The 57671-nt window shown below is 40.0% G+C and carries 50 protein-coding genes (1 of these 50 running past the window's edge); 31 read left to right on the top strand and 19 right to left on the bottom strand.

Translation table 11 applies throughout. From position 1 onward, the window contains the following. Positions 1–35 precede the first annotated feature (35 nt). Positions 36–1586 (bottom strand): DUF6119 family protein, encoded by a 1551-nt coding sequence (locus GM920_RS22225; RefSeq protein WP_182961593.1) that lies wholly within the window; start codon positions 1584–1586, stop codon positions 36–38. Positions 1587–2304: 718 nt separating this feature from the next. Between GM920_RS22225 and GM920_RS22220 the strand changes: the two genes are divergently transcribed. Further along, positions 2305–3621 (top strand): serine hydrolase domain-containing protein, encoded by a 1317-nt coding sequence (locus GM920_RS22220; protein WP_182961592.1) that lies wholly within the window; start codon positions 2305–2307, stop codon positions 3619–3621. Between the two features lie 88 nt (positions 3622–3709). On the opposite strand, the gene GM920_RS22215 is transcribed toward GM920_RS22220, so the two are convergent. Together GM920_RS22215 and GM920_RS22210 are read right to left on the bottom strand one after the other, a co-directional pair. Further along, positions 3710–5653: a DUF2207 domain-containing protein gene (locus GM920_RS22215; RefSeq protein ID WP_182961591.1), complete on the bottom strand. Its 1944-nt coding sequence runs from the start codon at positions 5651–5653 to the stop codon at positions 3710–3712. A 9-nt stretch (positions 5654–5662) separates the two neighbouring features. Then, positions 5663–6142 carry a LemA family protein gene (locus GM920_RS22210; RefSeq protein ID WP_317171585.1) on the bottom strand — a complete coding sequence of 160 codons (480 nt, stop codon included), beginning with the start codon at positions 6140–6142 and terminating at the stop codon, positions 5663–5665. Between the two features lie 242 nt (positions 6143–6384). Between GM920_RS22210 and GM920_RS22205 the strand changes: the two genes are divergently transcribed. Beyond that, a complete protein-coding gene (locus tag GM920_RS22205) occupies positions 6385–8583 on the top strand; it encodes a B12-binding domain-containing radical SAM protein (protein ID WP_182961589.1) in 2199 nt (732 codons plus the stop codon). A 151-nt stretch (positions 8584–8734) separates the two neighbouring features. Then, positions 8735–10816 (top strand): M48 family metallopeptidase, encoded by a 2082-nt coding sequence (locus tag GM920_RS22200; RefSeq protein WP_182961588.1) that lies wholly within the window; start codon positions 8735–8737, stop codon positions 10814–10816. A gap of 35 nt (positions 10817–10851) precedes the next feature. On the opposite strand, the gene GM920_RS22195 is transcribed toward GM920_RS22200, so the two are convergent. The 3 genes from GM920_RS22195 to GM920_RS22185 form a co-directional block, all read right to left on the bottom strand. Next, positions 10852–13251 carry a TonB-dependent receptor domain-containing protein gene (locus GM920_RS22195; RefSeq protein WP_182961587.1) on the bottom strand — a complete coding sequence of 800 codons (2400 nt, stop codon included), beginning with the start codon at positions 13249–13251 and terminating at the stop codon, positions 10852–10854. Positions 13252–13323: 72 nt separating this feature from the next. Then, entirely contained in the window at positions 13324–13788 is a 465-nt protein-coding gene (locus tag GM920_RS22190) for a DUF2147 domain-containing protein (RefSeq protein WP_182961586.1), read from the bottom strand. Between the two features lie 64 nt (positions 13789–13852). Beyond that, positions 13853–14710 carry a helix-turn-helix domain-containing protein gene (locus tag GM920_RS22185; protein ID WP_182961585.1) on the bottom strand — a complete coding sequence of 286 codons (858 nt, stop codon included), beginning with the start codon at positions 14708–14710 and terminating at the stop codon, positions 13853–13855. Positions 14711–14798: 88 nt separating this feature from the next. On the opposite strand from GM920_RS22185, the gene GM920_RS22180 reads away from it, so the two are divergent. From GM920_RS22180 to obgE, 3 genes are all read left to right on the top strand, one after another. Beyond that, on the top strand, positions 14799–16001 hold the full coding sequence (locus GM920_RS22180) for an MFS transporter (RefSeq protein WP_182961584.1): 1203 nt from the start codon (positions 14799–14801) through the stop codon (positions 15999–16001). A 437-nt stretch (positions 16002–16438) separates the two neighbouring features. Continuing rightward, complete coding sequence (locus GM920_RS22175; RefSeq protein WP_182961583.1) at positions 16439–17008, top strand: adenylate kinase; 570 nt, start codon at positions 16439–16441, stop codon at positions 17006–17008. Positions 17009–17124: 116 nt separating this feature from the next. Further along, positions 17125–18129, top strand: a complete 1005-nt coding sequence (gene obgE, locus GM920_RS22170) for a GTPase ObgE (RefSeq protein ID WP_182961582.1) — start codon at positions 17125–17127, stop codon at positions 18127–18129. A gap of 101 nt (positions 18130–18230) precedes the next feature. Here obgE and GM920_RS22165 read toward each other — a convergent pair whose 3' ends face one another. From GM920_RS22165 to GM920_RS22140, 6 genes are all read right to left on the bottom strand, one after another. Next, positions 18231–18761, bottom strand: a complete 531-nt coding sequence (locus GM920_RS22165; protein WP_182961581.1) for a hypothetical protein — start codon at positions 18759–18761, stop codon at positions 18231–18233. Positions 18762–18800: 39 nt separating this feature from the next. Further along, a complete protein-coding gene (locus tag GM920_RS22160) occupies positions 18801–19367 on the bottom strand; it encodes a hypothetical protein (RefSeq protein WP_182961580.1) in 567 nt (188 codons plus the stop codon). A gap of 26 nt (positions 19368–19393) precedes the next feature. Next, positions 19394–19960 (bottom strand): hypothetical protein, encoded by a 567-nt coding sequence (locus GM920_RS22155; protein WP_182961579.1) that lies wholly within the window; start codon positions 19958–19960, stop codon positions 19394–19396. An 84-nt stretch (positions 19961–20044) separates the two neighbouring features. Beyond that, the gene (locus GM920_RS22150) at positions 20045–20308 is read right to left on the bottom strand and encodes a hypothetical protein (RefSeq protein WP_182961578.1); all 264 of its coding nucleotides are present in this window, start codon (positions 20306–20308) and stop codon (positions 20045–20047) included. Positions 20309–20619: 311 nt separating this feature from the next. Continuing rightward, positions 20620–21093, bottom strand: a complete 474-nt coding sequence (locus tag GM920_RS22145; RefSeq protein WP_182961577.1) for a GNAT family N-acetyltransferase — start codon at positions 21091–21093, stop codon at positions 20620–20622. A 53-nt stretch (positions 21094–21146) separates the two neighbouring features. After that, positions 21147–22052, bottom strand: a complete 906-nt coding sequence (locus tag GM920_RS22140) for a class I SAM-dependent methyltransferase (RefSeq protein ID WP_182961576.1) — start codon at positions 22050–22052, stop codon at positions 21147–21149. Between the two features lie 272 nt (positions 22053–22324). On the opposite strand from GM920_RS22140, the gene GM920_RS22135 reads away from it, so the two are divergent. The 3 genes from GM920_RS22135 to GM920_RS22125 all read left to right on the top strand — a co-directional run bounded on the left by GM920_RS22135 (position 22325) and on the right by GM920_RS22125 (position 25978). Further along, the gene (locus tag GM920_RS22135; protein WP_182961575.1) at positions 22325–23905 is read left to right on the top strand and encodes a M1 family metallopeptidase; all 1581 of its coding nucleotides are present in this window, start codon (positions 22325–22327) and stop codon (positions 23903–23905) included. Between the two features lie 27 nt (positions 23906–23932). Further along, entirely contained in the window at positions 23933–25357 is a 1425-nt protein-coding gene (locus GM920_RS22130; RefSeq protein WP_182961573.1) for an aminotransferase-like domain-containing protein, read from the top strand. Between the two features lie 93 nt (positions 25358–25450). After that, positions 25451–25978 (top strand): GNAT family N-acetyltransferase, encoded by a 528-nt coding sequence (locus GM920_RS22125; RefSeq protein WP_182961572.1) that lies wholly within the window; start codon positions 25451–25453, stop codon positions 25976–25978. Positions 25979–25988: 10 nt separating this feature from the next. Here GM920_RS22125 and GM920_RS22120 read toward each other — a convergent pair whose 3' ends face one another. The 4 genes from GM920_RS22120 to GM920_RS22105 form a co-directional block, all read right to left on the bottom strand. Continuing rightward, positions 25989–27215 (bottom strand): TCR/Tet family MFS transporter, encoded by a 1227-nt coding sequence (locus GM920_RS22120; RefSeq protein WP_182961570.1) that lies wholly within the window; start codon positions 27213–27215, stop codon positions 25989–25991. A 48-nt stretch (positions 27216–27263) separates the two neighbouring features. After that, entirely contained in the window at positions 27264–27713 is a 450-nt protein-coding gene (locus GM920_RS22115) for an SRPBCC family protein (RefSeq protein ID WP_182961568.1), read from the bottom strand. A 124-nt stretch (positions 27714–27837) separates the two neighbouring features. Further along, complete coding sequence (locus GM920_RS22110) at positions 27838–28674, bottom strand: DUF6266 family protein (RefSeq protein ID WP_182961567.1); 837 nt, start codon at positions 28672–28674, stop codon at positions 27838–27840. Between the two features lie 315 nt (positions 28675–28989). Further along, positions 28990–29583, bottom strand: coding sequence for an HD domain-containing protein (locus GM920_RS22105; RefSeq protein WP_182961566.1), 594 nt, complete (start codon positions 29581–29583; stop codon positions 28990–28992). 323 nt (positions 29584–29906) lie between these two features. On the opposite strand from GM920_RS22105, the gene GM920_RS22100 reads away from it, so the two are divergent. The 4 genes from GM920_RS22100 (at position 29907) to GM920_RS22085 (ending at position 34209) form a co-directional block, all read left to right on the top strand. Then, positions 29907–31196, top strand: a complete 1290-nt coding sequence (locus tag GM920_RS22100) for a porin (RefSeq protein WP_182961565.1) — start codon at positions 29907–29909, stop codon at positions 31194–31196. Between the two features lie 16 nt (positions 31197–31212). Next, positions 31213–32451, top strand: a complete 1239-nt coding sequence (locus GM920_RS22095; protein ID WP_182961564.1) for a quaternary amine ABC transporter ATP-binding protein — start codon at positions 31213–31215, stop codon at positions 32449–32451. Then, positions 32451–33278, top strand: coding sequence for an ABC transporter permease (locus GM920_RS22090; protein ID WP_182961562.1), 828 nt, complete (start codon positions 32451–32453; stop codon positions 33276–33278). The genes GM920_RS22095 and GM920_RS22090 overlap by 1 nt, the downstream gene beginning before the upstream one ends. Before the next feature lie 67 nt (positions 33279–33345). Then, positions 33346–34209 carry a glycine betaine ABC transporter substrate-binding protein gene (locus tag GM920_RS22085; protein ID WP_182961560.1) on the top strand — a complete coding sequence of 288 codons (864 nt, stop codon included), beginning with the start codon at positions 33346–33348 and terminating at the stop codon, positions 34207–34209. 117 nt (positions 34210–34326) lie between these two features. Here GM920_RS22085 and GM920_RS22080 read toward each other — a convergent pair whose 3' ends face one another. Continuing rightward, the gene (locus GM920_RS22080) at positions 34327–35256 is read right to left on the bottom strand and encodes a sugar phosphate isomerase/epimerase family protein (RefSeq protein WP_235964610.1); all 930 of its coding nucleotides are present in this window, start codon (positions 35254–35256) and stop codon (positions 34327–34329) included. 451 nt (positions 35257–35707) lie between these two features. On the opposite strand from GM920_RS22080, the gene gap reads away from it, so the two are divergent. The 18 genes from gap to GM920_RS21990 all read left to right on the top strand — a co-directional run bounded on the left by gap (position 35708) and on the right by GM920_RS21990 (position 56312). Further along, positions 35708–36703, top strand: a complete 996-nt coding sequence (gene gap / locus GM920_RS22075) for a type I glyceraldehyde-3-phosphate dehydrogenase (RefSeq protein ID WP_182961558.1) — start codon at positions 35708–35710, stop codon at positions 36701–36703. After that, positions 36696–37124 (top strand): GNAT family N-acetyltransferase, encoded by a 429-nt coding sequence (locus GM920_RS22070; protein ID WP_182961556.1) that lies wholly within the window; start codon positions 36696–36698, stop codon positions 37122–37124. The genes gap and GM920_RS22070 overlap by 8 nt, the downstream gene beginning before the upstream one ends. Positions 37125–37166: 42 nt before the next feature. Next, positions 37167–38360 carry a phosphoglycerate kinase gene (locus tag GM920_RS22065; protein WP_182961555.1) on the top strand — a complete coding sequence of 398 codons (1194 nt, stop codon included), beginning with the start codon at positions 37167–37169 and terminating at the stop codon, positions 38358–38360. Between the two features lie 204 nt (positions 38361–38564). Then, complete coding sequence (gene mraZ / locus GM920_RS22060) at positions 38565–39038, top strand: division/cell wall cluster transcriptional repressor MraZ (protein WP_182961553.1); 474 nt, start codon at positions 38565–38567, stop codon at positions 39036–39038. Next, positions 39028–39933 carry a 16S rRNA (cytosine(1402)-N(4))-methyltransferase RsmH gene (gene rsmH / locus GM920_RS22055; RefSeq protein ID WP_182961552.1) on the top strand — a complete coding sequence of 302 codons (906 nt, stop codon included), beginning with the start codon at positions 39028–39030 and terminating at the stop codon, positions 39931–39933. Before mraZ ends, rsmH begins: the two co-directional genes overlap by 11 nt. Continuing rightward, entirely contained in the window at positions 39930–40349 is a 420-nt protein-coding gene (locus tag GM920_RS22050) for an FtsL-like putative cell division protein (RefSeq protein ID WP_182961551.1), read from the top strand. Before rsmH ends, GM920_RS22050 begins: the two co-directional genes overlap by 4 nt. Beyond that, positions 40339–42441, top strand: coding sequence for a penicillin-binding protein (locus GM920_RS22045; protein ID WP_182961550.1), 2103 nt, complete (start codon positions 40339–40341; stop codon positions 42439–42441). Before GM920_RS22050 ends, GM920_RS22045 begins: the two co-directional genes overlap by 11 nt. Position 42442: 1 nt before the next feature. Next, positions 42443–43900 (top strand): UDP-N-acetylmuramoyl-L-alanyl-D-glutamate--2,6-diaminopimelate ligase, encoded by a 1458-nt coding sequence (locus GM920_RS22040; RefSeq protein WP_182961548.1) that lies wholly within the window; start codon positions 42443–42445, stop codon positions 43898–43900. Then, the gene (gene mraY, locus GM920_RS22035; RefSeq protein ID WP_182961547.1) at positions 43900–45147 is read left to right on the top strand and encodes a phospho-N-acetylmuramoyl-pentapeptide-transferase; all 1248 of its coding nucleotides are present in this window, start codon (positions 43900–43902) and stop codon (positions 45145–45147) included. Before GM920_RS22040 ends, mraY begins: the two co-directional genes overlap by 1 nt. After that, positions 45147–46490 (top strand): UDP-N-acetylmuramoyl-L-alanine--D-glutamate ligase, encoded by a 1344-nt coding sequence (gene murD / locus GM920_RS22030; RefSeq protein WP_182961546.1) that lies wholly within the window; start codon positions 45147–45149, stop codon positions 46488–46490. The genes mraY and murD overlap by 1 nt, the downstream gene beginning before the upstream one ends. Positions 46491–46493: 3 nt before the next feature. Then, a complete protein-coding gene (locus GM920_RS22025; protein WP_182961545.1) occupies positions 46494–47660 on the top strand; it encodes an FtsW/RodA/SpoVE family cell cycle protein in 1167 nt (388 codons plus the stop codon). A 5-nt stretch (positions 47661–47665) separates the two neighbouring features. After that, positions 47666–48793, top strand: a complete 1128-nt coding sequence (gene murG / locus GM920_RS22020) for an undecaprenyldiphospho-muramoylpentapeptide beta-N-acetylglucosaminyltransferase (protein ID WP_182961544.1) — start codon at positions 47666–47668, stop codon at positions 48791–48793. Next, on the top strand, positions 48780–50135 hold the full coding sequence (murC, locus tag GM920_RS22015) for a UDP-N-acetylmuramate--L-alanine ligase (protein ID WP_182961543.1): 1356 nt from the start codon (positions 48780–48782) through the stop codon (positions 50133–50135). Before murG ends, murC begins: the two co-directional genes overlap by 14 nt. Next, positions 50128–51345: a cell division protein FtsQ/DivIB gene (locus GM920_RS22010; protein ID WP_235964609.1), complete on the top strand. Its 1218-nt coding sequence runs from the start codon at positions 50128–50130 to the stop codon at positions 51343–51345. Before murC ends, GM920_RS22010 begins: the two co-directional genes overlap by 8 nt. 53 nt (positions 51346–51398) lie before the next feature. Then, positions 51399–52760: a cell division protein FtsA gene (ftsA, locus tag GM920_RS22005; RefSeq protein ID WP_182961542.1), complete on the top strand. Its 1362-nt coding sequence runs from the start codon at positions 51399–51401 to the stop codon at positions 52758–52760. Positions 52761–52889: 129 nt separating this feature from the next. Then, on the top strand, positions 52890–54524 hold the full coding sequence (gene ftsZ, locus GM920_RS22000) for a cell division protein FtsZ (RefSeq protein ID WP_182961612.1): 1635 nt from the start codon (positions 52890–52892) through the stop codon (positions 54522–54524). 181 nt (positions 54525–54705) lie between these two features. Further along, complete coding sequence (locus GM920_RS21995; protein ID WP_182961541.1) at positions 54706–55947, top strand: aminotransferase class I/II-fold pyridoxal phosphate-dependent enzyme; 1242 nt, start codon at positions 54706–54708, stop codon at positions 55945–55947. A 182-nt stretch (positions 55948–56129) separates the two neighbouring features. After that, the gene (locus GM920_RS21990; RefSeq protein ID WP_062547107.1) at positions 56130–56312 is read left to right on the top strand and encodes a hypothetical protein; all 183 of its coding nucleotides are present in this window, start codon (positions 56130–56132) and stop codon (positions 56310–56312) included. A 69-nt stretch (positions 56313–56381) separates the two neighbouring features. On the opposite strand, the gene dapA is transcribed toward GM920_RS21990, so the two are convergent. Both dapA and ligA read right to left on the bottom strand, forming a co-directional pair. Beyond that, complete coding sequence (gene dapA, locus GM920_RS21985) at positions 56382–57263, bottom strand: 4-hydroxy-tetrahydrodipicolinate synthase (RefSeq protein WP_182961540.1); 882 nt, start codon at positions 57261–57263, stop codon at positions 56382–56384. 9 nt (positions 57264–57272) lie between these two features. Next, positions 57273–57671, bottom strand: the 3' portion of a protein-coding gene (gene ligA, locus GM920_RS21980) for an NAD-dependent DNA ligase LigA (RefSeq protein WP_182961539.1). It continues 1614 nt past the right edge of the window; 399 of the gene's 2013 nt are visible here — the last part of the coding sequence; its start codon lies beyond the right edge, outside the window; the stop codon is at positions 57273–57275.

The following is a 57671-nucleotide window of genomic DNA, read 5'->3' as shown; positions in this document are numbered from 1 at the left end:
GATGACACTTAAAATAAGATTAACGATGAAATTCATCAATTGAGCCAATCGAGCCGAAAATTATAACCCATCCCCCTTATTTTTTTATAGGCATCATATAAGGCAATCTTTGCGAAAAATGAAAGGCTTGGCTTCTTTCCAGACTTGATAATCCTGTAGACGACAGTAACTTCACTTGGAAGAAAATCCTTTGTCTTGAATTTAGAGCTAATGGACGACATTTTTATCGCTCTTTTAAATTCTTTGCGATAATTGATGTCGTTCAACATCAGACTTGCCGAGACAAAGCCTTGGTTGAACATATGCCCAAGTTGGTTTCCTGATCCCCCGCCCTTCACATGGATCATCTCACATGAGCCACTAACGATATCTGCAAACTCGATTTTCTTCTGTCCAGACATGAAGAATACCTGATCCATAATCTCATGATCAGGCTGAGAGAAGCTTTCGAGATATGCCGTTTCACCATATACGTAAACCTTCGTGGGACCGGTAAAGTCTGTAGAATTATTTATTAATGCTTCGAAAAACTTCGTCACTTCATCATAATATGTCTTTTCCAAACGGAACCAGTTTCCGTTTGTCAAAACATAATAGTTAAGCTTATATTCAAGTTCCGTAGAAAGACATCGATAAAATCCATATGATTTCTTGTATGTATCCTCTCCATCGTATTGATCAATAGAAAGCTGGTCAAATGTGTGACTTAAACCAGTGTGGCCAGCGGCAAGATATTCAACCAAAAATTTTTCAAAGTCCGGATAATCACTCTCTATTTCTGGCCCAAAGCCACCATAGCAAATATGATCTATGTTCATCGCCTCGATGATCTCGGGATAGGATAGCAAAAAGTTAGATGAATCATTGGCCTTGATAGCATTGTCTAGAGCAACTTGGAGTTCAGCATTTAATTCATCAATAAGGGTTTTATCCTTAACCGGAGACACAAAGTCGATCCAGTTAAATGTAGTCTTATACTTTACCTCATTGTAAACATTATAAATTTGCTTTGTTTTTTTTACGATTGAAGTCGCTTCCATATCTACAGTCAGCATCAGACTTTCGCTGCCGACTAGACCTTTTGCGAAAGTCGTATCAACCGATACTCCAGCGATTTGGCTGACAAGATCTTTCACAATATCTAGCTCAAATTCGCCAATGGTGCCCTGAGTCGCAAGTTGGATGCGCTTATTCTTGGCGCGCCGATCTATGGTCTTAGAATCAAGGCTTCTTATGCCGTTGGCATTGATGGAATTGAGCACAACCTTAATACCGTAATCCCATTCGGTTTTACCTTCTACAAGACTTCCTAGTCCGTAGCCAAAAATGTAAATCATCATCCGACCATCGATAGGCAAGAAAAGTAATGCCGCTGCACCCTGGTTTTTAAGATCTTCCAATGGTTGCTCCGAACCGGTTTGAAGGAAATCCCGCCAGGACGGCGTGCCGTCATATGATTGCCCATAATAAAGTTCAGAACCTGGAATACCGTTCCAAGGAGATATCGGACCCTTAAAACTGTGGTTAGTTTTTAGCAGCTGTTTTATGGTAAGCCCCTTCTTACCAAGTCGAGTAGTTAATTTCATAAAGGAAAGACTGTTAATTCAAATCGAATATACCTATTGTATTAAGAAATTTCAAATATCAACAGCATTTCTTTTATGTATATTTTGGGAAAACTGACCTGCTTATTTCGGACGGTTCAGTCCTAAAATTACTTATTGTTTTGTAAAACGAACACATATTAGACCATGTATAGCTATAATCCGTATAAGCCCCTTCAAAGTACTCTAGTAGTGATAAACTCATTTTTTGGCATTCTCTAGTAGAGATCAATGTGGTTTTTTATACACATAAAATCACCCTACTAGAGACTGCTTTGCACCATTTGAATTGAATTGTTTAATGCTTGGATTAAACCATCATCTGCCAAATTTCACCATAGAACCTATTTTTTATCCTTTTTCTTTTTCCAGGTTCGCTTATATTTTAAGGTAAAATCTCTACTAAGGGGTTCTTGAGTAACCAACTCACTAATCCTTGCGATTTTCCTTAAATCATCAATAAATTTTTTTGAGTTCAGTTCGAAAGGGAGCACTGAAGACCTTAGAGAAATCTAAGGCTTTTTGCATTTAAGCATTTTTCTATCTATCCATAGCACTAGGACTTCAAAAATGATTTTTGGTTGAAATAGGTTGTTTCATATTGTAAACTGAAACATGATCTGGCTAAATGGGACAAACGAAAACTCTTTCCAGCTGTTAAGCTATAAATGTTCCTCTTATTTTTAAAATCTGAAATTTTATGAAACAAAGTGCGATTCCTTTTGTGCTAGGTGGTTTGTTAACGTTATGTAGCTCAAGCCTGAAAGCCCAGGAAAAACCAAAATATTTGGATGCCAAAGAAAGTGATCCTATAAAAATGGGTTGGATGCAGGGTTCTCCACCGCCGGCCGACAGAATAGTTTACTTTGAAGATGGGAGCTTTTTTCAGTTTCCTGCCATCAGATGGAGTACTGCGCATATGCGCCAGTTTATGCCTACTACCAATGTCTCGCGCGGACTGGCTAATGCCGTTCCCTTATCCAAAAGTCTCCGAAAGGAAATTGACCAGGTTAAGTTTACCCCTCTGGGTGAAAGTAAGGCCATTACCTGGGAAGAATCACTTCAAAAGGTTTATGCAGATGGGGTGGTTATCATGCAGCATGGAAAAATTATTTATGAAAAGTATTATGGGGCTTTAAAGCCGGAGTTGCAGCATGCGGCCATGTCGATCACTAAATCCGTTACTGGTACATTGGGCATCATGCTGGCAAAAGAAGGCCTGATAGATACCACCAAACTGGTTTCCCATTACATTCCTGAACTTGCAAATTCCGCATTCGGCGATGCCACAGTACGACAGGTGATGGACATGACCACCGCCCTGAAATTCAGTGAGGATTACGCCGATCCGAATGCAGATATCTGGAAGTTTTCGGCCGCAGGCAATCCGCTTCCTAAACCCAAAGGTTATGATGGCCCTAAAAGCTATTACGAATACCTGCCAACAGTGCAGAAAAATGGTACGCATGGTGAGGCTTTTGGCTATAAAACCGTAAATGCCGATGTTTTGGGCTGGATCATCGCACGCGTTACCGGCAAACCCATTGCAGAAGTGTTGTCGGAAAAGATCTGGAGCAAAATTGGGATGGAACTGGATGCTTATTATGCTGTTGATGGCATAGGAACTGCCTTTGCCGGTGGGGGATTTAATATGGGCTTAAGGGATATGGCGCGTTTAGGGCAGTTGATTCTGAACAATGGAGTCGCAAACGGCAAGCAGATCATCCCAAAATCAGCTATTGACGATATCCGTAAAGGAGGCAGTAAAAAGGCTTTTGAAAAAGGAGGTTATCCTTTGCTGAAAGGCTGGAGTTACAGGGATATGTGGTGGATCACCAATAACGAACACGGTGCTTTCTGCGCTCGTGGGGTTCATGGACAAGTCATTTACATCGATCCAAAAGTCGATATGGTTATTGTGCGATTTGCATCAAACCCGGTTGCCAGCAACGCCGCTAACGATCCTTATTCCTTACCAGCATACCATGCGGTGGCCAAATTTCTCCAGGGTAAATAATTCCTGCGATCAAAATAGAAAAGCCTTAGAGAAATCTAAGGCTTTTTGCGTTTAAGTAATTTCGCTGTAATAAGTGTATTTACCTCACTTACCAACCACCGCCGCCACCGCCGCCGCCGCCGCCCCCAGAAGAACCCCCGCCGCTACTGCCAGAGCTCCAGCTTGAACTTCCGGACGATCCGGAAGAAGAGCCTGTATCTGGTTTACTATCACTGACTGCGCTACTAAATGGTACGATAAAGCCTTTGGCAATCTGAGGATAATAAAACCTGTCGCCTTCATACCAATCTGGGCTGTAATCTGCCTCATTGAGCAGCGCTTCAAACTTGGCTCCCCAGGCATTTTCTACATCAAGCGCGAGCGCATAAGGCAAAAATTTCTCAAACAATTCTGGGCTATGCTCCGGCGGGTTCAATAGGTTTAAGCGATGTTCCTCTGCCGTTTCCAGGTACATTTTAAATCCTTTAATCTTACTGATAACATCAGTTCCTGCCACTGTAGGTGCCCTAATCAGGTAAACATAGGAGGCATACATGATGGTGCTGGTTACGATGAATACCAGTGAAACAATGGGTAGTTTGCTCAGGTTAGATAATAGCATATATAATGGAACACCACCAAATCCAGCTCCCCAAATGATAAGGAAAATTCCTACAAATACAGACTCGCCTATCATTTTGAACCCTGCAAAGAAACAAATCCCTCCGATAATGATAAAAGGACTGAAAAAAAGCATCATCAAAGGGGTGCCTGTCTCTACAAAAACCATGAATACAACAAATACAGCCAGCGTAATTAGTGTGGATTTGATGAGTTGTGTCTTGTGATTGATGAAGAAGCTTTTTAAGTCAAGTTGCGGTTTCAATTGATCATCATGAGCATTCTTGGCTGCATTTATGGTTGATCCATTCGATTTATTGATGTAGATTCTATTTTTTTTGTTGAAGAACCGGACATAAATGGCATCTTCTTCTTTCGACAGTAAGCTTGTTAAGCCCGTTGATTTTTCAACAGCATAATCTTCTTTTTTCTGTCCTGCTCCTTTAGTGATTTTTATGACTTTTTTAACAGCCATATTGATGATCGAGATGGCAAAAGACTTATCATCTACTTTTTTTATGTAAAAATAACGGAGTAGGGCTGGTGACCAGTTATTTGGGATGTTAAAGCTAGGGATGATGATAGGTTCTTGCGGATCACGTCCATAACGCGACCAGCTGAGGTAGTAGTAAGTTCCAAGACCAATGAGCAGCAGCAGTGTAAAGGTTATTTTCAAATAGTCCTGATAAAAAAGTTCGAAATTGGATGGTCTGTGTATCATCCCTTTGGTAAAAGCTGAGGCCACAGTGAAGCCAGTTCCTGATGGCAGACTTTCAGTAGTTTGGAAGCTGATGGACTTGTCGGGATTGATGCTGATGCTGCAGTTTTTACTGGTTGAACCACTAGAGCCAGTATAACAAGCGGTATTCCCTGGGAGGGCTCCGTTAGGAAGTACAATGGTAGCAGAGGCTTTTTCTATTTCGAAATCCCATTCACTACCGGTCACATTCCAATAAATTTCATCATAGGTTTTAAAGAAACCGACCTGCCCTTTAGTTTGGTAATTAATTTCATAGGTGTAAACACCTGGATTAAGAATAAGATCTTCATTTCCTATGTATATACTGCGGTCGCTACCATCATTTCGAGTCTTGTAGTTTTCCTTCTTTCCATCCTTTAAAATACTCGTTATTTTAAAATCCGCAGATTTTCTGTCGCCAAATATATCTTTTCTATAAACTGGGATGTTCCTGACAATACCGCGTTTGATTTGATTTCCAGACGTATAAACCTTAATTTTTTCAGAAAGATACATCATACCTGAGGTGTCAATCCTGATGTCAGTGTGAAAAGAAATGATTCTTTCAGATTGCTTATCCTGGTCAATGTTTGATGCCAGTGGTTCCTGCGCTAAAGTTTTTGTGAACAAAGCAGGAATGAAAAGTAATATCAGTGATACCTTAAGCAGTGTAAATAGCTGTTGGAGTTTCATATTGGTGATTTAAAAAGAAACCTTTACAGGTTCACGCGCTACAGAATTGTTTATTTCGAAGAAAATACCGTTTTTAAATCCAAAGATAGCGGCGATAAGGTTGGAAGGGAAGGATTGAACCTGAATGTTATACTCCCTCACGGTACCATTGTAATATCTTCTGGAGAGTTCAATTTCAGTTTCTATGGTTTCCAGTTGAGTTTGGAGCTGTTGGAAATTGGTATTTGCTTTCAAATCAGGATAATTTTCGGCAATGAGCATTAATCTGTTGATGTTTTCTGAAAGATGACTCTCGGTATTGATCTTCTCTTGATTTTGTTGGGTCTGAATCGATTCATTACGCAACCGAACCAGATCTTGCATCAATTTTTGTTCATAATTGGCATAAACTTTAACCGTTTCAATGAGGTTGGGGATCAATTCATAGCGTTTCTTCAAATACACATCGATCCCACTCCAGGCTTCTTTCAACCTGTTTTTCTTGTTCACAAGTGTGTTGTAATAAAATATGCTGCCAAATATTAGCAAGCAAATTAGGGCGATTAAGAGGTATAGCATAGGTAAGGAGAAAGATAGATAAAAAACCAACTATTTTTGCAGAGATGTTGTTTTTCAAAAAAAGATGAAAGGGCATTTATTTTTATTCTAATCGGGTCTCTATAAGGCCACAATTTTGTTTAGACTGGATTTGAAAGTATTATTGTATTTTTGCAGGGTAATACCATTCCATTTTGAAAACAGATCTTTTCCTTGTTACCCCTCCTTTTACCCAGCTGAATACCCCGTATCCTGCAACTGCATATATCAAAGGTTTTTTGAATACTAAAAATATCTCTTCAACTCAAGCCGATTTAGGTATTGAAGTGATTTTGGCTTTGTTTTCCAGAAAAGGGTTGGAAGATCTTTTTATGCATGCAACGCAACGATCTGTAAAGTCTATCAGCCCAAATTCCAAACGAATTTTGGCTTTAAAAGAGGAGTATATCAAGAGCATTGATGCTGTTATTGCTTTTCTTCAGGGTAAAAATCCAACTTTAGCTTTGCAGATTTGTCAGGAGGACTTCTTACCAGAAGCATCAAGATTTGAGCAATTGGATGAACTGGATTGGGCATTTGGTACCATGGGAACGCAAGATAAAGGGAAGCACTTAGCGACACTATATCTGGAAGATATCTCGGATTTCATCATTGAATGTATTGACCCGAACTTTGGTTTTAGTCGTTATGCGGAAAGATTAGGAAGAAGTGCAAACTCATTTGATGAGCTTTATGGAGCCTTAAGTCAGGAATATACCTATATGGATAAGCTCCTGATGGATATTCTGGAAGAGAAGATCGCGCTGATTCAACCTAAATTATTCTTAATCTCTGTTCCCTTTCCAGGGAATTTATATGCTGCATTCCGATGCGCACAATATGTAAAAAGAAACTATCCTGAGATTAAAATATCAATGGGTGGTGGTTTTCCAAATACAGAATTACGCTCCCTTTCTGATCAGAGAGTCTTTGAGTTTTTCGATTTCATCTCCCTGGATGATGGAGAATTGCCTGTGGAACTGATCTATGATTCAATTTTCAAACCACGCGAGCTAAGCTTGTTTAAAAGAACTTTTCTATTGGAAAATGGGGAAGTGGTCTATAAGAATGATGCTTTAAGAACCGACTATAAGCAATTCGATGTAGGAACGCCAGATTACAGTGATTTAAAATTGGACCAATATATTTCAGTAATTGAAATTGTAAATCCAATGCACCGGATGTGGAGTGATGGCCGTTGGAACAAATTGACCATGGCGCATGGCTGTTATTGGGGGAAATGTACCTTCTGTGATATCTCTTTGGATTATATTAAGGTGTATGAACCTGTTGCTGCTAAATTAATCGTAGATCGGATTGAAGAGTTAAGTGCAAAAACCGGCCAGAATGGTTTTCATTTCGTAGATGAAGCTGCCCCACCTGCATTGATGCGGGAAGTGGCATTGGAGATCTTAAGAAGGAAAATCTCTGTGACCTGGTGGACGAACATTCGGTTTGAGAAAAGCTTTACCAGAGATCTGTGTATTCTGCTCAAAGCTTCAGGCTGTATCGCCGTTTCTGGTGGATTAGAAGTCGCATCGGATCGGTTGTTAAAGCTGATTGACAAAGGGGTAACGGTTGAACAAGTAGCCCGTGTGACCCGAAACCTGACGGAAGCAGGAATATTAGTACATGCTTATTTGATGTATGGATATCCTACACAGACCATTCAGGAGACTGTAGATAGTCTGGAAATGGTTAGACAATTGTTCGAAGCAGGTGTTTTACAATCTGGCTTCTGGCATCAGTTCGCAATGACAGCCCATAGTCCTGTTGGCTTGTATCCAGAGAAATTTGGAGTAGTTAAAGAGACGGAAGTGATCGGAACTTTTGCCAATAATGACATCAATTACATCGATAAAACGGGGATAGATCATAATAAATTCAGCTTCGGATTAAAGAAGTCGTTGTTCAATTTTATGCATGGTATCTGTTTCGAATACAAATTGCAGGACTGGTTTGATTTTAAGATTCCAAAAACGGATATTCCGGCAGACTTTATTGAGAAAGCAATCAAAGATGAGAGCAAACTCAATACTAAACCAACGGCTAAAGTAGTTTGGTTAGGAGGAAAGCCCGATCAGGAGATCTTTACAAAGTATAAGAAGAATAAGCCTTTGGAAACAATGGTCTTAACTTTTCATGACAAAAAGGAAAGCTTTAGCATTCAGACGAATAAGAATGAAGGGGAATGGTTGACTTCCATCTTAAAGAAAATAGCGGTTTCCAATACACAGGTGTATACCTTCCAGGAAATTAAAGCGGACTATGAAAAGACAATGGAACATTTCGAATTGTTCTGGTATTCAGAACCTATTTATAATTTAAGGGATTTTGGGCTATTGGTTTTGTAACCCAAAACTAGAAAGGGATAATTCCTAAGGATTGTCTTTCTTTCTGTATTTTTAAGTTTTTGGTGATGAAAGTGCTTGTTTTTGCTTTTAAATAAATTATATTTTTAATATAATTGTAAGTATTTTAACCAACAGGTACTTTTCTCTTATAATGATTAACGCAATCACCACATCAGCGGAGTTTAAAAAGATGGCTAAGAAGGCTTTGGCTTCTATTTTTCTTTTTATTCTTACCTATATCTTTCTGGTCATCTTCGCTATAGGTTTAACTGTTGCCCTTGGCTATATTGGTTATTTACTCATCGAGTTTTATGCTAACTGGTTCACCTGGATTTTTGGATTGGTATTATTAGGGGTTGGTTCAATTGTCTTAATCTTCGTTTTTAAATTTATTTTCACGCGAATTCCTGAACCTGAAAGGATTTTGGTTGAGCTAAAGGCCGCAGAAGAACCGGTATTATTTGCATTGATTAAAGATATTGCAAATGAGGTAGGGACACGCCTTCCTAAAAGAGTTTATCTGTCCCCGGAAGTTAATGCAGGAGTATTTTATGATTCCTTGTTTTTTAGCATGTTTTTTCCAGTCAGGATGAACCTGCAGATTGGAATGGGAATTTTAAATACGCATTCCAAAGAAGAGTTGAGGGCAGTTCTTGCCCATGAATTTGGACATTTTTCCCAACGTAGTGTGCGGCTTGGTAGTTACGTTTACAGTGCCAATAAAGTCTTGCGCAATATGCTGTATGAGAATGATAACTTTGAACGAACGCTAGATGTCTGGGGAGATATCATCTCTTATTTCAAGCTTGCCGGGGTTTTGGCTGCTCTGGTCATTAAAGGGATGCAATCCCTCTTGCAAAAGGTTTATGAGATTCTGAATGTCAATTATTATGCCCTTTCAAGAGAGATGGAGTATCATGCCGATGCAGTTGCAACGCATGTTGCGGGCTCCAGAACGGTAGCTTTATCTTTATTGCGCCTGGAAATCGCAGAAAGTTCATTGAGTATGGTCCATAGTTACCACGAAAGTAAAATAGGTCAAGGTTTAAAACCTTTAAATATTTATCCCAACCAATATTTCGCGATGAACCATTTTGCCTCATTGAGGAGGATAGAGATCCAAAATGGTTTGCCCAGGATGGATATAGATCAGGTTTGGAAATCAACTGGAACCAGGATTGTATGGATTGATCCATGGGCAACCCATCCCAATATTGAGGATCGTATCCGAAGGATTAAAGCGTTTGACATACCGGCCAAAGCGGTGTCTGTAGATCTTGCCGCAAACTTGCTGACAAATAAAATAGCACTACAAGAACAGCTAACCACAAAGATTTTTGAGCATCATTTTATTTATTCGAATGCACCGGAGTTGACTGATTTTCAGCAATTCGAATCGGATTTTTTAAGTCATTACGAAGATATGTTTTTTGATGAACGCTATTATGGGTATTATCAGGATCGGTTACCATATTACAATTTTGATCCCTCGATCCTCGATAGTCCTGTTGAAACAGAGGTCAGCTATGAGGAATTATTCAATGAGGCGGGGTTTATTGAAAATCAGGAACGCAGCACACTTGAATCCGATCTTCAACTATTGGAAGAAATTAAACTGGAGATTGGTGCCATTAGAAGCTTTAGTTATGATGGCCAGAAATATCAGACCGCAGATTGTGAAGGTCTGATTAGTTTAGTTCAGGAATCTATTGAAGGAATAAAAGAAAAGATCGAGCAACGTGATAGACTGATATTGGATTATTTCAAGAGATATGCGTTGCAATTTGATCAATTTGAACAGTGGAAGGAAAACTTAATGTTGTTTAAGGAGGTTGCGGAGGCCACCTTTAGTTACCAGCTGGTTTACCTTGATTTAATGAATTCCAGCAACTTTATGACCGTACAAACACCATTTGATGTAATTGAAGAGAAAATGGTGTTATTTATAGAAAGCGAAAATACTTTTAAACTGGTGTTGAAGGCAATGCTGGATAATCCGGTCTATAAAGAGGAATTGACCGCGGAACAGGTCAATTTGTTTGAAAAATTCCTCGCTGAAGATTGGGTTTATTTTGATCAGAATAAATACATTGAGGAGGATTTAGATAGATTTTTTGCGATCATTCCGGTTTTTCGTGGCTTATATTATACGATCTGCCTGAATCATAAGCGGAGTTTTTTAAGTTATCAAAGCAGCTTATTTCCGCAAAGAATGGTTTCTCTTTCAGCCTAATTATGTTGATGGTTGGCCATTTTGGAATGGGCTATTTATATACTATTGTCAAACTGTACGTCCTTCTTTTTCTTGGGTGTACTGCCAAAATTATAACTCAATCCAAGATAGATCATTCTCGAATTGCTACTTGTTTTTACATGTTGAACCAGATAGGGGCCTTGCAAGTCAACCTCCTGCCTTTGTGTCTTAAATAAATCTGAACCCGCCAGATAAATAGACCCTTTCTTCGTAAAAATATCTTTTCTCAACGCAGCATTCATCACAAAACTGGGTAGAAATTTCCCTTGTGGACTCAGCCTTGAAGATTTGTAAATAGAATTCAGTTGAAAACTAAGCGTATTTGAAATCAAATAACCAGTATTGAAATTAGCCGACCAGGTAATTGTCGATTTCTTATTGGAATAACCCAGATTACTGGCATCAATCTGATTGTAGAAAATATTAGGTGTCAGGCTTAAGTTGAGCTTGCTGTTGATATTTCCCGACAGGACCACATCAGCGCCCATAGCCCGATCATTGGCTAGATTCTGTTGTTTTGTGACCAGTACGGAATCATTCAATGGTGTAGTAATGGAAGTGAATCGGTTGTAGGTATACCGGTAATAAATACCAGGCAAAATACTCAATCCGTTCTTGCGCCATAAGTAGCCGGCTTCCACAGAATGAATGATTTCCGGCAATAAATATGGATTACCAACCCTGATATTCGTTGGGTCTGCATACTCTGCAAAAGGATTTAAATCATCGCCTTCCGGTCTTCTAACTCTTCTGCTGTAATTTAATTGCAATTCCTTATGGTCATTTAGCTTATAGCTGAAATGTAGAGTAGGGTAAACTTTAAAGTAATGGTTTGGGATGGAGGTCCCAGCGCTAATTAACGCGGAATTAAGGTCAGTATACTCTGCTCTTAGTCCAACCATTACCGAAATTTTGTTTTGCTCATGGGAAAATGTACTGTAAAAAGCATGAATACGTTCCCGATAGATGAAACGATTGGTTTTCAATGCGTCAGTTACAAAGGCCCCATCTTCTGGCTGAAAAACTGCCCCATAAAAGTCCAGGTCATTTTTATTAAACTGCCCATCATAGCCGGCTTCCAGTTTGCTGTTTTCAGAGAGTGGATTTTCATAGTTTAAGGTCAGATTTTTCACATCTGCGGTTTGTTTAATCAAGGTGTAATCTTGCTGATCTGCCTGAATAGGGAAACGAAAACTATTGGTAAAATGGTTGTTTTCTGTTTCTGGTGAATGCGCAATATTGAATTCCATCCTCAGTTTATGATTCTCTTTTGAGAAATTATGTTCAAAATATAAGAGGGCTGAGGTATTGCTTTCTTCTTCTGAATTTTTCCGTTTACGATCATAATCCTGTGTCAAGCCCGTCGAATTGCTTACCGTTTTAACAGTCAGGTCGTTTTTGTACTGGCTTCTGAGGTAATAATTACCAGATAGTCCAAAGCTATTTTTGTCATCGATGTTATAGTCTATTCCCAAGGTCGCAATATGGGAGAAAGGACGGGTTTTAGATTCCAGCTGATCATGATAATTGTTAGTGGCATCAGTTTCTGGATCTCGCTGAATGCGGTCATTACTGGTTTTTCTAATCCGATCGTCCTGGCGGATGCTGTAACTGCCAAAAAGATTCAATCGACCCGGATTATAGCTGAAAGAACTACTGGCGTTGTAACGCTCCCGATTGCCTATGTTGCCTGTCAGATTGCCATTCCAGCCTCTTTTTGTCGTTTTCTTTAACACGATATTGATGATGCCACCTGTACCATCAGGTTTATATTTTGCGGAAGGGTTGGTGATGACCTCAATCTTTTCAATGCTATTTGCCGGGAGTTGTTGTAACACCGCTGCTGCATTCTTTCCCATTAAAGGCGAAACTTTCCCATTGATCAAAATAGTCGCAGTGGAGTTCCTCAAACTCACATTGCCATTCAGATCTACCTGTACCAATGGTACATTTTGCAAGACCTCTGATGCCGATCCGGATTTTGCCATCAGGTCCATGTCTACCTGGTATACTTTTCTGTCGATTGCATTGCTAAAAATAGCTTTCCTGGCACTAACCTGTACTTCATGTAAGGTTTGTTTCGAGTCGTCCATAAACAATGGAAAGGTCTTAGTCCCATTTAAACTGAAAACAGGGGTTTTAACATCATCAAAACCAATAAAACTTGCCTGTAAGAAATAGCTTCCAAAGGGAACCGCTTTCAAATTAAATGCCCCTTTTCCATCGGTAACTTCATGAACAACTACGGAGCTATCTTTTGCTGCTTTCAGCACAATGTTCACAAATTCCATGGGGTGTTTAGAAGATAAGGCGGATACTTTTCCGGAAATATTGCCCTTTGATTGCCCGTAAACGGCCAGATTTCCAAGAGTAAAGAGTAATAACAAGCTTAGGTAATAAGTCGGTTTCGACATGTAATTGATTCGGTTTCTGCATAATTACGAATCAATTCTGTGTTCTTTCTGGAGAGTACTGGGATTTGGCGGTTATTTAACCGGTACAAAGTCTACACTTTTAGAAAAGATCTTGAAATGCCAATATCCTTTCACTCTTAACAGGCCTTTATTCGTAATAAAAGCATAGGAACTCCATTCTTTCCCGGTTAGCGCATCGTAAATGATGCCATCTTCCCAACTATTAGTTTTCTGGTTGTATTCCAGTAGTTTTAGAATCTCCAGACCCAAGATCTTGCGTTTCCTTAGGGAAGGATCAGGGTTTTGGTCGTCTCTTCTCATTTCTGCAGGCCTACTGAGGTCATCAGTGTCATCAAACCAAACGATTTTGGCCTTGTACTTATGGTCGTGCTTGTAAACCTCAACAATGAGGTTCTTTTTTTCAGTCATCCATTTGCCCACTATCCGATCAGGATTCTGAGGGCTTTCCTGTGAGAATGCCGGTAATCCACTAAGAAGAACAATAACCAGGATGGTAAAAAAAAGTATTCTGCGCATAGATGGATCGTGCTTTTCATAAAGCTACTGTTTAAGATAGTAAGTTCATAGCCCCTTTTTTTGATTAAGGTATCATTTTTCCGTTGTCATTCCGACTTCGTATAGCTTCTGCGCCGTTCGCATACTTTTTCAAGAATTTCAGGAAATGACTCAAGTCGTTAAAGCCAAAATCATTACTGATTTCTTTTTTAATCTTAACACCGGAATTAAGCTGTGTCTCGATCAATTTGTATTTGTAATCGTCAATATACTGCTTAATTGAAACCTTTACCTGTCGCTTAAATAAGCTACTCAGGTAGTTCGGTGAAAAGTTGAAATGCAGGGCTAGTACGCTAAGTTTTAGTGCTTCTGGTTGATGGATGTGTGCATGGATAAATTCAATAATTGAAATGACCAGATCGCCATTGGAAGAAGGAGTAAGGATGATATTTCCAATTGCATTTCTTTTGAGTATACTGAACACAGCACGGATCAAATGAAACATTACCTCATTGCCCGTTCCTGAGTTCGCCTCCCATTCTTGTACGATTAACCTCATCAATTGTTCGATTTTCTCCAGATCATGCTCAGATTTCACCAAACAAGTATCATAAGTTGCCCCAATCGCCAGTAAATGATCCACTAGTTTTTTCCATGCTGCGGATGTCTTTTCATTTGAAACGCCCTCCAGATACAAGTTGTTGAATTTCAAAACGCTGAATTCTGTGCGTTCCTCAATGTCAAAAATATGTGCATCCTGTGGGGCCAGTAAAAATAAACTTCTTCCGGAATAGTGCTGATTTACTTGATTGTGGGCATGAACACCTTTACCTGAATGAATAAATATCAGTTCGTAATGGTCATGGTTGTGCAAAGGAAAAGGCCATTTTTCCGTTTCAAAATGCCTTACAAACAAGGCTTCATGCTGAATAAATCTTTTCACAGTTGCTTTTTACAAGTATAAGATGAATATCTACCATTTATAGATTTGCTCGGGTGATAGCTTTGCAGCATTCATCAAATGATCAATTATGGTACCCAATCAAAGTACAAAGATACGCGTAGGAGTGATTCCTTTAATGGCAGTTTCCGCAGGAATTATAGTAGCAAACGTGTATTATAACCAGCCAATTCTTAGGGAAATAGGAATTACGATGCAGGCTTCAGAGAGTGAAATCGGAAAAATCTCTATGATTTCACAACTAGGCTATGGATTAGGAATGTTTTTCCTGCTTCCTCTTGGCGATAAGGTGAACCGGAAAAACCTGATCGTTTTACTGGCTTCTTTACTTTGCTTAACGCTGATTTTGGTGAGTTTCTCTACCACACTTTTGCAAATCTCCATACTCAGTTTTTTCGTCGGATTATTTTCTACCCCAGCCCAAATCATCCTGCCCATGGCTGCCACTTTAGGGAAGGAAAATAGAGGGGCAACAGTAGGAAAGGTGTTTTCCGGAATCCTCGTTGGGATTTTAGGAGCAAGAGTGATGGCTGGCCTCCTGACCGAATGGTTTGGCTGGCGTTCCGTGTTCGGATTTTCCGCGTGTATGGTGCTGATCATGACCGTTCTTTTGAAAATATACCTTCCAGAAGCACCGGCAAAATTCAAAGGGAATTATGGCAGTCTGCTCAAATCTACCTTGTTATTAATCAAAGAATATCGTGTCCTCCGACAAGCGGCAATCCTGGGTGCCTTCACTTTTGGCGTGTTCTGTTCCTTCTGGACCACATTGACTTTTCATTTGAGTGCAGCGCCCTTAAATTTTCATGCCGGAACCATTGGTTTATTTGGTCTGATTGCTATAGGAGGGGCTTTAGTAGCCCCGTATTTTGGAAAGCTGGCGGACAAAGGAAGCGTGTATAAATCTTTGTTGATCACCGTGTCCATGATCATTGGTAGTATCATCCTGATCAAATTATTCCCTTTTTCTATGGCCGTATTGATCATCAGCGTCTTCTTTCTCGACATTGGGGTACAAGCCACACAAATCACCAATTTTACCAGAATTTATAGCCTGGATGAAGCGGCGCATAGCCGGCTAAATACCATTTACATGACCACCTATTTTATCGGTGCTGCAGTAGGAACTTATGCCGGTTTACTGGCCTGGAAATTTGGAGGATGGGAGGGAGCTACCTGGCAGATGCTTGCATGGAGTAGTATGGCCTTGGTAATTGTACTGATTTCTGCCAGAGCGAGGGTTTTAATTCCCTCTAAAACTGCTGCCGCTTAAGCTTTTTATTGAAGTTTTTTAAGGGCTAAACACCATAGTGTTATATTTACACGATGTTTAGGCCTATTATTAACATAAACATCAAATTCATGGCTAAGAATTTGTCAAAAATTAAGTATACTAAATTAATAATTATATATTTGCAACCTCAAAAGGACTTTACTTGTTTTGAACATTAAAACAGGTAATTCGAGCTAAAATTGCTGAATTCTTTAAGAAATCTTCAGTTTTGACCTTGAATCCTCTAGAAATGGTCATTCAAAATGATAGGCTGGTTTTGAAGACTGAATGAACAGATGATTTGAAATCTTTTTGTTTCCCCAGGTGGATTTGCCGGGTAAGGATTTGGGGCTGGGATCATTGAATAATTACACTAAACATGAAACTAAAGTTGTCATGCGAAAGCAGGAAACTTTCTAATTTTAAAGACAAACCAAATGCTTAATTTTGTTCTCTTTGGCCCACCGGGTGCAGGCAAAGGCACTCAATCTCAGAAATTGATCGATCAGTATCAATTGATTCACATCTCAACAGGTGACCTTTTTAGGGCTCACATTAAAAATCAATCCCCACTAGGGCAGAAGGTAAGTGAGTTGATCGCAGACGGACAATTGGTTCCTGATGCTATCACCATCGCAATGTTGGAAGAAGAAGTGGATAAAAATCCAGAAGCTAAAGGCTTTATATTTGACGGGTTTCCACGTACAGTTCCACAAGCTATCGCACTGGATGAGTTTTTAGAGAGCAAGGGCAGTAGTATTGCTGGTGTAATCGCTTTAGATGTTGATCAGGAAGAATTAACCAAACGTATCGCGCAACGTCAGTTGGAAAGCGGTCGTGCGGATGATCAGGCAGATAAATTGCAAAAAAGAATTGACGAGTATTTCAGCAAAACGATTCATGTTTTGCCGTATTACGAAGCGCAAGGTAAACTAAGTAAAGTAAACGGAATCGGTAATATCGATACGATCTTTACCGAGTTACGTGCGGTTGTTGATCAGTATTAGTAAAAAGATGTGCCGGAAAAACCGGCATATTTATCATAAATTTGGTGCTGTTTTAAACCAGTATCGCAAAAGCCCGACTTTATAAGTCGGCTTTTTTATTTTTAAAAAAGAAGGTTATGTCGCAAGGATCAAATTTTGTAGATTATGTTAAAATATGCTGCCGCTCAGGTAAGGGAGGGGCAGGGTCTTCACACTTGCATCGTGATATACGCACTTCTACAGGTGGTCCTGATGGTGGTGATGGTGGGCGTGGTGGACACATCATATTGAGAGGAAACTCACAGTTCTGGACTTTACTCCACTTAAAATATCGTAAGCATATTATTGCTCAAGATGGTCAACCAGGATCAAGCGGTACCTCTTCTGGTAAATTTGGTAAGGATGAAATTTTGGATGTACCCCTTGGAACCATCGCTAAAGATGCGGAAACAGGAGAAGTGCTTTTCGAAATTACAAAAGATGGAGAGACCAAAATTCTAACTGCCGGTGGTCGTGGTGGATTGGGTAACTGGCACTTTAAAACGCCAACCTTACAAACACCTCGCTTTGCACAACCTGGAGAATCAGGTAAAGAGCAATGGATGGTTTTAGAATTAAAAGTATTGGCTGATGTAGGTTTAGTAGGTTTCCCTAACGCAGGTAAATCAACTTTACTTTCTGTATTGTCAGCAGCGAAACCAGAAATCGCAGATTATCCTTTTACTACTTTGGTTCCTAACCTTGGTATCGTGGCCTATCGTGGTGGCAAGTCATTCGTAATGGCAGATATCCCAGGTATTATTGAAGGTGCCTCAAAAGGTAAAGGCTTAGGTTTCCGTTTCCTTCGTCATATTGAAAGAAACTCTGTATTGCTGTTTATGGTACCTGCAGATACGCACCGTACCATTTCTGAAGAATATGAGATTCTTAAAACTGAATTGAGAGATTACAATCCGGAATTGATGCAAAAGCCTCATTTATTGGCAATCACTAAATCTGATATGTTGGATGAAGAGTTGATGGCAGAAATGAAAAAGGAGATCCCTGCTCATGTTCCATCATTATTTATCTCTTCAGTTGCTCAAAAAGGCTTAACTGAATTGAAAGATATGTTGTGGGAATCCATTAATGAAGAAGCATAAACAACAAATGTGCTCCTATAAATAAGCATTCAGAACATCGAATATAAAGAAGCCCCTTCTTTTGTCTAAACGACAGCAGAAGGGGCTTTTAGTTTTACTGATTATTCTATTTTAATGGTGTATGGCATGGTGATTACTACATTCTCATCCCATTGTTTATCGTCTGAGGCTATCCTTGTCAAGGCTTTATCTATTTGTCTAAAGGTGGATTTTATAGGTATTAAAGGCACTCCTTTCTGTCTGTCATACTCACTTACCGATCTTTCAGCTACATTCGCGATAATAATCGGAATAATTAAAGTCACCTGATTTCGATCCGTTAATAAGAATTTATAATCTATGTTGTACAGCCTCTTGTGATCTGGAATTATTTTGTACAGCAGCGGGTCGCTCATTAAAAGCCGATTGATCTTTATTTTCTCGCCTTTTTTAGAGACTTTTAGCTTGATATTATAAATATAAAGGGCAATACTATCTTTAATAACATGACGCGCATTGTTCTTAGCTATGATCTTCCCTATTTCTTTTTCCATCAGAATCTTTTTAGGATCCTGTGCTATTGGTTCTTGAGCAAATGAGTGTAGAGGGATAAAACCAGCAATAAGAAGTAACAATATTTTAAATACTTTCATATGGATTATTGACTAAGTAGGGAGATTGATTCTTACACTTTAGTGATTTCTTAAACTTGGATGGCGGTCAATTTTAAATATTTCAGTGTTCATTGGCCTAAAGATCACTACATTCTCGTTCCATTGATTATTGCCGGAAGCTATCCTTGTAAAGGATTCTTCTGTAGTTTTAACCACTGATTTTATCCCAATTAAAGCATCAAATCTCTGATTTTCAAATTCCCTTGTAGATATAGAAGCGGTGTTCGCGATGATAATAGGAATAATTAAGGTCACATGATCCCGGTTCGTTAATAGCGATTTATAATCGAGCTCGTAAAACTGCTTGTAATTCGGGTATATTCTATACATTAATGTGTCGCTAACTAAAAGCTGGTCTACCTTAATTTTATGCTCTTTTGTTTTGGTAATTTTAAGTTTAAAATTAAAGCTATAAATCGCAATGCTGTCTTTTATAATACGATCAGCTACGTTCCGCTGTATAATTTTAATAATACTTTTTTCTAGCAAGGCTTTGTCCGATTGCTGTTTTGGAGGTTTTTGTGCAACCGAATGTACTGAGATAAAGACTGGAATAATAAGGATTAGTATTTTGATTACTCTCATGATAAGTATTAAATTCAGTTTTGACTTTATTGATTCCTTAAACTTGGATGGAGATCAATTTTAAATATTTCAATATCGATTGGCCTTAATACCACAACATTTTCCTTCCATTGCTTATCCCCTGAAGCTATCCTTATAAAGGATTCTTCCATAGTTTTTGCCACTGATTTTATCCCGATCAAAGTCTCAAATCTCTGATTTTCAAATTCCCTTGTAGATATAGAAGCGGTGTTCGCGATGATAATTGGAATAATTAAGGTCACATGATCCCGATTCGTTAATAAGGATTTATAATCGAGGTCGTAAAACTGACTATAATTTGGACATATTTTATACAAGAGTGAGTCGCTAACCAAAAGCTGGTCTACCTTGATTTTATTTTCATTAGTTTTTGTGATTTCAATTTTAAAATTGAAGCTATATATCGCAATGCTGTCTTTTATAATACGATCAGCTACATTCCGCTTTATAATTTTAATGATACTTCTTTCCAGTAAGGCTTTATCCGATTGCTGTTTTGGAGGTTTTTGTGCAACTGAATGGACTGAGATAAAGCCAAAGATAATAAGGATTAGTATTTTGATTACTTGCATAAAGATCGAATTGTAGATGATTTCTTAATCATGTAAAGCGCAACACTAAGTCTTATTTGTGCGTAAGTGTTATTTAAATATATCCTATTGAATTTTATAAATTTCAGTAATATTTGGTGATAAAATCACCACATTCTCTTCCAATTGACTATCGTCTGAAGCGATAGCCGATAAAGATCTTTTCATTGTTTCCAATGCAGACGATAGGCTTACCAAAGGTTGTCCCTTCTGTCTTTCAAACTCACTTACGGATATACTAGCCACATTTGCGATGAGGATGGGAATAATTAGGGTCACCTGATTTCTATTCTTAAATAAGAATTTATAATCAATGTCGTATAACTTCATGTAACCTGGGAATATTTTATACAAGAGTGAGTCGCTAACCAACAGCTGGTCGACTTTAATTTTATTTCCCTTTGTTTTACTGATTTTTAGTTTGAAGTTATAACTATGGATCGCAATGCTATCTTTAATAAACTCAAGTTTAGCTCGCTGTGTAATCTTATATATTTTTCTTTCTAACAGAACCTTATTGGATGCTTGTTTTACAGGTTTTTGAGCAAAAGAAAGCAGCGGATTAAAGCCTAAGATGACGAGGAATAATATTTTAAAATTAACAGGAAACCGTTTATTTTTGAAGCATGCGCTCTTAGGGATCATATTTGCTTATTGAGAATTTTCTCCATGCAAATGCTGCTCGCTACTTCTTCATACTGACCATAGTTCGGAATCACCTGATACCCTCTTTTCTGATACAACATTACCGCTTCTTTCTGTTTCTCTCCGGTTTCCAGAATACACCTTTCATAGCCCATCTCCTGTGCCCAATTTTCCAGATGAACCAGGATTTGTGAGGCAATACCAGTGTTTCTAAATTCAGGATGTACAAACATCCGTTTCAGTTCCATGCTTTTCGGGTCATATTCCTTGATGGAACCGCAACCTATTGCAACTCCTTCCATGTAAGCGATAATCACATGTTTAATGTCATCGGTTTTATTGAACTGCTTGAAAAACAGCTGCGCTTCAGCGCCGTTATTTTCATTTAAATTTTCATCTAAAAGTGCAATGAGTTTCCTGAAATCTAAATGATCAGGATTTGTTCTGCTAAGGTGTACGGTGCTATTCATGGCATATCATTTTGCGAGCTGTGATTCCGCTTTAACTCAGCTTCGGTTAAACCTTAATTAATATATGGGTTTTTTGGGATGTTCTGTATTTTATATCCTTCTTTTTTAAGTTGTTGCAATTCTGCTGCTGTAGGGATTTCCTTGAAGACTATCGCTGATAACACTTGTCCAGGGATGATCTTTAACTTCAATAATAGGTCAAGAAGAGACTTTTTGAGATAGATGGATCTAAATTTCTTGTTCTTTTTGTCTGCAGTAATACCTTCAGCACCGCTAAAATAGAAGTTCGGATTGATGCGTTTAAAAGCAACCATTGGTAAGTTAAGTCCGGCGGCAAATTTCTCAAATTCCCGCTCCGAAACCTTATAGACAAAATTGCCTACTGGCTCATAGGAGAAACGGTTTTTCCATACGCTGGAACCCAGGTTGTTTTTGATGGAGTTTAAAGTGTTCACCATAAACAATAACAAAGGCATTTTGGAGATTGGATCTTGTGGTTCAATGATCACAATTCCTTTTTTACACACACGGATCATCTCGTACAAAGCAGAATATGGCCTTGGGAAATGATGGTAAGACTCCTTGCAAAGGACAAAATCATAACTATTGTCTTCAAAAGAGAGTTTCTCTGCATTTTCCGACCGGAAATCATTTACGATGCCTTCCTGATGGGCAATGCTTAAGAAATCAGTGTTGAGGTCCGTAGCGGTAGCCTGATTGCCATTGTTGAGGATATACCTGGCGTCAAAACCATAGGCATCACCTACAGTCAGCCATTTTTGTGCTTTGTTTTCTAAAAGCGGATTCAGACAATCAAAAAACAAACTTTGTAGCCATGATCCTATGCTTGTGGTATCTTCGTATCGGCTCTTTTTAAAATAATCGGATTTAGCTTCCGGCGTTGGAAACTTCTCGTTATACCATTTTTCATGGAGTTCATAGCTTTCTTTGTGGAACATTTTAGTATTATTGGTTTGGTTATAATAAATCTAATTATTTTTTTCCTTAAGGATTAAGCGCAAATGTTAAATTGTGTTAATATTTGACTGGTCTATAGTTGGTTAGCTGTCTTGATGAAGCTTGTTGGCATGAATTAAATAGGAAATTCAGAAAGGGCTTGATCTTTGCGCCTGAGATTTCATAAATCTATTCCAGAGGAAAAGAAATAAAAAAAACATAAATGAGGTGCTTGATTTTAAGCATTTGTTAATTTAAAAATAAACCCAGAAGAATGAAAAAATGCTTGATAATCCTTTTTGTATGCTTTAGTAGTTTCGGTTTTGCGCAGGATAAATATTGGCAACAGGCGGTTAGTTATAAGATTGATGTTACCTTAAATGATCAGACGAAGACCCTCAAAGGTTCGGAAAAAATCGTTTACAAAAACAACGCTCCAAGTACGCTAGACTTTATCTGGTTCCACATCTGGCCAAATGCCTATAAACAAGAATCTACGGCTTTATTTCAGCAGTTGAAAAATGACACCAGCAGAAGTAAGAAAATGGAAAAGTATAGCTACGGAAGTATTGATGGCTTAAATTTCAAGGTGAATGGCCAGCTGGCTGTTACGGAGGCTCATCCTAACCCACAGTACATTGATGTGATCAAAGTAAAATTGGCGACTCCTTTAAAACCTGGTGATTCGGTTAATATCAGCACCGATTTTAACGTAAAACTACCATCTTATTTCTCGAGATCTGGTTTTGCCGATGGAGAGTTTATGATTTGCCAATGGTATCCAAAACCGGCTGTATTTGATAAAAATGGCTGGCATGAGTTCCCTTATCTTGATATGGGAGAGTTTTACAGCGATTATGCCTCTTTTAAGGTAAACATTACTTTGCCTTCAGATTATGTGGTAGGTGCCACTGGAGTGTTGCAAAACGCAGATGAACTCGCGCTTTATAAAAAACTAGGTGCTGAAAATGCCAAAACCAGAACAGGTAAACCCGCACTTTATAAACCGATTCATAAAGCAGCAACCAAAATGCTGACCTATGAAATGGATAGTGTACCAGATTTTGCCTGGTTTGCCGCAAAGAATTTTGTGATTCAGTATGATACGATCCAGCAAGCTTCCGGGAAAGTAGTGGATGCCTTCACTTATTACCATGATAAAAAGAATACACTGTGGACCAATAGCATCGATTATACCAAAGATGCGGTTAAACATTACAGCAAATGGATTGGCGAGTATGCTTACCCTGTGGTGCAGGTTGTAGAAGGCCCTGTTAATAATTCTAGTGGTGGTATGGAGTATCCCACCATCACCCTGATCACCAGTCCGGATGCAAAAAAAGAAAGCTTAGATGCGGTGATTGCCCATGAAGTTGGACACAACTGGTTCATGAGTATGTTGGGAAGTAATGAGCGTCAGCACGCCTGGTTAGACGAGGGACTGAATAGTTATTTTCAATTCAGGTATGAAGCAGAGAAATATCGTTCTAATAGTCTCTTTGGCGATGCCATCCCCGAGCAAGTAAAGAAACTGCCTGAAAAGGACTTCTTAAACAGCATGTACAATGCGCTAGGCTCTATTCCAATGAAATCGCCCATAGAAACTCCTTCTGATAAATTTACCAGCTCTGATGAGTACAGCATGTCTTCTTATGTGAAAACAGCTTTATGGTTGTATATCCTGGAGAATGAAGTAGGCCGGGATAAAATGGATAAAGCTTTTCAATATTATTTCAGCAAATGGAAGAATAAGCACCCGCAACCAGAAGATCTGAAAGCGGCATTCGAAACCTCCTTGGGCTTGAATTTAGATGGCTATTTTCAGTTGATTAACAAAGAGGGGAGCTTTAAATAGGGGGTAATCACATTTCCTAAGTCTTCTATGATCAAATATAGATATGAAGAAATCTCTCAGGAGATTGCGCTTAACATTACCGAAGGAAGGTTAAAACCAGGACATAAACTTCCTTCGGTTAGGCAGCTAAAACAACAATATCGCGCTGGATTGAGCACGATTCAAAAAGCTTATGAGCTATTGATTATTATGGGCTTGGTGGAGAGTATCCCCAAATCAGGTTATTACGTGACCTTAGGAAAAGGCGATAATAATGAGATTGGATTTGCTAAACCCAGTCAGGCCAGACTTCGGGACGAGCTGTTTAAAAATAATTTAGAAGCCATCACCTCCAATACAGATCCGCTATTGCGTCACCGGCTCAATGAGTTTAATGTAGCCACACCAGATGATACCTTCATTCCTCAAAAAATGATTTTGAGGAACATGCAGCAGGTCATTAGAGAGCAAGGGACAAAGATCCTTCGTTATTATCCTTCCAATGGTTCAGAACCCTTAAAAGACCACATCACAAAACGTGCAGCCTTAAATCATGCGAATTTTGATGCCGAGGGATTGATCATTACCGATGGCGCATTACAGGCCTTTTATATTGCGATGGCTGCGGTAACAAGTCCGGGTGATGCAGTTGCTATTGAAAGCCCTTGTGTGTTTTCTATGTTACAGGTATTAAGAACGTTGAGGCTTAAGGTAGTAGAGATTCCCGTGCTGGATCCTGATGGTTTTGACCTGGATTTCCTGGAGGAAAGTTTGAAAACCATTCCGATAAAAGCGATTGCCCTGACGCCAAATTTTCATAATCCAACAGGTTCCCTGATGTCTGATGAAAACAAGTGGAGGTTATTGCAAATTGCCAAAGCGAAAGACATTCCAATCCTGGAGAATGATGTCTATGGAGACCTTAACTTCACAGATCACCGCCCCGGAAATATCAGTTCGATGGACGATACTGGCTTGGTCATGACCTTTTCTTCTTACTCTAAAACCCTGGCTTCGGGAATTCGTTTGGGTTGGCTCTTTACCGGCAGGTTTTTTAAAGTAGCCGAGCAGATTAAATTTGCATTGGGTAGTACTGTATCCCCGGTTTATCAGGAAACCATGTTGAAGATTCTGGCAACAACCAGTTATGAGCGTCATATTCGCACTTTTCGGATGAAATTGGCTAGCCAATGTTATCAAACGATGGAACTGATTTCTACTCATTTTCCAGAGAAAATGCTCGTTTCGACGCCCAAAGGGGGCTATAGTATCTGGTTGAAAATGGATAAGGGAATGGATATGGTCAAATTTCATGAACGCTGTGAAGACATTGGCGTACGCTTCACACCCGGCCATACTTTCTCTTTTAGCAATGCCTTTGACCAGTACTTCAGGGTTGTTTTTGCCATTAAATACACAGAACAAAGTCTGGATGTATTGAAACAGGCCGGACAGTTTGCCGGGAAGCGATAATCATGAAGCAATCTGTACCCTATGGATTTTAGGGTACTGATCCCCAATCGCGGATTTGTACGGCTTACTTTTGGCTTTTGAAAAAATATTAAAATGGATAGCAAGATAAAAACAAAGTTTACTATAGCCTCAGAAGAAGGAATAGCCCTATTACAAATGCTTGGAGAAAAACGTGGACAGGAGAAATATGCCAGCATTTTGGATACGACCCAGCTCGAAAATTACCTGTATGATAAATTCAATACCGCAACCATCATTAACAATTTAAACACTTTTTCTAATCAACTGATTGTGGTTTATGTGGCAGATCAGCCTGCCGGCTATGCCTATCTCAGTGGAAACGGAAATGTTCCTGATGACCTACAGGATAAACGCATGATTCACCTGGAAGATTTTGAAGTGCTTCAGGAATATCAAGGAAGCGGGGCAAAGGAAGTTCTAATGGAAAAATGCCTGAGCGTCGGTAAGTCCTATGAAGCAATTAAAATCAGGGAAAATGCCGAAGAAATGGAAATGATCGCTTTTTATGAGCAATATGGTTTCCAACAAAGGCCGTCGCCAGAGATCAGTATAGCCGGAAAAACTTTTCCATCGGTTATACTGATCAGAGCGCAGCCTTAAATCTTGCTCTTTATTTTCTATTGATAAAGGACTCCTTTTTCATCGTATTCCTGCAAATCCATAGGCTGATTAGCATAAAAACTGCTGCCGCCAGGAAAGGGGCGCCAGAAAATTGAAAGGGTGCTTTTGGATTGGTGAACCAGGCGAATAAATTGGTCATTAACAATGGCCCCACAATAGAGGTGGCACTCAGCAGACTGGTTAAAGCACCCTGCAATTCTCCCTGCTCGTTCTGTGGAACATTTTGAGAGATGGTAGCTTGTAACGCAGGGCCCGCAATTCCACCCAAACAATAAGGAATAAGAAAGGCGAACATCATCCAACTTTGATTGGCAAAAGCAAATAAGAGCATGCCGATTGTGGAAAAGGCAAGGCCAATGTAAATGCTTTTTTCATTGCCCAACTTTGGACTGGTGTACCTGATTAAACCACCCTGAACCAGCGCGACTAAGATTCCGGCAGTGGCCAGGGAGATGCCAATTAGAAAAGTATTCCATTGAAAACGTTCGATATTAATGAAAGTCCAGGTACTTTGTAAAGCCTGGCCAGCAATATAAATAAAAATCAAAGCCACGATTAAGCCACCCACGCCTTTGTATTTTTTGAGACAAAGTAAGGAGCCGATAGGATTGGCTCTGGACCATTCAAAAGGACGCCGGTGTGCTTTGTCAAGGGATTCTGGCAATACAAAATAACCGTAAACTACATTGATAAAAGTAAGTATCGCTGCTGCAATAAAAGGAACTCTAGGCCCAAGTTCACCCAATAAACCACCTAAAGCAGGGCCAACTACAAAGCCTAAGCCAAATGCAGCGCCAATCAATCCGAAATTTTGAGCCCTGTTCTCTAGGGTACTAATGTCTGCAATGTAAGCAGTAGCGGTCGTCATACTGGCACCAAACATACCCGCAATAATGCGTCCCAAAAATAACCACCAGATGCTAGGTGCTAAAGCCAGAAAAATATAGTCAATGCCGAAGCCAAATAGCGAGAAGAGCAATACTGGTCTTCTACCGTATTTGTCGCTCAGGTTACCGATGATTGGGGCACAGATGAATTGCATAATGGCATAAGCAAACATGAGCAAGCCGCTCCATTGTGAAGCCTCGCTTATATTGCCATGTATCAATTGTTCTATCAATTGAGGGAACACTGGAATAATCAGCCCAATGCCAATCACGTCCAATAACATGGTGATGAAAATGAAGCTTAACGCCGCTTTTCTGGATGATGCCATAAAATTTTTAGGATTTGAAGGCGCAAGTTATTGCTTTTTTCCCTGATCCTACAGGTTATGGGTTATTTCGTGTCGGTTTTCAATGAAATTCTTTAACGATGTGCCCAGAATATAAGTCCAGCCTTGTTCAAATGATGCCCTCGATAAGTCCGGGTTTTCAGTGCCGAAGCTTTCTATTCCGCTATGACTCAGTTTTAACCGGGTTTTTCCTTCAATATCAAATAGCATAAAGCTAACCGTCGTTTCGCCCGGAAATTGATCGTATTTCCAGGTGTAGCTTAGCTTCTTCTCTGGAATTACCTCTGTCACTTTGCAAAGGTGAAGGTATCGGGTGTCGTCTTTTGAACCATAAAATTGGAACTCAAAACCGATTTCGGGCTTAAATTCTGCCAGATTAAAATACCATTTCTCCATAAGGGCATTTTTGGTCAATGCCTCCCATACCTTGGAAACCGTTGCATCCAATAGGTATTCTAGCTCAAGTGCTGCTGTTTTCATCTTTTGTCGCTTTACTTATGAAGAACTAAAATACGAAATTCAAGGCTAAAATAGCCTATTATGTACCCGGAAAGAGATACATTTAAAGTTGTTTTAATGCAGGGAAATTAAGAATTTGAAACAATTAGCCAGGTTTCCCAGGAGTCCGCTCTAGTTTTTCTTTTAATACTTGATACTCCTTTCGAAGATGTCGGAAAGCTTTACTGTTCAGCTGATCCACGTCATTTTCTTTGAGCTGACTGTGGTAAATATTGGCCACCTGATCAAATCTTTTCGATACCTGATTGTATTTTTCTCGATTATTTCTTTCCTCTGGGCGCTCTTGTTCGCCGTTTATATTACCCAAATAGGTACTGTCAGAGACTTTTTCTCCGTCAGCAGACCTGAAACTGATGTATGGTTCTATTTGTTGCTGGAGGTGATGTTCACTCAATCCAATAAAACATTTCCCTTCCTCTCTTCTGGCAATATTTAGGTATTCAGTACCTTTATCTGATTCTGGATAGCAAAGCATCACCATGACAATATCGTCATAGCGTGTTTCCTTTGCTTCATATGTTGGATTCCAGCTGATTTCAAGCCCTGTTGATGTTTTTACTATTTTCAGATCATCGGCAACCGGAACCAATCCCTTACTCAATATTACTTTACTATAGTCGACTTTAATATTGGGGTATTCACCTGTTAAAGCATGTTTTTTGTGATAGGACGTTGCCAGATTATGGGCATTTTGTGGGGTTCCTTTTGCCTGTAGTCCATAACCAAGCTTAATAAAGCCTTTCATGGATGCTAATAATTTATTGGTTACAGACATGGAAGAATGATTCGCGAGCTGAGCTCGACTGGGTTTTCCTACACGCCCAATACGGCGTACCACAGGAATACCATTTAACATATAGAAAACGAGGTTTCCAATTTTTCCACTGAAATGTCCTTGTGGACCGTTTAAAGCGATGGCCATAATGAAGAGGTTAATGGTTTGGTAGCGAGTTGGTTGTTTCTTTGAGGAGACTTGATGAAGGTAACTAAAAGAATCCAATAAGCGTCCGATATGAGCCTGTATTTTTTAAAGCTTTGACCTTGCTTCTTTAGGGAATTAAAGCGCCGTTAATAGGGCTATATGCTGGGTTAGGCCCTAGCAAACCCCTAGAAGAAGCCTGCTAGAACCCTATAAATTCTGACCTCATACTCAATGCAGCTTCAGCGCTGCTGAATACGAGCTGTTTGCAATAGGAAAGGAATTGGGGGAGGATGAGTACAGAAAGATCAAAAGGTTTTAATCTTTCTTCAATATTCCCCTGCTGATACTTTCTTCAAATAAGTAGTTGGTATGGTCCCATAATACCTGAGAACCGTCCTTCATTTTACTTGTTTTTTTGATCACTGTATCATATTTTACTTCATATTCGCTCCAGGTTCCACCTTCATTTGAGACGTTTTGAAGGACTGGTTCTAGTCGGTCAATAGACTTCGCGAACTTAGATTCGGCAGTGATTCCGGCTTCGAATTCTTCCCATAGTGAAATAAATTCTTCTGCTTGTTGATCGGGTAAAAGGCCAAAAATTCGCACTGCAGCCTTTTGTTCTTCGGCAGTATTGTCGTGATTCGCCTGACTGTCGTATAAAAAAATATCCCCAGAATCAATCTCTACAATATCATGAATTAACAACATCTTGACTACTTTCATAATGTCTACTTTCTCATTGGCGTGTTCGGCAAGAACCATGGCCATCATGGCCAGGTGCCAGCTGTGCTCTGCATCGTTTTCATGACGCTCACTGTTGAATAGACGGGTTTTTCGCTGTATATATTTGAGTTTGTCAATTTCGTGGATGAAGGCCATTTGTTTGGCCAAATCTGTTAAATTCATAAGGCTAATTGTTGTTTTTTAACACGCCAAAAGTAGGGTTTTATTCCCCATTTTATATCATATTCTGGTCAGGTGTATCCCCGTTACCGGGGGCCTAATTTGGCAGTTGACTTGGTTTTTAGGGTTATTTTTCCTACCTTTGTCATGTTTTTAATTTAAACCTCAGCGAATTCATCGTAATTTGCGCGTTATTTTCTTAAAAAGAAACAGGTGTAAATCTGTTCAAATGTCTAAGGGGATTGCCCCCTGATTTTCATTTAATGTTTTATTTAAAGCATTTGATTACAAACAGTAATGGAACTGATTTGTATTAATTACTTATTATGGTAAAACCCACACAGCTTACAGGCTGTTTAATACTATTTTTTATTGCCCCTTTTGCCGCATTTGCGCAGGATCCAATACTAATACCACCAGAAATTGTCTTAGCGCCAGATTCGTCAAGGGCAGTTGCTACTAGAGGCCGGGCAAATAAGGCATCTCCCAAGAACAAGTCAGATGCGATTAAACACAGAGATACAATTGGCCAGGCAAAAAGGGCAGATTCCATAAAACAGGCAGATCAGCCTACACTCAAAATCGGAGGTGCATTAAGGTTCAACTACAACCTTTCCTCCTGGAAAAAAGAACAAGTAAAAAGAGGCGGAGATTTTGGACTGGATATGTTCAGAATCAATGTAGATGCCTCCCATAAAAAACTCGATTTCCATGCAGAATATCGGTTTTATGCTAAAGCCTCCGGCGGTTCTTTTTTAAAAGATGGGTATTTAACCTATCACTTCAATGACAGTACCAATCTAGCTATTGGATTAGTTCAGAATCCCTTCGGGAACACGACATATAACTCTCACAACTGGTTTTTTAACCTTCCTTATTACCTGGGCTTTGAAGATAAGGCATCCATGGGAATCAGGTTTCATCAACGCAGCAACCGCTGGATGTATGATTTGGCCTTCTTTAAAAGTGCAATGGAATTAGATTTTGGCGATAAAACCAGTATCGATCCTTCGCGATATTCTTATGATGTTGCCGGCAGAAATAAAGAGGTAAACCAAGGGAACATAAAAACAGAATATTTACTCTCAGAAAATAAACGAATTGGTATTTCTGGAATGCTAGGGGGTGTTTACAACATTCCTACCGGAAATATGGGCTCCAGATGGGCAGCAGCAATACATACCGACCTGACTTTTGGAAAGTTCAACCTGAAACTGCAATCCATGTATTATCAATACCATCTGGCCGATTCGACACAATATAACCACAGCGTAAATCTGGGCGCTTATGGTTCCACTTATGATGTGGCCACAAAAGCATACCTGCATACCGCATCTGTCGCCTTTACCCAACCAGTGAAAATTGGTCCGGTAAGTTCGATCACCTTTTATGAAAATTATTCCTACATGGATAAGACACTGCAAGGGGCAACTGATACACAAATGAATGTATTGGGAATGATGCTTAATGCAGGTAACCTGATCACTTATGTGGATTGGGCAGCAGGAAAAAATCAACCATGGTTAGGTCCTGAATGGCAAAATGGCCTAGCTGCAGGAAATCCAGACGCCAAATGGCACAGTCGTTTTAACATTAATATCGGCTATTACTTTTAACATCAAATCTATCGAAATGTCTAAACTTAAAATAGAAGACCTTACCCTGATTTTTGGGAAGGAAAAAGAAACCGCACTTTCCTTATTAAAGCAAGGAAAGTCCAAAGCGGAGATTCTCAAAGAAACAGGTTGTACTGTAGCGGTAAAGAATGCCAGCTTCAGCATTGAACAAGGAGAGTTCTTTGTGATCATGGGACTATCTGGAAGCGGTAAATCAAGTTTGTTGCGTTGCCTGAATAGGTTAATTGAACCAACAGCAGGGAGCGTAATTTTAAATCATAGAAACATTACCAGTCTGGGCGACCTGGAATTACAGGCTGTCCGTCGTAAAGAAATGGCGATGGTATTTCAAAATTTCGGACTGCTGCCGCACCGTACGGTATTAGAGAATGTAGCATTCGGACTTGAATTGCAAGATGTCCCGAAAGCAGAAAGAGAGGAAAAAGCGAAAGCAGTGATTGAGATGGTGAGCCTTCGTGGTTATGAAAATCAACATACCGGCGAGCTTTCCGGTGGGATGCAACAGCGTGTTGGTCTGGCCAGGGCTTTAGCCAATGATCCAGAAATTCTACTGATGGATGAGGCCTTTTCTGCGCTGGATCCACTGATCCGTACGCAAATGCAGGATGAGCTGATTGACTTGCAGGAGAAAATGCACAGAACAATTGTTTTTATTACCCACGATTTGGATGAAGCAATTCGTTTAGGAGATCGCATTGCAATCATGAAAGATGGAGAAATTATACAAATAGGTACACCAGAAGATATTTTAACAAATCCAGCAACAGATTATGTGGCTTCTTTTGTTGAAAAAGTAGACCGTAAATCGATTATTACTGCGGCAAGTTTGCTTTTTGAAAAGCCTACCGTAGCGATTTTCAAAAAGGATGGGGTAGAAGGAAGTTTACGTAAAATGCGTACCTCCGGCTTAACCACTTTACCGGCAGTGTCGGTGGATAAACATTTCCTTGGCTTTGTATATCTGAAAGATCTTTTAGACTTGAAAGCTCAAAAAGAAACTTCTATTGAAAAAGCAATCATCAAAGATATTCCAGTTGCTTATCCGGAAACTACTGTAGAACAAATGCTGCCCTTTATCGCAGAAAATGGAAGAGCAGTACCTGTGGTGGATGAAAAAACAAATAAACTAATCGGAATCGTTGCCCAAACCTCTTTGTTGATTGAAACAACAGGAGCTTCATGGGAAAACGTTACGGGAAATACAATTGATAACCTTCAAAAAGAAATTTTATAATGATACATATAGGGACATATATAGAACAATTTATAAACTGGCTGACACTCAACTTCGGTTCATTTTTTAACCTGATTAAGGTGGTCGTAGAATCTGTCGTTAATGCTGTGGAATGGGTACTGATGTTTCCTCCATTTTATATGGTGATCGCTTTAATCGCATTTTTAGCATGGAAACGTACCGGCTGGGGTTTAACGGTTTTTACGATCCTCGGACTAGGTTTAATTTGGGGAATGGGGTATTGGGAGCAAACGATGGCTACGCTCGCACTGATTTTATCCGCTGCATTTATAGCCTTACTGATGGGCGTTCCACTGGGCATCTGGGCAGCAAAAAATCCTATGGCTGGAAAAGTAATCCGTCCTATACTGGATTTAATGCAAACCATGCCTGCATTCGTTTACCTGATTCCTGCGGTACTTTTCTTTGGCCTGGGGAAAGTTCCCGGCGCTTTTGCAACAGTCATCTTTGCGATGCCTCCAGCAGTGAGGTTAACCACCTTAGGGATCAGTCAGGTGCCCCCATCTATCGTAGAAGCCACACGCTCCTTTGGAGCTACACCTCGTCAATTGTTGTTTAAGGTGGAATTGCCTTTGGCACTGCCAACAATTTTGGCCGGTGTAAATCAAACGATCATGATGGCGCTTTCTATGGTGGTCGTTTCTGCAATGATTGCGGCTGGTGGATTAGGTGAGGTGGTATTGAAAGGTATTACACAGCTGAAAATCGGTTTAGGTTTTGAAGGAGGGATTGCCGTCGTCATTCTTGCCGTGATCCTGGATAGGATTACACAGTCTTTCGGAGCGAAAAACCTCGCTAAAGTTTAAGGGATTTTATCTTCGGGACATACGATATGATGCATTGGTTTTGAAAATTATATAAAAAAAACACAACATGAAAAAGATAGTAGGTAGTATATTAATCGCATTGGTTATTGGTGTGATCGCTTCATGCGGACCAGCCAATAATGATAAAAAAGTAACCATAGCTTATGTAAATTGGGCAGAAGGTGTAGCTATGACGCAATTGTCTAAAACGTTATTGGAAAAAGAAGGGTATACCGTAGCATTGAAAAATGCCGATGTGGCGCCAGTTTTTGCCGCTGTAGCCGGTGGTGATGCCGATGTTTTCCTGGATACCTGGATGCCGGTAACGCATAAAGAATATCTGGATAAATTTGGAGCAAACCTGGAGGTCTTAGGTACCAATTTTAAAAATGCAAGAATCGGTTTTGTGGTTCCTGATTATGTTAAAATAAACAGTGTTGAAGAGTTAAACGCAAATGCAGCATTGTTTGACGGTAAAATTGTGGGCATTGATGCAGGTGCTGGAATTATGAGCAAAGCAGAAGCAGCGATTAAGGATTACGGTTTAAAACTGGAATTGCAATCGGCAAGTGAAGCAGCAATGCTAGCTGTGCTGAAGAAAAATATTGACGCAAAGAAACCGGTAGTAATTACCGGATGGTCACCACATTACATCTTTAGTACTTATAAGTTGAAGTTCTTGAATGATCCTAAAGCTGTTTTTGGTGCGGTAGAAACCATTCAGACGGTAGCCAACAAACATTTTGTTGCTGCAGAACCAAAGGTGGCAGAGTTTTTTAGAAACTTCCAATTGGATGAAGATGAATTAGGTTCATTAATGGCCGCTTTGGAAAACAATACCAATGAAAAAGCAGCAGTAGAGGAATGGTTAAGTAAACATCAGGAACTGGAAATGCAATTGCGTTCTTTTATAAAATCAGACTCGGAGTAATTTGAGGTGGTTTTTCAAACTCCTATCCTAAGGAGAAACATTGCCTGATCATAAAAAACTTCCCTGTTCTAAATAAAACAGGGAAGTTTTTGTTGCTAAGAATTGGAACATTAGAATTTACATATACCTTTTTCTCCAGGTTTGCATCATATAGGTGTTTATCTCCCATTGATTGGCAACTGGAAGGTTGGTATAGGGAAGGGTAGGCATGTAACTTGGTGGCCCAAATTCGGTTAACATCGTCAGGATTTTGCCTTGTTGTTTTTTTATGGCGACTACTTTATCCCACCATGCGAAATGTGCTGCTACGGCATTCTTCCATTCTGGTGCACGTGGATCGCTTACTTGTGGCCCTTCTTCATGCCCCACACGGGAGTGTATATGGTCTGTGCGGGAAAGTGCCAGGTCAACGGTTTCTTTTTGGTCTTCCAGCATGCTTTCACTCACATTGCACCAATGAGAGATGTCTAATGTTAGTCTCAGATCTGGGTTTTCTTCCAGGTATCGTAAAGATGCTGGTGCGGAATAAAGCATCCTGGACCTGTGGGTTTCATGATAAATTGGAACCCCCGTTTCTTTGGCATATTGAACCGTAAAATCTATAAATTTTTTGTTGTCTTCATATTTAAAGAAGTCCTTTCCGGAATGCACATTGATGTAAAGCGGTTTCTGATATTTGTTCTCCGCGGCCTCTTTCAGTACCTTTTTGAAAGTTGCAAAATGGGCTGCGGGAGCAGGTTCGTCCCCGCGACAAAGAAAGCCTACTGAAAGTTGATGTTGTTTTAGTGCAGTAAATAGCTCTTGAGCAATGTCTGTAGCCCATAGAATTTCCACACCATCATATCCATCCTGTTTTGCCTTTTTGCAGAAATCGGTTACAGAGCCCTGGAAGCCCCAGTAAGGCGCCATAATGTGCAATGAAAAACCTTTAACGGCTCTCGGAGAAATGAATTCTTCGGGTTCAATTGCTTTCATTGATGTCAAAAGGGTAGCGGTTGTTGCGAGCACAGTAGTCCCCAAAAAATCTCTTCTATTGTAATTCATCATAATTTATACCTGGAAAAGTCAAAATACAGATTATTTTTAATTTGCAAGGATAATTCAAAATCTTAGCCTCGTTGGTATAAGTCATCGTCGTCTTGGCTAAATACTGTTTTTATCCTCCTAAGAAAGAGGGTAGGTTAGGACAATAGGATTATCTTGATGCAGCCCGAAGGCTGCTTCAAAATAATTCAGCCTTGGAGTAGTTCTACCTCTTTTGTTCTCCATTTATTTGCCGAAATCAAACATGACATAATTTTTAAGATTCTAGCTCAAAATTATCACGCTTCTATGTAGAATATAGGTACTTTTGCCTCATAATTTCAATGGTCAGCGTGTTTTTCGCTGAGCTGGAAGTTTGAAGCAGAAAGCAGGAAAAAACCGATAAAATAAAGGGGATAGACTGGGATGCTGTGCACAAAATAACCAAAGAAAAATAGACAAGAAATATATTCTAATGAAAATAGCAATTAATGGTTTTGGGAGAATTGGCCGTATCTTTTTACGAAGCGCAATTGAAAAAAACATCGATGTTGTGGCCATCAATGACCTCGGAGATCCTGCAACACTGGCGCATTTATTCAAATACGATACCGTTCACCGTGGATTTAAGGGGACAGTTAGCTTTGAGTCTGATGCTTTAATTGTTAATGGTAAGAAAATTCAGGTTTATGCGAAGTCTAACCCGGCAGAATTGCCATGGGCGGAATTGGGAATTGATCTGGTACTGGAATCTACGGGTAAGTTTACCAGCAGAGCAGGGGCGAGCCAACATTTAAAAGCAGGGGCGAAACAGGTCTTGATTTCAGCGCCTGCTGCAGATAAAGATATTCCTATGGTGGTATTGGGTGTCAATGAAGGGCAGATCGACTTAAAATCAGAAATCCTTTCAAATGCGTCCTGTACCACGAACAATGTCGCGCCAATGGTGAAAATCCTGGACGATAATTGGGGTGTTTTAGAGGGTTACATCACCACCATCCACTCGATGACCGGTGATCAGAACCTGCATGATGGTCCACATAAAGATTTAAGAAGGGCAAGAGCCGCTTCCGCATCTATTATTCCGACGAGTACCGGTGCAGCAAAAGCCATCACCAATATTTTTCCTCATCTGGATGGAAAATTAGGCGGAGCTGGAATCCGGGTTCCGGTATTAAACGGGTCCTTAACAGATTTCACTTGTTTGCTAAAATCAGCAACCACGATTGAACAAATCAATGCCGCTTTCAAAAAGGCTTCGGAAAATGAATTAAAAGGGCTGGTAGAATATACGGAAGACCCTATCGTTTCCGTTGATATCTTAGACAATCCACATTCCTGCATCTTTGATGCACAGTTAACTTCTATTGTTGGCGACATGGTGAAAGTAGTGGGTTGGTATGATAATGAGTCTGGTTATTCTACCCGTTTGGTAGATCTGGTGTTAAAAATTGCAGCTATACATGATTAAGAGAATTACTGCGGCAGAGACCCTGCCTCTAAGAAGTTTAGTGTTGAGAAATGGAATGGCCTACGAGCAATGTATCTTTCCTCAGGACCAACAAGAAGGTGTTTTTCACCTGGGTTGTTTTGAAGGAGATCAGCTCGTTACTGTGGCTACGTTTTTCCCGGAAGATCGCCCTGAACAAGGATCAGGAGGTTTTCGATTGCGTGGTATGGCTTCTGATCCGGCCTTTGCAGGGAAGGGATTTGGTGCAAAGCTGATAAAATTTGCAATTGATGAACTGACATCAGGGAATGCTGCTTATATTTGGTGCAACGCACGTAGTTCTGCTGCTGCTTTTTATGAGAAGCTAGGCTTCGTATTGATTTCTGAAGAGTTTGAAATACCAGGTGTAGGGCCTCATTTTGACATGCTCAGAAAACTGTAAAGGAATACCATTCAAAACCAATAATTCTAAACAATAACAATAATGAGAACAATAGACCAGTGTAATTTCAACGATAAGAAAGCTTTAGTCAGAGTAGATTTTAATGTGCCTTTGGATGCTGAATTTAACATTACTGACGATAAAAGAATGCGCGCAGCATTGCCTACCATTAATAAAATTTTGAACGATGGTGGTTCAGTGATCTTAATGTCTCATTTAGGTCGCCCGAAAAACGGACCTGATGACAAATTTTCTTTGAGACACATTTTAGGTGATCTTTCTAGAATGTTAGATCTGGAAGTGAAGTTTGCAAACGATTGTATTGGAGAAGAGGCCGTAGACAAAGCTAAAAACCTGGTTCCAGGACAAGTATTGCTATTGGAAAACCTTCGTTTTTACAAAGAAGAAGAAAAAGGTGACCGTGATTTCGCAGAGAAATTATCGAAACTAGGAGATGTATATGTGAATGATGCTTTTGGTACTGCACACCGTGCGCATGCTTCTACAGCGATCATTGCTGAGTTTTTCCCTAAGGATAAATACTTCGGTTATTTGATGGCTGAAGAGCTTAAAAATGCGGAGAAAGTAAACCATGGTGCTGTGAAACCTTTCACTGCAATTATGGGTGGCGCTAAAGTGTCGGATAAGATTTTATTAATCGAAAGCCTGCTGGATAAAGTGGATAACCTGATCATCGGTGGCGGTATGGCTTATACTTTTGCAAAGGCTCAAGGTGGCGAAATTGGTACTTCTCTTTTAGAGGAAGACAGAATGGCGCTTTGCCTGGAATTGTTGGATAAAGCGAAAGCAAAAGGTGTGAATTTATACCTTCCTTTGGATACTGTGATTGCGGATAAATTCTCTAATGAAGCAGAGAAGAAAAACGTAGATACCGGTTGTATTCCTGCAGATTGGATGGGCTTAGATATCGGTCCTAAAACCATCGCTTTATTTTCTGAAGTGATTAAAGGTTCGAAAACTTTGCTTTGGAATGGCCCGATGGGTGTTTTCGAAATGGCAAACTTTGAACAAGGTACACGTGCAATTGCTGATGCGGTTGTAGCTGCTACTCAGGACAATGGTGCGTTTTCATTGATTGGTGGTGGTGATTCAGCTGCGGCCATCGCGAAATTCAATTTAGAGGATAAAGTGAGCTATGTTTCTACCGGTGGTGGTGCATTATTGGAGTATATGGAGGGTAAAGAATTGCCTGGTGTAAAAGCCATCAATAGCTAATAAAATTGCCTGAAAAATAGGACAGGCGCTTTGCGATTTTGCGAAGCGCCTGTTTTTTTTACCACCTCATTTACTGTGTTTTCGATAGTCAAAAGGCACAAAAAAAGTGGTATGAATTATGTTGATAATTTTTTGTGGTAGAATGTGGTGAAAAGTGGTAGAAATATCTATTTTTACACTACATTATAAAGACCACATAAAGAAATGGTTCAACTGTTAGGAGAGTTTGATTGTAAATTGGATGCGAAAGGCCGCTTGATGGTTCCTTCGTCTCTGAAAAAACAATTGCCTAATGTTGAGGTTGAGGGACTTGTGATCAACAGAGGTTTTGAAAAACACCTGGTGATCTACCCGAAAAAAGTATGGGAAGGAATAGTGGAAGAGTTGAGTAAGTTGAATCCATACGAACAAAAAAACAGAGAATTTATTCGATACTTCACGCGTGGCGCTACGGAATTAACGTTAGATGCTACAGGAAGGGTTAATTTACCTAAATCTTTATTGGAGGCTGTCGGCATTGAAATCAACACAGAGTTGGTTTTAGCTTGTCAGTTTGATAAGATTGAGGTATGGTCGAAAAAGGCTTATGATGCTTTGTTTGATAGTGAACCAGCTGACTTTTCAAAACTTGCAGAAGAAGTAATGGGTAATAAAAATAGGAGGAGCGATGGAGAATAATTACCACATTCCTGTCATGTTGAAAGAATGTATCGAAGGTTTGAATATCAAACCCGATGGCGTATATGTGGACGTTACCTTTGGTGGTGGCGGACATTCGAGAGAAATCCTGAAGCATTTAGGAAAAGACGGAGTATTGATCGCCTTTGATCAGGACCCAGATGCACAAAGGAACAAAATTGATGACCCACGTTTCATTTTTGTAGATCAGAACTTTGCCTTCATCAAAAATAACCTGCGTTTGTTAGGTTACAAAGCGGTGGACGGTATTTTGGGTGATCTAGGTGTTTCCTCACATCAGTTTGATGTTCCGGAACGTGGTTTTTCTACCAGATTTGAATCTGACCTGGATATGCGTATGGACAAACAAGGGGCTTTAACAGCTGCCGATGTGTTGAATACCTATGCAGAAGATAAATTACATAAGATTTTCGGGATTTATGGTGAAGTGAAAAACGCAAAGTCGCTGGCCCGTGCAGTGGTTACAGGCCGTGTAGAACAACCGATTAAAACCCTTGCGGATTTTAAAAGAGCTGCTGGTGCACACATCCCTAAAGGGAAGGAAAACAAGTATATGGCTCAGGTTTTTCAGGCTTTACGTATTGAGGTGAACAAAGAAATCGAAGTGTTGGAAAACTTTTTAATGCAAACGGCTGAGGTTATAAAACCAGGTGGCCGGTTGGTGGTGATGTCTTACCATTCTTTGGAGGACAGACCGGTGAAAAGTTTCCTGGCAAAAGGGAAATTCAGAGGAGAAGTGGAGAAAGATTTTTATGGTAATGAACAAAAACCATTTAAAATCATCACCAGAAAAGCGGTGATTGCGAACGAAGAAGAAGTAGAACGCAACAGCCGGGCAAGAAGCGCAAAGCTTAGGATTGGAGAAAAGTTATGAGTAACCAGTTCAGGCCGGAAATAGAGGAGGAAGATCTAGGTGCTGAAGAAATTCAGCTTAAGAAACCTAGAAAGAGGAATAGGGAGCCTGAGAGTGGTAAAGCGTTCTTTAAAAAGTTATTTACCGAAGGGGTAGTGACTAAGGAAGCGGCAACAGATATGTTACCGTTTTTACTGTTTTTGTCAGTTTTGTGTATGCTTTACATCGCAAACAGCCACATGGCAGTGAAGAACATCAGAAATATTGATAAGTTAAATAAAGAAGTAAAAGAGTTAAGCTGGGAATTTAAGTCGTTAAAAGCAGATTTAATGTTCAAAAGTAAGCTGACTGAGGTTGCTAAAAAAGTAGATACGCTGGGGATTAAAGAATTAATTGAACCCCCAAAAAAAATTGTTATAAACGCTAATGAACATTAGAGCAAACATATTACTACGTGTTTATCTGTCATTCGGACTGATTGTACTGCTTGCCGTAGCAGTATTGGTCAGACTATGCGATGTACAATTTGTAGAGGGGCACAAATGGCGCGCCATGGCCGATAGCCTCTCTACTAAGTATATCAATGTCGAAGCTGCTCGTGGAAATATTTATTCATCAGACGGAAGTCTGTTGGCCACCTCGATTCCTGAGTATGAATTGAGAATGGATTTGTATGCCGGTGGGATTGATGATAATAAAGTATTCTATGGAAAAGTAGACTCTTTAGCGATGAAATTATCGGAGTTCTTTAAGGATAAAAGCCCTAAAGAATACTCCCGTTACCTGCGCTCTGCCAGACAAGATAGTGTGCGTTACCTGTTGATCAAACGTAAAGTAGGCTATCAGGAGTTGAAAACGATCAGAACCTTTCCTTTATACAATATCGGTAAGTATTCTGGCGGCTTAATCGCAGTTCAGCAAAACAAAAGAATCAAACCTTTCAAGTTTTTGGCTTCCAGAACGATTGGTTATAAGAATGAAAACGTGGCCAATGGTGTAGGTTTAGAAGGTGCTTTTGGTAATTACATCAACGGGGAAAGCGGAAAGAGATTGGTACAACGCATCGCTGGTGGGGTATGGATGCCGGTAAACGATGAAGCAGAAGTAGCACCTAAAGAAGGCGCAGATATTATCTCTACGATCGACATCAATATGCAGGATCTGGCACAGACTGCTTTGGAAAGACAGCTGAAACTGAGTGATGCTGACCATGGTACGGTGATTCTGATGGAGGTAAATACTGGCGAAGTGAGAGCGGTAGCCAATTATACCCGTGTTTCAGAAGGCGTATATGAAGAGAAATTTAATTATGCCATTGGCGGCAGTCAGGATCCAGGCTCGACCTTTAAACTGGCTTCTTACATGGCTTTACTGGAAGACAAAAAAGTAGATACGAATACTTTAGTAGATACCGGAGATGGTTTTTACCGCGTTCCAGGACATACAATTAAAGATTCACATGGTGGTATTGGTGTGGTAACGGTGATGAAAGCTTTTGAGCAATCGGCAAACACAGCGGTTGCTAAATTGGTGAATACGCATTACAAGGACAATCCTTCGCAGTTTACGGATCATTTGTATGATATCCATATGAACGAGAGGTTGGGTTTACAGATTCCCGGGGAAACTAAACCAGTAATCAAAAACCCTTCGAACAGAAGTTGGAATAAGAACCTGACTTTGCCTCAGATGGCTTATGGTTATGAAATGCAGATTACGCCATTACAAATACTGTCATTTTATAATGCGGTGGCAAATAATGGAAAATACATCTCTCCACTCTTTGTAAAAGAGATCAGAAGATTGGGAAATCCAATTGAACAGTATCGTGCCAGGGTGATTTCTGAGCAAATTTGCTCGGATAAAACCGTAAAAAAATTGCAAGCGATGCTGGAAGCAGTGGTACTTAGAGGTAGCGGTAAGCTGATGAGTTCTCCTTTCTATCGTGTTGCTGGGAAAACAGGAACAGCACAGGTTGCAGATGGTAATAAAGGATATAGAGCGAAAAGAAGTTATCAGGCTTCATTTTGCGGATACTTCCCTGCTGATAAACCGAAATACTCAATTATAGTGTCAATTAACGGCCCTAAAAATGGTTATTATGGCGCAACAGTAGCAGGACCGGTATTTAAAGAAATTGCAGATCGCATTTACGCAAGTGATATCGATATGTATAATAATGTACAGGATCATTTGGTAGGCAACACCAAAAATCCGGAAGCGAAGTCTGGACAGAGTAAAGCGGTGAAGAAAGTATACAGTGCTTTTGGCATCAAATCTTTATACGCGGCAAAGTCGGATTACTTTAATAGCATTGATACCAATAACGGTGTCGTTTATGAAGAATATAATTCCGTTAAAGGGGTAATGCCTAATGTAAATGGAATGGGACTGAAAGATGCCTTGTATCTTTTAGGAAATGCAGGTTTAAAAACAAGGATCATTGGAAGTGGAAAGGTGTTTAGTCAGTCGATTCCTTCCGGTAGTAAAATAGGTAAAGGATTGGGTGTAGATTTAGAATTAAGATAATATGCAATTACAAGACGTTTTATATGGAATCGCAATAACAAACCTGGTTGGTTCTACCAACAGGGAGATTAGTGTGCTTGTTTTTGATTCCCGTCAGGTGGTTAAAGATGCGGTGTTCTTTGCCATAAAAGGAACACTTTCAGATGGACATAAATATATTGAAAATACGATACAGGCAGGTGCATCGGTGATTGTGTGTGAGCAGATTCCCGCGCAAACCGTTCCTGGAGTAGTTTATATACAAGTAGACAATAGTTCGGTAGCCTTGGGAGAAATGGCAGCTAATTATTATGGCAACCCTTCTTCGAAATTGAAATTGGTAGGTATCACAGGTACAAATGGTAAAACGACGATCGCAACGATCTTGTTTAAGCTTTTCCGTACGCTGGGTTATCATGTAGGGTTGATCTCAACCGTACAGAACCATATCGATGACCTGGTGATTCCGGCGACGCATACGACGCCAAATCCATTGGCATTGAATGAATTGTTGCAGAAAATGGTAGATGCTGGTTGCGAATATTGTTTTATGGAAGTGAGCTCTCATGCGGTTGTACAACACCGTATTGAAGGTTTGACTTTTGTAGGTGGCGTGTTTTCGAACATCAGTCACGATCATTTGGATTTCCATAAAACCTTTGACAATTACATCAAAGCGAAAAAAGCTTTCTTCGATGGTCTGCCAGCAGGTTCCTTCGCATTGACCAATCTGGACGACAGAAATGGAATGGTGATGTTGCAGAATACCAAAGCAAGTAAAATGACTTATGCTTTAAAACAGCTGGCTGATTTTAAAGCGAAAGTGGTAGAGAATAGTTTCAATGGTTTACACCTGGAAATCGATCAGGCAGATGTTTTCTTTAAACTGGTTGGTTCTTTCAACGCCTATAATCTGTTGGCCGTTTATGGTACTGCAGTATTGCTAGGTGAAGATAAACTGGAAGTTTTAACGGCACTGAGCAACCTTACCGGTGCAGAAGGTAGGTTTGATTACCTCACTTCAAGCAACCAGATTATTGGGATTGTAGATTATGCACATACGCCTGATGCGGTGCAGAATGTATTGAGCACCATTCATGACATTAGAAAAGGCACAGAGCAGGTGATTACCATCATTGGTTGTGGTGGCGACAGGGATAAAACAAAACGCCCGATCATGGCACAGGTAGCCTGTGACTGGAGCGATAAGGTGATCCTGACTTCGGATAATCCAAGATCAGAAAACCCACAAACGATAGTAGAGGAAATGGAAAAGGGTGTATCGCCCACAAATAAAAGGAAGACGTTGAGCATAGTAGATAGAAGAGAAGCGATTAAAACGGCTTGCCATTTAGCAAAACCAGGAGACATTATCCTGCTTGCTGGTAAAGGGCATGAAAAGTATCAGGAAATCAATGGCGTAAGGTATCATTTCGATGATAAGGAAATATTAATGGAACAGTTAAACTTGATCAGCTAATGTTATATTATTTATTCGAGTACTTAAACGCAAATTATGATTTTCCGGGACTGAGGTTGTTTCAATACATCACTTTCCGTACTTCATTAGCGATCATTATTTCTTTAATTATTACCACTGTTTTTGGACGTAGTATCATCAACTATTTGCAGAAAATGCAAGTAGGAGAAACTGTTAGAAACCTGGGACTGGAAGGACAAATGCAAAAAGCGGGTACCCCAACAATGGGTGGTATCATGATTCTTTTGGGAATTTTAGTGCCAACGCTTTTATTGGCCAACCTGTCTAATATTTACGTGTTACTGATGATCATTACCACAGTTTGGATGGGGGTTATCGGCTTTGTAGATGATTATATTAAGGTTTTCAGAAAAAACAAAGAAGGTTTAGCAGGTAGGTTTAAAATCGTTGGGCAAGTGGGCCTGGCTTTGATTATCGGCTGGACGATGTATTTCAATCCTAATATTGTAGTGAGACAAACAGTTGATGAATCCGGGATTACTAATGCTACAGCACCGATGGTGTTGAGACAAAAGGGTGAGAGTTTTTACTATACGCAGGATGTGAAATCAACCTTGACTAACGTTCCTTTCTATAAAAATAATGAGTTTGATTACGCCAAAGTCTTGAAGTTTTTAGGTGATGGCTATGAGAAATATTCGGTGTTTGTGTTCTTGTTTTTCGTGGTGATTATTGTGACTGCGGTATCCAATGGGGCAAATATTACAGACGGGATTGATGGGCTCGCCACGGGAACTTCCGCGATTATCGGGATCACCCTGGGCTTGTTGGCTTATGTATCGGGTAATACCGTGATTGCCGACTATCTGAACATCATGTATATTCCGAATTCCGGTGAGCTGATGATTTTTGCAGGTGCCTTTGTTGGGGCTTGTGTTGGCTTCTTATGGTATAATTCGTACCCTGCACAGGTGTTTATGGGAGATACTGGAAGTTTAGCTATCGGTGGTATCATTGCCGCTTTTGCCATCATGATCCGTAAAGAATTGTTGATTCCGGTTTTATGTGGTGTATTTCTGATTGAAAACTTATCAGTTATCATTCAGGTGAGCTATTTTAAGTATACAAAAAAGCGGTTTGGAGAAGGAAAAAGGGTATTTTTGATGTCTCCTTTACACCACCACTATCAGAAAAAAGGATACCATGAAGCTAAAATCGTAACCCGATTCTGGATTATTGGAATTTTATTGGCCATCATTACGATTATTACTTTAAAACTTCGATAATGGAAAAGCAAAGGATAGTCGTATTGGGAGCCGGAGAAAGCGGTGTAGGTGCAGCAATGTTAGCGCAGAAACAGGGATTTGAAGTCTTTGTATCTGATCTGGGTGCTATTGCTACTCAGTATAAAGAACGTTTGGAAGAACTGAATATCGCCTTCGAAGAAAAACAGCATACCGCTGAATTGATTTTGAATGCGACAGAGGTGGTAAAGAGCCCTGGGATTCCGGAAACTGCGCCAATGATCAAAGCATTGAAAGAAAAAGGTATTTCGGTGATCTCAGAGATTGAGTTTGCGAAAAGATATACCAAGGCAAAAACGATTTGTATTACCGGGTCAAATGGTAAAACAACGACTTCCTTGTTGACGTACCACATTTTGAAAAATGCGGGATTGAACGTGGCTTTGGCAGGAAATATTGGGAATAGCTTTGCTGCCTTGGTAGCAACGGCTGATTTTGATTATTACGTATTGGAAATTTCCAGCTTTATGTTGGACGATATGTATGCATTCAGGGCGGATATCTCGATTTTATTGAACATTACGCCGGATCATTTAGACCGGTACGATTATAAACTGAGTAATTATGCAGCCTCAAAATTGCGGATTACCCAAAATCAGCAGAGTGATGATGTTTTCATTTATTGTGCTGATGACGACGAGACTTTGAAAGCAATGAAGTCTGTCAAAATCAACTCCAAAATAGTGGCTTTCTCTATCCGTAAGGAAATTGAAAATGGCGCTTATCTGGAGGGCAATAACCTACACATCAACATTAACTTAAAAGAGGAATTAACCATGTCGATCACAGAATTAGCTTTACAAGGCAAGCATAATGTTTATAATTCTATGGCTGCGGGCATAGTTGCGAAAATATTGGATATCAAAAATTCCGTGATTCGTGAGAGCATGAGTGATTTCAAAAATGTAGAACATCGCCTGGAACATGTGGGTAAAATCTCGGGTGTGGAGTATATCAACGATTCCAAAGCGACTAATGTTAACTCTACCTGGTATGCGTTGGAAAGCGTTAACCCTGGGGTAATCCTGATTATGGGTGGGGTAGACAAAGGAAATGACTACAGCATGTTGAAAGACCTGGTTCGTGAGAAAGTAAGGGCAATTGTATGCTTAGGAAAAGACAATAAGAGAATCCATGAGGCTTTTGAAGATGATGTAGAAGTGATCGTCAACACGTTCTCTGCAAATGAAGCCGTTCAGGTGGCTTACCACTTGGCGAATAAAGGAAATACGGTGCTGTTATCACCGGCTTGCGCAAGTTTTGATCTATTCAAAAATTACGAAGACCGTGGAAATCAGTTTAAAATGGCTGTGAAAGAACTGTAAGTTATGATCGCAATTAATCAGATTTTAGACAAGACAAAAGGAGATCGCTGGATATGGCTGATCATTATCCTTTTATCGCTGATCTCTATACTCACCGTATATAGTGCAACGGGAACATATGCCTATAAAGTGAATAAAACCGTTGAAAAAGTATTGTTAACGAAACACCTGATCTTTGTGATCATGGGTATAGGGATGATCTATATTGCACATTTGCTGGACTATAAGTATTATGCGGGGATCTCTAAGGTTTTGATGATCATCACGATTCCACTGCTGTTTTACACGGCGGTTTTTGGAGCGAATATCAATGATGCTTCCCGTTGGGTGAAGATTCCTGTGATTGGATTGACTTTCCAAACTTCCGATTTGGCGAAACTAGCCTTAATTACCTTTTTGGCAAGGATGCTGACCAAGAAGCAAGAGAATATTAAAGATGTAAAAGAAGCTTTTCTCCCAATCATGGGATCGGTTTGTGTGGTTTTTGTACTGATTGCCTGGGCGAATTTATCGACGGCAATTATGTTGTTTGGGGTGAGTATCTTATTGTTGATTATTGGTAGAATTTCCATCAAACAGATTTCAATAGTTTGTGCCGGTGGTGCAGTATTGCTATTGTTTATCGTGTTTTTAGGCCCCAGAGCAGGAACCTATAAATCCAGGGTAAATTCGTTTTTACATCCGGAGATGCAGAATTCTGATAAAACGTATCAGGCAGATCAATCGAAAATCGCATTGGCAACAGGCGGTGTTTTTGGAAAAGGTCCGGGAAATAGTACGCAAAGAAACTTTTTACCACACCCATACTCCGATTTTATCTTCGCGATTATCGTGGAGGAATATGGTTTATTAGGGGCGATGACGGTAATTGTGTTGTACCTGGTGCTACTTTACCGATGTGTCCGGATTGTCACGCAGAGTCCTAAGGCCTTCGGGGCTTTACTGGCTGCGGGATTAAGCTTTAGTCTGACGATTCAGGCTTTCGCAAATATGGCTGTAGCTGTAGGCTTAGGTCCGGTTACCGGGGTTCCTTTGCCATTGGTAAGTATGGGAGGTACTTCCATGATTTTTACCAGTATCGCCTTCGGAATTATCCTGAGTGTGAGCAGAGATGTGGAAGAGAATATCAATAAAAAAGTAGTTGTAGGTGAAATTCCTGCAATTGATTAAAGAAGATGAATAGAGCAACGAGAGTAATTATTTCAGGTGGCGGTACTGGCGGACATATTTTTCCGGCCATATCGATAGCGAATGCTTTAAAACGCATGGAGCCAGGCTGTGAGATTTTATTTGTCGGCGCAACAGGCAGAATGGAAATGGAAAAAGTTCCAGCTGCCGGATATAAGATCATAGGTTTAAACATCAGCGGTATACAAAGAGGCTCGATCGTAAAAAATTTAAGTTTGCCATTTAAAATGCTTGGAAGCATGCGTAAAGCCTTGAAGTTAATTGCTGATTTTAAACCTGATGTAGTGGTTGGTGTAGGAGGTTATGCTTCCGGACCAATTTTATTTGCTGCATCATTAAAAAAAGTCCCTTACCTGATTCAGGAGCAAAACTCTTATGCCGGGGTAACCAATAAATGGTTGGGGAAAAATGCGGCGAAAGTGTGTGTGGCTTTTGATGACATGGATCAGTTCTTTCCTGTGGAAAATATCCTGAAAACAGGAAATCCGGTAAGGAAAGATGTGGTAGATATCGCACAGAAACACCATGCTGGTGCAGAGTTATTGAAGTTGGATCCCTTAAAGAAAACCATCCTGGTGACCGGTGGCAGTTTGGGTGCTGGTACTTTAAATAAAAGCATTGAAAAGCATTTACAAGATTTAATTGCTCAGGATGTTCAGGTGATCTGGCAGACGGGTAAATATTATTACAAAGGGATTGTAGAGCGCTTAGGTTTGGATTACCATCCTAATGTTTGTATTCTGGAATTCTTGAATAAGATGGATATGGCCTATGCAGCTGCAGATGTGATCATTTCCAGAGCAGGAGCAGGGACGATTGCAGAACTGTGTTTGATTAAAAAACCAGTAATCCTGGTACCTTCTCCAAATGTAGCGGAAGACCATCAGACTAAAAATGCAATGGCCTTGGTGAAACACCATGCTGCACTTTTAATTGCTGATCGTTCCGCAGAAGATACCCTGGTGTCGGAAGCATTGAGTTTATTAAATGATAAGAATCGCTGTAAAGCGCTTTCTGAAAATATAGGAAAAATGGCTTTGCCTGATGCGGATAACATCATTGCAGAAGAGGTATTGATTTTGGCAGGAAAAGGAGGTCTAAATGAAGTTAGATAAGATTAAACGGATTTATTTTGTAGGTATTGGTGGCATTGGGATGAGTGCCCTGGCTCGTTACTTCAAAAGCAGAGGTTGCGAGGTTTGTGGCTACGATAAAACCAGAACTACATTGACGCAGTCTTTGGAAGAAGAGGGAATTTTGATCTCTTATGTGGATGAGGTATTTACCTTGCCTGTAGAATTCCTGACGAGCGATGAATATACTTTAGTGGTGTACACGCCTGCAATTCCTAAACACAGTGCTTTGCTGCATTATTTCCAGGAGCAAGCCTTTGTGATGAAAAAACGTTCCGAAGTCTTGGGGATCATCAGTGAAGGACAGTTTTGTATTGCCGTTGCGGGTACGCATGGTAAGACCACAACCTCTTCGATCATTGCCCATGTGCTGACAGCTACTGGCTATGGCTGTACTGCCTTCTTAGGTGGAATTGCCAGCAATTACCACAGTAACTTCATCTTGGGTGCCAATAACGTGGTTGTAGTAGAAGCTGATGAATATGATCGCTCTTTCCTGACCTTACATCCGGATTTATCGGTGATCACTTCTATGGATGCGGATCATTTAGACATTTATGGTGATGCGAGTAAGCTGGAAGAATCTTTCCGTTTGTTTGCCGGACAGCTGAAGCCGGAAGGCACCTTGTTTGTGAAGGCAGGCTTGCCTTTAGCAGATGGGATTAGCTACAGCGCTGGAATGGCTTCCTCGATCAAAGGAGAAAACATTCGGGTCATCAATTCCAGATTTGTATTTGACTATGTAGATGGTGATTTCCGAATTGATGATGTGCAGTTGATGTTACCGGGTACACACAACGTAGAAAATGCAGTTGCGGCAATGGCAGTGGCCTTAAAGCTAGGCATTGATGCGGATAAAATAAAGGGCGCTATTGCCAGTTTTAAAGGTGTAAAGAGAAGATTTGAATACCTGGTCAATACCAATGAACACATTTATATTGACGATTATGCACATCATCCTGAAGAATTAAAAGCATGTTTTCATGCAGTAAGACAGTTGTATCCGAACAAGAAAATGACGGTGATTTTTCAGCCTCATTTGTTCAGTCGCACACGCGATTTTGCCGCTGGATTTGCAGAGGTTTTGAGTACGGTAGATGACTTGATTTTGCTGGAAATTTACCCGGCGAGAGAGTTGCCTATTGAAGGTGTTGATGCTGCATTTTTACTGGATAAAATCACATTGGATAGTAAAGAGATTTGCGCGAAAGACCTTGTGTTGGAGCGGATTAAAATTAAAAACCCTGAGCTGCTGATTACGGTTGGCGCAGGGGATATTGACACGTTAATACAACCATTAAAAACTAATTTCACTAATGTTTAAAGACATCAATTGGAAATTTGTATTCAGATGCTTTGCATGGGTTTTATGCCTGTGTGGGGTGGTTGTGCTCATGAGTTTCATCAGCATGAAAAAGAATACGGTGACCATTACGAATGTCAAAATATTAATTCCTGGTGCAGATAATTTTATCGAGCGCGAGGAGATAGATGCGGTTTTAAAGCAGAGCCAGGGCTCTTTAATCGGTCAAAAGCTAGAGAATATTAATCTTCATGCGATTGAGAAGAAGATAATTTCTAATCCATACATTGCCCGTGCGATTGTGTTTGCAGACATGGATGGGGTGATTCACATTCAAATTACGCAGCGTCAGCCTATTTTAAGGGTGATCAATGCTGGCGGACAGGATTATTACATTGATCGTGATGGACTGAAAATGCCGGTGTCTCCGAACTTTACCGCCAATGTATTGGTGGCAAATGGAAACATCATGGAGCGTTTTAGTGGTCGGGTGGATACTTTAATCACCAAACTGGCCGCAGATTTGTATGAGACGGCTAAGTTTATTAAAAGGGATACTTTGTGGGATTCACAAATAGAGCAGTTGTTTGTAGATGATAAAATGGATATTGAGTTGATCCCAAGAGTAGGTAACCAGCGCATCTTGCTGGGTTCTGCTGATTCTTTGCAGGTGAAAATGAGAAATCTTCTGGCGTTTTATAAGCAGGCCATGCCGAAAGTGGGATGGGATACTTATAAGACTATCAATATCAAATACACGAATCAGGTAGTTTGTGAAAAGAACAAACCAGATTCGCAGGTGGTAAATGGCGTAAAGCGGCCAACGATTAGTGATACTGCGAAAGCGGCTAAGGGGGCGATTAGCGCCTTAGTTTTGCAGCAGATTGCAAAGGAAATGAAAAACGATGCGGAAGATCCTGATGTGCCGGATGGAAGTTTGGCTGTAGCGTCATCCAAGCCTCCAGCAGAAAAGCCGGTCATTAAGCCGGCGGCGAAGAAGGTGGAAACGGTAAAGCCTACGGTTAAAAAGACGGAGCCTAAGCCAAAGCCTAAAGCTAAACCAGTGGTTAGTCCAGCGAAAAAGACAGCTTCGTTGAAGAAGTCAGCAACCGATCCAGTGAAAAAGACGGGTACAGCTCCCCCGGTAAAAAAAGCGACTACGGTAAAAGCCGGAACTAAAACAGCAAAAGTACCTGCGAAGAAGCCGGCAACGGCAGCAGAAAAGAAATAAGAATACAGATACCAGAAAACAACAAGAATATAACTCAGCAAATCGATATAGTTATGGGCAAAGAAAAATCTATCGTGCAGTCTCCAATCGTAGTAGGATTGGATATTGGTACTACAAAAATTTGCGTGATCGTTGGTCGGCGCACTCAGCATAAAAAAATAGAGGTATTGGGCATTGGAAAAGCGGAATCATCAGGGGTAACCCGTGGTGTGGTTTCGAACATCCAAAAAACAGTTCAGGGTATCGCACAGGCAGTGGAAGTTGCCAGCGGTCAATCGAATGTAGAAATCCGCGTGGTGAACGTTGGTATTGCTGGTCAGCATATCAAGAGTTTGCAACACCGTGGGATTTTGACCAGAAGAGAGCTGAACAATGAAATTGGTAAAAAGGATATAGACAAATTAATTGACGATATGTTCAAACTGGTGATGCCCCCAGGAGAAGAAATCATTCATGTCTTGCCTCAGGAATTTACGATCGATAATGAGCCCGGTGTAAAAGACCCGATTGGGATGGCAGGAGTACGCTTAGAGGCGAACTTCCACATCATCTCCGGACAGGTAACTGCGGTTAAAAATATCATGAGGTGTGTAACCAATGCCGGGTTACAAACTCAGGAATTAATTTTAGAACCGCTTGCTTCTTCAGAGTCGGTGTTGAGCGATGAAGAGAAGGAAGCTGGTATTGCTTTAGTGGATATTGGTGGTGGTACAACCGATATTGCTATTTTTCATGAAGGCATCATCCGCCATACTGCTGTAATCCCGTTTGGTGGTAACAGCGTAACGGAAGATATTCGTGAGGGATGTTCTGTAATGAGAAATCAGGCTGAATTGTTGAAGACCCGTTTCGGTTCTGCCCTGGCTGAAGAAAACAAAGAAAATGAAATCATTTGTGTTCCCGGACTTCGTGGAAGAGAGCCAAAAGAGATTTCTGTAAAAAACTTAGCTTATGTGATCCAGGCCCGTATGGAAGAAATCATTGAGCATGTTTATTATGAAATTAAATCGTCAGGATATGAGAAAAAACTGATTGGTGGTGTGGTCATCACTGGTGGTGGTGCCTTGCTGAAACACCTTTCTCAATTGGTAGAATATGTGACTGGTTTAGATTGCCGCGTTGGTTATCCAAACGAGCATTTGTCGAAATATGAAGACATGCCGAAGACGATTTATGACGATTTGAAAAGCCCGATGTATGCAACCAGTGTTGGTTTGCTGATCAAAGGAATTCAAAAAGCAGAGGAGTTAATTGAAGAAATGAAACAACCAGGTGTGTATGTTGAAAAACCTAAAGAGGGTAAAGACAAAAACAAAAATTCTGGTGGTGGGCTCTTTGATAAGCTATTGGCAAAGGCTAAAGACTTTGTAAAGGACGATATGAACGTAAGCGACGAAGATTATATTAAATCATAAATACTTATCCACAATTAGCGATTTTTCCACATTCCAAACAGATATAGAAAAGCCCTGTTAAAAATTGGTATTATTACGTTGGTAGATGAACAGGAAAAACGAATTTTTAAACAACTGATTCATAAAGATATGCAGTTCGAAATGTTAAAAGATAAGTCATCAATCATCAAGGTTATTGGTGTTGGTGGCGGTGGTGGTAATGCGGTAAACCATATGTACCGTCAGGGAATTACAGGTGTAGACTTTATTATTTGTAATACAGATGCGCAAGCATTGGAGTTTAGTCCGATCCCTAATAAGGTACAATTGGGTGCTAGCTTAACAGAGGGAATGGGTGCAGGCTCAATTCCTGAGGTAGGGAAGAATTCTGCTATAGAGAATATAGATGACATCAAACAAATGCTGGGAAGCACCACAAAGATGTTATTTATCACTGCCGGAATGGGTGGTGGTACCGGAACAGGTGCAAGCCCGATTATTGCTAAAGCCGCGAAAGAATTGGATATCCTAACCGTTGCGATTGTAACTACGCCATTTGCCTTTGAAGGTAAAAGACGTAAGATGCAGGCCAATGATGGTTTGGATGAGCTGAAGAAATATGTAGACTCTTACCTTGTGATCTCGAACGACAGGTTAAGGGAAATTTTCGGTAACCTGACTTTAGGTTCTGCTTTTGCACAGGCAGATGATATCTTAACTACCGCAGCCAAAGGAATTGCAGAGATCATTACAGTACCTGGTTACATCAACGTGGATTTTAAGGATGTGCGTACGGTGATGAAGGACAGTGGGGTTTCAATCATGGGTAGTTTTGCTTGTGATGGTGAGAATAGAGCATTAAACGCAGTGGAAGGCGCATTGGCTTCTCCATTGTTAAAAGATAACGAAATTGAAGGCGCCAGATATATTTTATTAAATATCAGTTCAGGATTACGTGAAGTAACGATGGATGAGGTGACCATTATCACGGACTATATTCAGGATAAAGCAGGACTTTCTGCGGACCTGATCTGGGGTAACTGTATTGATGAGAATCTGGAGGACAAATTATCGGTAACGATTATTGCGACTGGATTCCAAACTACAGAACAACGTGATGAAGAAAAAAAAAATGTAAGAAAAGTTTCTTTGCTTACGCCTGAGGAGGCTCCATTGGTTAAACCGGTAGAAGCAGTAAATTCTTTTATCGCTCCAAGACCGGAAGCTTATTCCAATGAGCCAGTAATGAAATCTAAAGAAGAGATCAAGCAATCTGATCTTTTTGGTGATTTATATGGCAACAATAAAAGAGCTTATCAAGAGCCAGATAACAATGGCATCGTTAGACATACTTTAGTAGAAGAAGAGGCTCCTGTTGCCGAAAATCAACATGATCCTTCTTTTGAGTTTGAGGTCAAAGTGGCGGAAACTGATTTTACTTTTGAAAAACCAGAATCCGTATTTCATAACAATGTAGAGCCTCAACGTCAGGAAATCGAAGAGCCAGGTGCAGATGATGATAAGAATGATGATTCTATCGAAGATCAGCTGAAAAAATCTAAAGAGCGTATCTTAAGATTAAAGGACCTGAGTATGAAACTGAGAACCAGCAATGGTTTGCAGGAACTGGAAAATGAGCCGGCTTATAAACGTAAGCAAATGCAGTTGGAGCAGGTTCAGCACTCTTCAGAATCTCAGGTATCAAGATTTACTTTGAGTAATGATGAAGAAGGATCAACAGAGATCAGACCGAATAACTCATTTTTACACGATAACGTTGATTAACACATCAGTTTAAATATTTAAAAAAGCCTTAGCAATTTTGTTGTTAAGGCTTTTTTGGCATAATAATCGTGTGTGGAGCTGGGCAAGCGGCTTAAAGCGCTGCCAGGTAAAATTGCTATTGAAGCAGATTAACCTTAAATTTGCAAAAAAATAAGATACATCACATTTAAATAAATACACATTGGATATTTTTGATAAAGTAGCAAAACGCATGGGACCGATTGGTCAGCACCAGAAATGGTCACATGGATATTTCTCTTTTCCTAAATTAGAGGGGGAAATCGCACCTCATATGAATTTTCGTGGCAAAGAGCATTTAGTTTGGAGTTTAAACAACTATTTGGGTTTAGCCAATCACCCTGAAGTTAGGGAAGCGGATAAGCAGGGTGCGACAGATTTTGGTATGGCTTACCCGATGGGTGCAAGGATGATGTCTGGTAATTCTAAGTACCATGAGCAAATGGAGCAGGAATTGGCTGCATTTGTAGGGAAAGAAGATGCGTTCTTATTGAACTTTGGTTATCAGGGTATGGTATCTATCATCGATTGTTTAGTAGACAGAAATGACGTGATCGTTTATGATGCGGAATCTCATGCTTGTATTATCGATGGTTTACGTTTACACATGGGTAAACGCTTTGTTTACCAACACAATGATATTGAGAGTGCACGCAAGCAGTTAGAACGTGCGACTAAACTGACTGAACAGTCGGGCGGTGGTATTCTTTTAATTACGGAAGGTGTTTTCGGTATGTCCGGTGCTCAAGGTAAACTGAAAGAATTAATCGAATTGAAAAAAGAGTTTAATTTCCGTTTGTTAATTGACGATGCACATGGTTTTGGTACGATGGGACCTACTGGTGCAGGTACGCATGAAGAGCAAGGTTGTATTGAAGGCGTAGATGTGTACTTCGGTACTTTCGCAAAATCAATGGCAGGTATTGGTGCTTTCGTAGCTTCTACACAAGAATTGACTAACTATTTCCGCTATAACATGCGTTCGCAGACTTTTGCGAAAGCTTTGCCAATGCCAATGGTGATTGGTTTATTGAAAAGATTAGAGCTGCTTAAAAACAATCCTGAGCTAAGAGAACGTCTTTGGTTGATCGCAACTACCCTTCAAAAAGGTTTAAGAGAACGTGGTTTTGATTTGGGGATTACCAATACGATGGTGACTCCAGTGTTCTTAAAAGGGGAGTTATTAGAGGCTACAGCCCTAACAATGGACTTACGTGAGAACTATGGTATCTTCTGTTCGATTGTGGTTTATCCAGTGATTCCTAAGGGACTTATTGAGCTTAGGTTGATTCCAACTGCTGTTCATACCTTGGAAGACGTACAACGTACATTAGACGCTTTTAGCGAAGTATCTGAGAAATTGAAAACTGGTTATTATAAAGAACATCAGTTCACTATGGCTTAGTCCATTCTATAAGATTAAAGGAAAGACTGCTTTTTTTAGGCAGTCTTTTTTTATGTCTTAAAATTAGTTTGCAAAAGGGCTTTAATTATTGTCTGAAAATCTTTTTTTATTAGAATAAACACCTTACTTTAGTAATAGAGTATCAATCAAACCATTAAAAACTAAAAAGGAGTAAATTAACGATGAAAAAATTTAATGAAGCAAAAGAACTTGTTGCTGCTTTAGAAGCGGATGCAGACAAATTCTACAACAAAGCTAATAGCGCCGCAGGAACACGTGTTCGTAAAGGTATGCAGGATCTTAAGAACTTAGCTCAAGCAATTCGCTTAGAAGTTCAGGAAACTAAAAACAAAGACGCTAAATAAGCTATTTGATTCAAAAAAAAAGCGTCCAGGCAACCGGGACGCTTTTTTTTATGGAATAAGGTTTTGCTTTTAAGCAGTAATTCTGCTGGTTTCGGCAATAATTGCTTTGCGCAGGTTTTCAGATACTTGCACCAATGGCAAACGCACATAGTCATCACAGATACCCAATTGCTTTAAGGCTGCTTTCACGCCACCAGGGTTACCTTCTGCGAAGATTAGTCTGGTAAACTCAATTAGGTCCAGGTGCAAAGGTGCAGCTGCTTTAAAGTCACCATTTAAACACAATCTGATCATGTCAGATAATTGTTGAGGTAATGCGTTTCCAACTACAGAGATCACACCTACAGCACCCAATGCAATCATTGGCATGGCTACTGGATCATCACCAGAGATCAACATAAAATCTGCAGGCTTATCACGTAGAATCTGATTGAACTGGTCGAAACTTCCAGAAGCTTCTTTTGTACCAATGATGTTTTTGAAATCATTAGCCAGTCGGCAGGTAGTTTCCGGACTTACATTGCTACCCGTACGACCTGGTACATTATATAGGAATACCGGTAATGCACTTGCTTCCGAAACGGCTTTATAGTGCTGGTAAATACCTTCCTGAGTTGGTTTATTATAATATGGACTGGCTGATAAAATTGCATCATAACCACTCACTTCGAAATCTTTTATACTTTGGGCAAGTTCAGCCGTATCATTTCCTCCGATACCAGCTACGAGTGGTAAACGGCCATCGTTAATTTCAGCAGTAAATTCCCAGATCTTCTTCTTGTCGCTCTTATTCAGTGTTGATGCTTCTCCTGTTGTACCTAAAGATACCAGGTATTCTACTTTTCCTTCAACCAAGTGATTGATCAGGTTTTTAAGGCCTGGATAATCCACTGTTCCGTCTGCATTAAATGGGGTGACCAATGCCACACCCGTTCCGTGAAATTTGTTCATCTTTTTTATTTACTTCAATAACGCTAATAGGTCATCCTGTGAAATCAGGGGGACATTCAATTTATTTGCCTTTTCCAATTTGGAAGGTCCCATATTATCACCCGCGACAAGGTAGTTCAGTTTTGCGGAAATACCGCTTAAGATCTTACCACCATTGCTTTCAATTATCTCTTTGAGTTCTTCTCTACTGTAATTTTCAAAAACTCCCGAAATTACGAATGTTTTTCCAGTTAACTTGTCACTTTGAAGGGTAATTTCTTTTTCTACCACTTCAAACTGGAGTCCGTAGGACTTTAACAACTCAATTTGATGAATATGTTCGGGTTTTGCGAAGTATTCCAGGATACTTTCTGCGATTCTTTGTCCGATTTCATCAATTGCAACCAGTTCCTCTACAGTTGCGGTCAT

Origin of the sequence: Pedobacter gandavensis, assembly GCF_014172405.1 — a bacterium.
GTDB lineage: Bacteria > Bacteroidota > Bacteroidia > Sphingobacteriales > Sphingobacteriaceae > Pedobacter > Pedobacter gandavensis.
Note: the sequence above shows the minus strand (reverse complement) of the source record. Positions and strands in the feature narration are given on the sequence as shown.

Coding starts and splice junctions, on each gene's coding strand:
- GM920_RS22225 (WP_182961593.1), bottom strand. CDS start 1,586: ATGAAATTAACTACTCGACTTGGTAAGAAGGGGCTTACCATAAAACAG.
- GM920_RS22220 (WP_182961592.1), top strand. CDS start 2,305: ATGAAACAAAGTGCGATTCCTTTTGTGCTAGGTGGTTTGTTAACGTTA.
- GM920_RS22215 (WP_182961591.1), bottom strand. CDS start 5,653: ATGAAACTCCAACAGCTATTTACACTGCTTAAGGTATCACTGATATTA.
- GM920_RS22200 (WP_182961588.1), top strand. CDS start 8,735: ATGATTAACGCAATCACCACATCAGCGGAGTTTAAAAAGATGGCTAAG.
- GM920_RS22195 (WP_182961587.1), bottom strand. CDS start 13,251: ATGTCGAAACCGACTTATTACCTAAGCTTGTTATTACTCTTTACTCTT.
- GM920_RS22190 (WP_182961586.1), bottom strand. CDS start 13,788: ATGCGCAGAATACTTTTTTTTACCATCCTGGTTATTGTTCTTCTTAGT.
- GM920_RS22180 (WP_182961584.1), top strand. CDS start 14,799: ATGGTACCCAATCAAAGTACAAAGATACGCGTAGGAGTGATTCCTTTA.
- GM920_RS22175 (WP_182961583.1), top strand. CDS start 16,439: ATGCTTAATTTTGTTCTCTTTGGCCCACCGGGTGCAGGCAAAGGCACT.
- obgE (WP_182961582.1), top strand. CDS start 17,125: ATGTCGCAAGGATCAAATTTTGTAGATTATGTTAAAATATGCTGCCGC.
- GM920_RS22165 (WP_182961581.1), bottom strand. CDS start 18,761: ATGAAAGTATTTAAAATATTGTTACTTCTTATTGCTGGTTTTATCCCT.
- GM920_RS22160 (WP_182961580.1), bottom strand. CDS start 19,367: ATGAGAGTAATCAAAATACTAATCCTTATTATTCCAGTCTTTATCTCA.
- GM920_RS22155 (WP_182961579.1), bottom strand. CDS start 19,960: ATGCAAGTAATCAAAATACTAATCCTTATTATCTTTGGCTTTATCTCA.
- GM920_RS22150 (WP_182961578.1), bottom strand. CDS start 20,308: ATGAAGTTATACGACATTGATTATAAATTCTTATTTAAGAATAGAAAT.
- GM920_RS22145 (WP_182961577.1), bottom strand. CDS start 21,093: ATGAATAGCACCGTACACCTTAGCAGAACAAATCCTGATCATTTAGAT.
- GM920_RS22140 (WP_182961576.1), bottom strand. CDS start 22,052: ATGTTCCACAAAGAAAGCTATGAACTCCATGAAAAATGGTATAACGAG.
- GM920_RS22135 (WP_182961575.1), top strand. CDS start 22,325: ATGAAAAAATGCTTGATAATCCTTTTTGTATGCTTTAGTAGTTTCGGT.
- GM920_RS22130 (WP_182961573.1), top strand. CDS start 23,933: ATGATCAAATATAGATATGAAGAAATCTCTCAGGAGATTGCGCTTAAC.
- GM920_RS22125 (WP_182961572.1), top strand. CDS start 25,451: ATGGATAGCAAGATAAAAACAAAGTTTACTATAGCCTCAGAAGAAGGA.
- GM920_RS22120 (WP_182961570.1), bottom strand. CDS start 27,215: ATGGCATCATCCAGAAAAGCGGCGTTAAGCTTCATTTTCATCACCATG.
- GM920_RS22115 (WP_182961568.1), bottom strand. CDS start 27,713: ATGAAAACAGCAGCACTTGAGCTAGAATACCTATTGGATGCAACGGTT.
- GM920_RS22110 (WP_182961567.1), bottom strand. CDS start 28,674: ATGGCCATCGCTTTAAACGGTCCACAAGGACATTTCAGTGGAAAAATT.
- GM920_RS22105 (WP_182961566.1), bottom strand. CDS start 29,583: ATGAATTTAACAGATTTGGCCAAACAAATGGCCTTCATCCACGAAATT.
- GM920_RS22100 (WP_182961565.1), top strand. CDS start 29,907: ATGGTAAAACCCACACAGCTTACAGGCTGTTTAATACTATTTTTTATT.
- GM920_RS22095 (WP_182961564.1), top strand. CDS start 31,213: ATGTCTAAACTTAAAATAGAAGACCTTACCCTGATTTTTGGGAAGGAA.
- GM920_RS22090 (WP_182961562.1), top strand. CDS start 32,451: ATGATACATATAGGGACATATATAGAACAATTTATAAACTGGCTGACA.
- GM920_RS22085 (WP_182961560.1), top strand. CDS start 33,346: ATGAAAAAGATAGTAGGTAGTATATTAATCGCATTGGTTATTGGTGTG.
- GM920_RS22080 (WP_235964610.1), bottom strand. CDS start 35,256: ATGATGAATTACAATAGAAGAGATTTTTTGGGGACTACTGTGCTCGCA.
- gap (WP_182961558.1), top strand. CDS start 35,708: ATGAAAATAGCAATTAATGGTTTTGGGAGAATTGGCCGTATCTTTTTA.
- GM920_RS22070 (WP_182961556.1), top strand. CDS start 36,696: ATGATTAAGAGAATTACTGCGGCAGAGACCCTGCCTCTAAGAAGTTTA.
- GM920_RS22065 (WP_182961555.1), top strand. CDS start 37,167: ATGAGAACAATAGACCAGTGTAATTTCAACGATAAGAAAGCTTTAGTC.
- mraZ (WP_182961553.1), top strand. CDS start 38,565: ATGGTTCAACTGTTAGGAGAGTTTGATTGTAAATTGGATGCGAAAGGC.
- rsmH (WP_182961552.1), top strand. CDS start 39,028: ATGGAGAATAATTACCACATTCCTGTCATGTTGAAAGAATGTATCGAA.
- GM920_RS22050 (WP_182961551.1), top strand. CDS start 39,930: ATGAGTAACCAGTTCAGGCCGGAAATAGAGGAGGAAGATCTAGGTGCT.
- GM920_RS22045 (WP_182961550.1), top strand. CDS start 40,339: ATGAACATTAGAGCAAACATATTACTACGTGTTTATCTGTCATTCGGA.
- GM920_RS22040 (WP_182961548.1), top strand. CDS start 42,443: ATGCAATTACAAGACGTTTTATATGGAATCGCAATAACAAACCTGGTT.
- mraY (WP_182961547.1), top strand. CDS start 43,900: ATGTTATATTATTTATTCGAGTACTTAAACGCAAATTATGATTTTCCG.
- murD (WP_182961546.1), top strand. CDS start 45,147: ATGGAAAAGCAAAGGATAGTCGTATTGGGAGCCGGAGAAAGCGGTGTA.
- GM920_RS22025 (WP_182961545.1), top strand. CDS start 46,494: ATGATCGCAATTAATCAGATTTTAGACAAGACAAAAGGAGATCGCTGG.
- murG (WP_182961544.1), top strand. CDS start 47,666: ATGAATAGAGCAACGAGAGTAATTATTTCAGGTGGCGGTACTGGCGGA.
- murC (WP_182961543.1), top strand. CDS start 48,780: ATGAAGTTAGATAAGATTAAACGGATTTATTTTGTAGGTATTGGTGGC.
- GM920_RS22010 (WP_235964609.1), top strand. CDS start 50,128: ATGTTTAAAGACATCAATTGGAAATTTGTATTCAGATGCTTTGCATGG.
- ftsA (WP_182961542.1), top strand. CDS start 51,399: ATGGGCAAAGAAAAATCTATCGTGCAGTCTCCAATCGTAGTAGGATTG.
- ftsZ (WP_182961612.1), top strand. CDS start 52,890: ATGCAGTTCGAAATGTTAAAAGATAAGTCATCAATCATCAAGGTTATT.
- GM920_RS21990 (WP_062547107.1), top strand. CDS start 56,130: ATGAAAAAATTTAATGAAGCAAAAGAACTTGTTGCTGCTTTAGAAGCG.
- dapA (WP_182961540.1), bottom strand. CDS start 57,263: ATGAACAAATTTCACGGAACGGGTGTGGCATTGGTCACCCCATTTAAT.